Raw genomic sequence first — 45,271 nt, 5'->3', positions numbered from 1 at the left:
CAAGGAGTTTTTCGTTCTGTCTGCGCCAGAAGAGGTGCGAATTATAGAGAGATTCCAGAGGCCGTCAACCCCTTATCGCACCTTTTCCAGCAAGTTTGTTCTTCTTGCCTATAAGACGCGGGATTCGTCCAGCAATCATTGGGATTCGCACACTCAAAAGCACCGCCCCAATAACCGCATACAACGACCACTCCTTGAGATCAGCCCTGACAATCCAGAACATGTGCAACAACCCAAGCGCCAAAATCACGTAGATAAGCCGGTGAAGCTTTTTCCATCGCACGCCCAACCGTCGCTGGCTGTACCGATTCGATGTAACCGCCAGAGCGAGCAAACAAAGAAACGCCAGCGCACCCACAATAATGTAGGGCCGCTTCACCAGCTCCACACCCAATTGAGACCAATCAAGCCCCAGCACAAATACCGCATACGCACTCATGTGCATCAAGACATACGCAAAGCACCACAACCCCAACTGACGCCTGACCACGAGCCAACCAGGCCAGCCGGTCAGACGCTGCAGCGGAGTCATTGCTAACGTGATCAGTAACAGGATCAATGTGCCCAGGCCGAGCCTGTCGACCAATACTTTTCCGGGATCAGGCCCCAAAGCAAATATCCACGCTTGATACAACCACAGGACCGGAGCAACGCACGCTGCCAGAAAGACGCCCAGGCGCCAGAATGGGTAACGCATCAATAGTCCTTCCTTAAATCCATGCCTGTATATAAGGAGGCAACCTCCTCCCCATAGCCGTTGAACATTTCGGTTTGCCTTACGTTCGGACTGAACAGCCCACTCGGCAACCTGCGCTCTCGTGCCTGAGTCCAGCGGGGATGATCCACAGTGGGATTGACGTTGGCATAAAAGCCGTATTCGTTTGCGGCAATGCTTTGCCAGGTCGTTTTTGGCTGCTCACTGACCAGACTGATGCGCACGATGGACTTCACGCTTTTGAATCCATACTTCCAGGGCACGATCAGACGCAACGGGGCCCCATTCTGATTGGGCAGCTCACGCCCATACATGCCGACCGCGAGAATCGCCAGAGGATTCATCGCTTCGTCCAGCCGGAGCCCTTCGACATAAGGCCAGTCGATAAGGGCGAAACCCGAGCGCTGCCCTGGCATGCTTTTAGGGTCCTGCAACGTCTCAAATCGAATGTACTTGGCCTTGGATGTCGGCTCGACCTGCTTGAGCAGTTCGGAAATAGGAAAGCCGATCCACGGAATCACCATCGACCAGGCCTCGACGCAGCGCAGGCGGTAAATCCGCTCTTCCAGTTGATAAGGCTTCATGAAGTCTTCAAGCGCGTATCGGCCAGGCTTACCCACCTCCCCGTCGATCACAACACTCCACGGTTCGGTTTTCAGCGAACCCGCGTTTTGCGCTGGATCCCCTTTGTCGGTGCCGAACTCATAGAAGTTGTTGTAATGGGTCGCGTCTTTAAAAGGCGTGATCGCCTCGCCTTTGACGTTGACCGCCTGCCACTTTGTGCCGGGCAGTTTTTCGGCAAACCAGGCCGGAGCTTTACCGGCCTCGACATCAGGATACAGAGAAGGGTCGGCCGCACTGGCCCAACGCGGAATTGCACTGGCAGCCAAACTCGCCAGAGAACCGCCCAACAGGGCGCGACGGGAGAGATAAAAGGATTCGGGGGTGACGTCCGACTCTTTGCAATCGGACGTTGAGGGGATTTTGATTAGCATGATGACTCCACGGCCCAAGGGAACTGATGCACCAATAGACTGTGGAGTATGGGGGAAATTACATCACTCGGCTGATTTGCGGCGACGCAGCCGTAACAAATATTGAATCGGGCCGGACGCAGCGTAAGCGAGGAAAATCAGCAACAGGATGCGCGGCGGATCGCTGAACACTACGGCGAATACCAACACGACCGCCAAGATCGCCACAAAAGGCACGCGCCCCTTCAGGTCCAGCTCCTTGAAGCTGTTGTACTTGATGTTACTGACCATCAACATGCCAGCAGCCGCGACCAGCAACGCCACGAGGAACGACAGCTTTGAACCCTGGATGCCGTAATCGCTGAATGCCCAGACGGTACCTGCCACAACCCCCGCCGCAGCAGGGCTCGCCAGGCCAATGAAGTAGCGCTTGTCTGCCTTGCCGACCATGGTGTTGAAACGCGCAAGACGCAACGCTGCGCCAGCCACATATATGAAGGCCACCATCCAGCCGACCTTGCCCATGTCACCAAGCGCCCAGCCGAAGGCCAGTAATGCCGGCGCCACACCAAAGGCGACCATGTCGGACAAGGAGTCGTATTCAGCACCAAACGCGCTCTGAGTGTTAGTCATGCGCGCAACACGACCATCTAGACCGTCCAGAACCATAGCAACGAAGATCGCGATCGCGGCGAATGCGAAATACTTGCTTGCACCAGCGGTATCACCCGCGCTCAATGCACTTTGCGCGCTCATGGAGCTGATGATGGAATAGAAACCCGCGAACAGGTTGGCAGTGGTGAACAGATTAGGCAGCAGATAGATGCCTCGGTGCCGGACCTTGCGCCCTTCAGCGTCATGCCCTTCTTCAATATGTTCATCGATCGGTAGCAGGCTTTCGGCGTCAGAGGCCTTGTTTGGCTCTTCAGGACGTTCGCTCATGGACTTTTACCTTGCAACGGTGTGAGAAATTTCGACAGGTGTCTGCAGCGAGGGTTCGTCTGCAAACGATGCAGCTTTATACCAGACCTTACCCCATAACGAAAAAACGCGGCCATTTGGCCGCGTTTTTCAAAGCGCAGAACGGCGTCGCAGGGACTTAGTTCTTGGCTTTGTCGACGATCTTGTTGGCACCGATCCAAGGCATCATGGAGCGCAGTTGCTCGCCGATGATTTCGATACCGTGAGCGGCGTTGTTACGACGCTTGGCGGTCATCGAAGGGTAGCCGGTAGCGCCTTCACTGATGAACATCTTCGCGTACTCGCCGTCCTGAATGCGCTTCAGAGCGTTGCGCATGGCTTGACGGGATTCAGCGTTGATGACTTCAGGACCGGTCACGTACTCGCCGTATTCGGCGTTGTTGGAGATCGAGTAGTTCATGTTGGCGATACCGCCTTCGTACATGAGGTCGACGATCAGCTTCAGTTCGTGCAGGCACTCGAAGTAAGCCATTTCTGGAGCGTAGCCAGCTTCAACCAGAGTTTCGAAGCCTGCTTTGACCAGTTCAACAGTACCGCCACACAGAACGGCTTGCTCGCCGAACAGGTCGGTTTCAGTTTCGTCTTTGAAAGTGGTTTCGATGATACCGGTACGACCGCCGCCAACGCCGGAAGCGTACGACAGTGCAACGTTTTTGGCGTTGCCGGTAGCATCTTGATAAACAGCGATCAGGTCAGGGATACCGCCGCCTTTGACGAACTCGGTACGCACGGTGTGACCTGGCGCTTTAGGCGCGATCATGATCACGTCCAGGTCAGCGCGAGGCACGACCTGATTGTAGTGAATCGCGAAACCGTGGGAGAAGGCCAGAGTTGCGCCCTTCTTGATGTTCGGTTCGATTTCGTTTTTGTACAGCTGAGACTGAAACTCGTCCGGAGTCAGGATCATAACCAGGTCAGCAGCAGCAACAGCGGTAGCAACGTCAGTCACTTTCAGGCCGTGAGCTTCAGCCTTGGCGACAGTGGCCGAACCTTTACGCAGACCAACAGTGACATCTACGCCGGAGTCTTTCAGGTTGCACGCTTGAGCGTGGCCTTGGGAACCGTAGCCGATGATGGCAACTTTTTTGCCCTGGATGATCGAAAGGTCGCAGTCTTTGTCGTAATAAACTTTCATGAAATTCCCCTGTTATCACGGCCGTCAGGCCATTTTGCTAAATGAGATTAGATGCTCAGCACTTTGTCGCCACGGGCTATGCCCGTCACGCCGCTGCGTACTGTTTCCAGGATAGCGGCAGTGCCGATGGCCTGAATGAAGCTGTCCAGCTTGTCGCTCGTACCGGTCAGCTGCACGGTATAAACGCTCGCTGAGACGTCAACGATTTGCCCACGGAAGATATCCGTGGTGCGCTTGATCTCGGCGCGCTGGGCGCCGGTAGCCTTGACCTTGATCAGCATCAGTTCGCGCTCGATGTGAGCGCTTTCCGACAGATCGACCAATTTGACCACTTCGACCAGCTTGTTGAGGTTTTTGGTGATCTGCTCGATCACTTCATCGTGACCAACAGTGGTCAACGTCAGACGCGACAGTGTCGGGTCTTCCGTTGGCGCCACAGTCAGGCTTTCGATGTTGTAGTTACGCTGCGAAAACAGGCCCACGACGCGAGACAATGCACCCGGTTCGTTTTCCAGCAAAAGCGAAATGATATGCCGCATGATTAAGTCCGCTCCGTCTTGCTCAGCCACATATCGCGCATGGAGCCGTCTTTGATCTGCATCGGGTAAACGTGCTCGGTGACGTCGACTTGAATATCGATGAACACCAGACGATCAGTCATGGCGAACGCTTCTTCCATCTTCGGCTTCAGATCTTTCAGATCGGTGATCTTCATGCCGACATGACCGTAAGCCTCGACCAGCTTCACGAAGTCAGGCAGCGACTCCATATAAGAGTGCGAGTGACGGCCGCTGTAGCTCATGTCCTGCCATTGACGGACCATGCCGAGCACGCCGTTGTTGAGCAGGATGATTTTCACCGGCAGGCCGTACTGCAAGCAGGTGGACAACTCCTGGATGTTCATCTGGATGCTGCCTTCGCCGGTCACACAGGCAACGTGAGCTTCCGGGAAGCTGAGCTTGACGCCCATGGCTGCCGGAAAACCGAAGCCCATGGTGCCCAGACCACCGGAGTTGATCCAGCGATTAGGCTTGTTGAACCGGTAGTACTGGGCAGCAAACATCTGGTGCTGACCAACATCGGAGGTGACAAAAGCGTCGCCATTGGTCACTTCGCACAAGGTCTCGATGACCTTCTGCGGCTTGATCACGCTGCCGTCGCCCGGGTTGTACGGGAACAGATCGCGATCACCGCGCCATTCATCAATCTGCTTCCACCAGGACGCAACGGCTGTCTTGTCCGGCAGCTCGCCGATGTCCTTGAGCGTCGCGACCATTTCAGTCAGTACGCTTTCAACCGGACCCACGATAGGCACATCGGCCTTGATGGTTTTGGAGATGGACGCCGGGTCGATATCGATGTGAATGATTTTCGCATTCGGGCAGAACTTGGCCGCGCCATTGATGACTCGGTCATCGAAACGTGCGCCAACCGCCAGGATCACATCGGCGTGGTGCATCGCCAGGTTGGCGGTGTAGCTGCCATGCATACCCAACATGCCGACGAATTGGCGATCCATGCCCGGATAGCAACCAAGGCCCATCAATGTATTGGTGACCGGCGAGTTCAGGGTTTGAGCCAGCTCTGTCAAAGGAGCCGAGCCATTGCCCATGATCACGCCGCCACCGGCATAGATGATCGGACGCTTGGCAGCCAGCAGCATTTCCACGGCCTTGCGGATCTGACCCGAGTGGCCACGAACCGCCGGGCTGTAGGAGCGCAGTTTGGCTTTCTTCGGGAAGACGTACTCGAACTTCTCGGCCGGGTTAGTCATGTCCTTCGGAATATCGACAACCACCGGACCAGGACGGCCTGATTGCGCCAGATAGAAGGCTTTCTTCAGGACTTCAGGAATCTCCGATGGGTGCTTGATCATGAAGCTGTGCTTCACGATAGGCCGCGAGATACCGATCATGTCGGTTTCCTGGAACGCATCGGTGCCGACCAGCGTGCTGGCTACCTGCCCCGACAGAACCACCATGGGAATGGAGTCCATGTACGCCGTGGCGATACCGGTGATTGCGTTGGTAGCGCCAGGACCGGAAGTCACCAGCACGACGCCAGCCTTGCCTGTAGCGCGAGCGTAGCCGTCAGCCATGTGCGTGGCTGCCTGTTCATGACGAACAAGAATATGGTTAACGGCAGGCTCTTTGAACAGGGCGTCGTAAATGTGCAGGAGGGCGCCGCCAGGGTACCCATAAATGTTCTTAACGCCTTCGTCACGCAAAAAGCGGACGACCATTTCAGCGCCGGATAAGAGCTCCACGTTGTTCACCTCTAAAACGCCAGAATACCGTCCACACACGAGGACGGGTCTTAATAGGTTTTACTGCCAAGCAGAGCATGAGCGACGGTGGTCGCCGACTACGTCAGCACTGACTGAGCAAGTATTGGGATGACCCCTGAGTGTTTCGGGGCTTTCCCACCCAGCGCGAGGTAACGCGTTGCGGGTGTTACAGGTCGGCGCGGGTGTGCGCCTCATGATCTACCGAGATGGCCTGCTTCTGGCAGTCCTTCCACAGCGAACTTTGGATTGTTGTGATTCGACTGCTCCAAGTCAAGTCATCCGTGAGCTTTCTTCCAGCAAAGGCGACTAAAACGCACTGAATAAGGTCGGCGCTGCGGGCTTATGGTAATTTGCAGCACGCACCTGACCTGAAGGAAGCAGCATGCACCGCACGATCGCCGCAGCCCTCGCAACGCTGGCTTTGAGCGCGGCCAGCCAGGCGGCATCTATCTATAAATGGGTAGACGCCCAAGGCGTGACGCACTTTGACGCTCAGCCGCCGGCGGGCCAGCAAACTCAGCAAATCGATATCAAGGCCCCCCCTGCGGCCTCATCCTATGGCAGCAGTTCGCAGCCGAAGAACAATGGTCAGAGTGAGCAGCGCGCTATCGATGCAGACGTCAAAAAGAAAATTGCCCAGGAAGAGGCTCAGCGCAGTGAGGATTGCAAGATATTGCGCACTAACCTCTCTCAGCTCCAGAACAACCCCCGAGTGCGCGAGCAGGTCGAGGGTGGGCTCAAGCGTTTAAACGAAGATGAACGCAAGGCGCGCGCGGCTGAAACGGAAACAGCGATCAAAGACAACTGCACCGACCCGCTGTAAGTCTTTAGCGAGTGGCGGAGATCAGTTGATCGAACTGGGCAAGTAATTGCTGCAGAGGCCGGGTTTCACGCTGGCGGGTGGCGTAAACCATTTCCGCCATTTCGAGGATGCCCGAGGCGTTTGGCAACGGCAGGTCGTTTTCCAGGATGAGCTTCATGCGTGGCAGGAATATCCACTGCAGCCATTGCTCGAACTCCAGCGAGTCGACGCAGAAAGGCTCACCGCTAGACAGTGCCTCATCGCTGGGCGGCGTGTCACTCCACCAGCCCAGTGCCCGCAACTCGCGTTCAATCAGCAGCAACTGTTCTGCCACCTCAGGAAAGCGCCTGTCCATCAAGCGCCCACCTTGGCTTTCTGACGAGCTTGTGCCGCGCCCGCTGCATTGCCCTGCTTCTCGCGGGCCTGAGCGATGATGTCCCACAGACTGGCCTGGAGACTCGGACGACCATTCGCATAGGTCAGACCACGCTGTGCCAGTTGTTCCGCCTGAGCTGGATCACCCTGGGCCAGCCGCACCTGAGCCAGACGATAAATGACCTGAGGCTCTCGAGGAGCAACGCGCTGCGCACGCTCCAGGCTTGAAGACGCGCCATTCAGGTCGCCACCATTCTGTTGCTGCTGGGCGGTAGTCAACAGCGCCAGTACCGGCCCGTCGAGTTGCTCGTCAGCCGATAGCCCACCCGAGGAAGGGATGCCGGTCGGTGCCTGGGTTGCAGGCATTTCGTAGGTATTATTAGTTACCGGCGCGCTGGCCGGTGACGTTTCAATCGGCGTGTTGACACTGAACGGCACCTGCGCGGCCGGAGCTGCATAGGCGCCCGGGGCGTTCGAGCCTGCGGCGCCCGGCACCATCACTACAACGCCGGAGTCCTGAGGCATCGACTGAGTCTGGGCCGGGGGCTGAGCGACAGTCGGGCGCGTCGCACCGTTACGGGCAACCCTCTCGCTATTGGAAACCCTGGAACCGGAGTCCACGACGGGAATCGAGCCGCGTTCGACACTGGCGCAGCCATTGAGCAACGTCAGAGCTGCTAAAGCCGGTAGTAACCACTTGTTCAATTCACACCTCTCAGTTCAACCAACCCTTGACCCAATCCATCACTTCCTGGGCCGGAGCCGCAGCAGGCCCACCACAAGAAGCACCGGGTGCAGGTTCACTGCCGCGAATATACGGCATCTGTACTGCATTCGGGCAGGTCGGGTCGGTACCTTGCCCAGTGGCGGCATTGACCCATACCTGCACGACGTTATCCGGAAGCGCCATATCCAAGGGGAGCGGATCGGCCTTTTTCATAAAGCTGGTCCAGACCTGCAAAGCACCCGTGGCGCCAGTAAACGGCGTCTTGCCGTTATCGTCTCGCCCCAACCACACAACCGCCAGCAGATCCTGACTAAAACCTGCAAACCAACTGTCGCGAGAATCGTTGGTGGTGCCTGACTTGCCCGCCAGGTTCAGCGAACTCGGCAGTACGTTGTACACCGACCGGCCTGTCCCCTCGCGCATCACCCGCTGCATTGCATTCTGCAGCAGGTAGATTGAGCCCGGATCGAAGCGCTGCTGGATCTGGAAAGGATAGCGCTTGAGCGGCTCGCCTTCAGCAGTCAATACGCTGCGAATCCCGCGCATCGGCGTATTGAAGCCGCCGTTGGCGATGGTCTGAAACATGGTCGCAACCTGCATCGGGCTCAGCGCCCCCGCTCCCAACAACATCGATGGATATGCAGGCCAGTCCATCTGTACGCCAAGCTTGCCGATGGTTTTGAATACATTCGGCACGCCGAGTTCCAGACCAATCTTGGCACTCGACAAGTTGTAGGAGTGCGCCAGCCCTTGATACAGGAAGATATTGCCGTGAGCCTTGTGATCGAAGTTCTGCGGCTTCCATATCTGGCCATCGGCACCTTTGACCTGGAACGGCTCATCGGCCACCCAACTGGTCAGGGTGTACTTGCTCGGCTGCTCAAGGGCGGTGAGATAAATAGACGGTTTGACCAGCGAGCCGATTGGCCGTACAGCATCAATCGCCCGATTGAAGCCGGCGTAGCCAGCTTTGCGGCTGCCAATCAAAGCCTGTACTTCACCGGTCTCAGGGTTAGTCACGACCATCGCCGCTTCAACGTCGTCAACGCCTTTACGCCCCGAGAGCCGCTTGAACGTCTCGCTCATGGCGGCTTCGGACTTCATCTGCAGGATCGGATCGAAGCTGGTGAAGATACGCAGACCTTCTTCAGTCAAGTCTTCGTCACGGTAGTCTTCTCGCAGCTGACGTTTGACCAGATCAAGAAAACCAGGGAACGAGCTGTCCGCCAGACTGCCGGTTTTGGTAACACCTAATGGCATCTGTTTGGCAGCCGCGACCACTTCCGCCGTGGCTACGCCCTGCTGTTCGAGTAGATCGAGCACCAGATTACGGCGTTCCAGTGCACGCTCCGGGTTGCGACGCGGGTTGTAATAGGAAGGGCCTTTGACCAATCCAACCAGCAGCGCCACCTGATGCAGCTTCAACTCAGACAGTGGCTGGCTGAAAAAATACTGGCTGGCGAGACCGAAACCGTGCACCGCCCGCTGACCGTCCTGGCCGACAAACACCTCGTTGAGGTAGGCCTCAAGAATCTCCTGCTTGCTGTAATGCACTTCGAGCAAGACCGCCATCATGGCTTCGGTCAGTTTGCGGGTCAGGCTACGCTCGTTGGTCAGGTAGAAGTTTTTCACCAACTGCTGGGTCAGGGTGCTGCCGCCCTGACGCATCTGACCGGCGGAGGCGTTGACCCAGAAGGCCCGGGCAATCGACTTGGGTGACACACCAAAGTGATGATAGAAATCACGGTCTTCGACGGTAACCAGCGTATCCAGCAAGTAAGGCGGGGCCTGATCAAGCTTGATCAGAATCCGGTCTTCGAGGTTTTTCGGATAAAGCCCGCCGATCATCAGCGGCTCGAGCCGGGCTACTGCCAGTTTGGCGCCATTACCCGAGGCCAGGTCGGCCACATAGTCGCCGGAGAAACGCACGCGGATCTGCTGTGCAGGGTCGGCGCCTTCGTAAAACTGAAAACCACGAGTGTTAAGGTCAACCGTATTGCCACTGACCGCTGCTGCACCCGGGCCATTGGCAACGGCTTCGCGGCGGTAGCCCAGAGCATCAAGCTCAATCAGGAAGTCGTCCTTGCTCAGCTTTTGCCCAACGAAAAGCTCAAGCGGGCGCGCATACACCTTGGCGGGAATGGTCCAGCGCTTGCCGGAAAACTTTTCCTGAACGATGGCATCCAGGTAAATGGCGAAGCCGGCCAGGATGACAACGCCGACGATGCTGAGCTTCAATGCCCAGCCCATCCAGGTACGAAGTCTGCTGGGGGCAGGTTTTTTTGCTTTGCGGGGAGTACGAGTTCGAGTCATGGCGGCGGATTATACGCACTTTAGAGGCGATCGACAGACGCCTATGCCAGTGGTTTGCAGCCTCGCGTTGAGCGGCCATAATGGCCGCCTGAAAGCATTCACCGAATCATCACTTTTGAAGGATCGTCCGTGAGCCAGTCACTGATTGCAGCCCTGCAGAACCCAGCCCTCTTCCCCCATGCAGTCGAGGACTTCCAAGTCATCGAAACGCACATTTCGTGGGTCCTGCTCACTGGTCCTTTTGTTTACAAAATCAAGAAACCGATGAATTTCGGCTTTCTCGACTTTACGACCCTGGCAGCGCGCGAACACTTTTGTAATGAAGAGCTGCGCCTGAACCAGCGTCTTACCGAAGACTTGTATCTGGAAGTGCTGCCTATCACTGGCAGCGCTGAAAACCCGCAGCTGGGCGGCGACGGTGAAGTCATCGAGTATGCCCTGAAAATGCGTCAGTTCCCGCAAACCGGCTTGCTCAGCACGTTGCAGGCAAACGGTGAGCTGACACCTGCGCACATCGACCAGATCGCCAGGCAGATTGGCGAGTTTCACATCAACGCTCCAAAGGTTACCGAAGAAACCGAGCTGGGTTCGCCAGATAGCGTCATGGCGCCGGTGCTGCAGAACTTTGAACAAATTCGCCCGATGATCAGCGAAAAGGCTGACCTGCTCCAGCTTGACGCCCTTCAAGCCTGGGCGGAGTCCAGCTTTGAACGCCTCAAACCGTTGCTGGCACAGCGCAAAGCCGATGGCTTCATTCGTGAATGCCATGGCGACATCCATCTGGGCAACATCACACTGATCGACGACAAGGTCGTGATCTTCGATTGCATCGAATTCAACGAGCCGTTCCGCAAAACCGACGTTTATGCCGACATCGCGTTCCTGGCCATGGACCTGGAAGACCGTGGCCTCAAGTCCCTTTCGCGTCGCTTGATAAGCAACTACCTTGAGCTGACCGGCGACTATAAAGGGCTGGAGCTGCTGAATTTCTACAAAGCCTATCGTGCTCTGGTGCGCGCCAAGGTCGCACTGTTCGGCCTTTCCCCAGATGCCGATCTGGTGCAGCGCGGTGCGATTTTGCGTCAGTACCGCAACTACGCGAATCTGGCTGAGAGCTATAGCGCAATTCCATCGCGCTTCCTGGTTATTACTCATGGCGTATCCGCAGTCGGCAAAAGCCAGGTGGCCATGCGTCTGGTGGAGGCGCTAGGAGCTGTGCGTCTGCGCTCTGACGTCGAACGCAAACGCCTGTTTGCCGCAAAAAACCAGGACACCGGCCTCTATGACGCCGATGCCAGTGTGGCCACTTACCAGCATCTGCACGAACTGGCTGCCACGGTGTTGCGCGCCGGGTTCCCGGTAATCATCGACGCAACCTATCTCAAGCACGCACAACGCGCCGCAGCGGCCGGCGTCGCGGAAGCGACCGGCGTGCCGTTCCTGATTCTGGATTGCGACGCCCCACAGGCGGTGATTGAGGGCTGGCTGGCACATCGTCAGGCGCAGGGCGGTGATCCGTCCGATGCCACCATGGAGGTTATCGCGGCGCAACAAGCCAATCGCGAGCCGCTGACTGCTGAAGAAACCCTGCAGAGCAAGCGTGTCGAGACCAACAAAAGCAGCGATCTGGACAGCCTGGTGGAAAACCTGCGGCAGCGTTTGCCAGGGCTCTGAAACAATGTTTGAGCCGTCTGGCAGTTAGCGCTTCACGGCTCAAAAATAGTGGCGATATAATGGCGTCATAATTCTAACGGAACGGATGAAGTGAGGCGTTATGAGTCAGCCCAAAGTACTTGATTCACCCCTGTATACGATGCTGCGCAACGACGATGTTGAAGGGTTTAACCAAGAGAAACCCAAGTCTGGCACCGTCGATTTCGTGGGTGGTGATTTCCGCGGTCTGGACTTGCGCAACCTTGATACGACCGGTATCGATTTTACCGATGCGTATTTCCGTTCCGCCGACCTGCGAGGTCTGGATCTGCGCAATACGCCTCTGGAAGGCGCAAGCATTGCTCACGCTCAAATTTCCGGGGCGTTCTTCCCCCGTGAACTCGCCGCTGATGAAATCCTGATGTCGGTTAATTTCGGTACTCGGCTACGTTACCGCACCCGCTAGATCCGTCCCAAGGCCCGCATGCGCAACGCATGTCGGGCTGACGGTTCAGCGCTGCTGTTCATACATACTTCGCAGCACCTGACGCGATCCTCCCCTCCCAACATTGGATCCGAATTTCCGACCACATGCAGTGCGCTGCGTGTCGGCAACGCTAAACTCACAGCAAACTTGCCGGTTTTACCCGCAGTAGAAAGTCAGAGCTCAGCATCGCACGGAGGCATGATGAACGATGATCTGCAACACTTGAAAAACGTCGGCAAGACGTCAGCACAGTGGTTACACGCCGTAGGTATTCACAGCACGTCGGATTTACGAAGGATGGGGGCTGTTGATGCTTATGAGGCCGTACGAAAGCGAGGTTTTCGTGCAACCAAGGTGTTGTTGTATGCGATTGAGGCTGCCTTGATGGATATCCACTGGAATGATTTGCCCACCGATCGCAAGGATGCTTTGAACAGGCAATTACAGCGCATTGCCGTTCGGCGCAAGCGCCTGGCAGGGCCGTAAATAATACAGATGGAGAACAGGGCAAAAATAAGTCATTGACATGCAAATGAGAATCGCTATGATTATCACAACTGGTCGCGAGACTGGCCGATAACTGAAAGACCTTGGTTCGGACTTTCAGATTATCTCCTCATCAGGCTAATCACGGTTTTTGACCCGGCTTTTTGCCGGGTCTTTTTTTGCCTGAAATTCCTTATGCAACCCTCTCAAGTCCCATACGGTCCCGGCGCCAGAACGCCCAACCTGGAAAGAATATCGTCCAGCAAGCTAGAGCCGGTCAGTCGGACACGCTGCGCGTTGACCCATTGCGGACCGAAACGCGACTGAGCCATATCGAGAAACACTTCGGCTTCATCGAAGGTGCGGATCCCGCCGCAGAACTTGAGCCCCACTTGCCCGCCTACATCAGCGATGGTTTCCAGCATGATCCGCGCAGCCTGGGGTGTTGCAGTGCCAACCAGCTTGCCGGTACTGGTCTTGATAAAGTCGGCCCCCGACGTGATCGCGTCCCGGCATGCATTGCGGATAATCTGCGGATCCCGCAAGTCTCCCGTTTCCAGCGTAACGGTCAGCGACACCCGCCTCCCACAGGCTGCACGGCATGCGGCAATCATGTCCAAACCCGTCCGGCGATCCCCCGACAGCAATGTGCGGAATGGGTACACCATTTCGACTTCATCTGCTCCCGCCATCACTGCCGCGCGCGCTTCAGACGCCGCGTTGTCGACATTTGGCGAACCATAAGGAAAGTTGACGACGGCTACGACTCTGATGTCCGGCGTCTGCTGCCGATCCAGCGTAGTGCGCGCCAGTAAAGTGAAGCGGGGATAAACGCAGACGGCGGCGACGCCTCCTACCGGCGTCAGTGCACGCTGACATATGCCAACAATTCGCTCCTCCGTGTCATCCGTATTAAGCGCCATCAGGTCAAGGAGGCCGATCGCCTCCTGGGCTCGCTGCTCTTTATCGCTGTCTACTGCGCTGCTCATTTCAGCCTCGAAAACTTCAAAAAACGAAGAACGAGACAATATAGGAGCGGGAGCCGAGAAATCGGCCCGAGGGGAAAAAGCGAGCGGGACTACAGAACAAACGGAAATTTCTGAAAGAAAACGAGCATCTGTAAGAGCTGCCGCAGGCTGCGGATCGAAAGGGCACCCAACTTTTTCGCAGCCATCGGCAGCTACAAAGCCTGGGTGCACCCTAAGAAATACAGGGCCTTTAGGAGCAATTTGATTTGTGGGAGCGAGCTTGCTCGCGAAGAGGTCGGAATACCCAAGCATCAATCTAAACCTGGATACCGCCTTCGCGAGCAAGGTGGAGCGCCACTCCGGTCGCTCCCACTAGTCCACCGTTTACTATGCGACAGCGCGATGTCTGGACGACGAAGCACAGTTGCTACAGAAAACTTTTACTTACCCATCTGAGCGCAGTAATCCTGCTCCGGCAGCGCGGCCGTGTACCAGACGTAATCGGCGCTGCCTGGCTCGACCTGTGTACCCACTTGAGCCAGGAGCAAAACCACCGGGCTTTCGTCAACGCCCAGCTCCGCCAGATGCAATGGGACGCCTACATCCTTGCGCACATGGTAGGAACCTGCGAACAACAACGCTGGGAGGGGCGCTGCAACCAGGCTCCGGGCCATGCGTCGATCACGTTGCTGCTGAACAGTCAGCATGGCGGGCAACTGATCTTCCGGTAGCACTCCACAATGGGAAGCGCGTATCTGGTCGAGTAATCGCTCCCGCACGCTTGGGGTGCTGGACGGCCCGGGCCTGACGTCCGGAGAGTCGTTATAGATTGCCTGCACCTCCGCGGTGTTCAGATTGGCAGCGAGCAAGGGATAGGGTTGAACTACCGCATATCGGATGATCGGTCCGTACAGTGCCCAGTCCCAGCCTTTCTGCCAGCCAAGCGCCGAAGGCAAATCCGGGGGAAAGGTTGAGCTGGCAATGATATCGGCCCGAACCGCATCGATGGCCGCTTGTTGATCTGGCTTGATCATCTCCAGCAGCAGGCTACCCTGGGGTCTGCGATCTGCAAGCACCTGCAGGATCCACAGTTGTAATGCATGGTGGTCAGGATTGTCGTGTTGCTCTCCGACTAAGACCCGCGATGCTCTCGCAAGTCGCTCCGCCAACTGCTGCGGGGTCAGCTCCTGTCCACTCTTGGTGTCATGAATCATGCCTAAATCCACGTGTTCACGCCCATTTGGGCTCTGCCAGGCGGGTATAGTCGGCAACGAAGGTGGCGCTTGGCAAGCATTGAGCGTCAACATCGCCAGTATCAGAAATGGCTGACAGGCACGCCTGACTTTATGCATGATTTTTGGCTATTTTCATCGAAGATAATTCCATAAATGAGCCGAAGGCTGCGAACTGGTCTGTCTGACACAACGCTTACTCTGCGCCGCGGTGCTCGTGAGTTTCAGAAAACGCATTCCACCTCAGAATTCAGGAGTTCTATTGAGACTGCTCTGTACCCGCGAATCACTGCCAGAAGCACAAAGTCGCGGCTTTAACGTCGACGGATTGGGGCTGCTGGCGGTACGCCGCAATGGCCAGGTGTTCGTCTATCGCAACCGCTGCCCACACCGAGGTGTGCCATTGGAGTGGCAGCCGGACCGGTTTCTCGATAACAGCGCGAGCCTGATTCAGTGCGCCACCCACGGCGCGTTATTCCTGATCGAGAGCGGCGAATGCATCACCGGCCCCTGCGAAGGCCAGTCGTTAATCAGCATTGCCTGTCGTGAAGATCAGGACGGAATATGGATTTCGACCGCCGAGGCGGATTGACCCGGCGCCATCGCCCAATGCACCTGCAAGGGCCGATCAATGAATATTTCCTCAGGCGTCAATTGCACCCCATAGGCCAGCACCTCGACACCGGCCGCAACCGCTTCGCGCAAGGCCTCGGCATAACCTGGATCAATCTCCTGAGCCGGCCTGACGGCTTCAACTCCCGTGAGATTGACGCAATAGAGCAGAACAGCCCGCACGCCCTCCCGCGCCAGATTGGCCAGTTCCCGCAGATGGCGAGCTCCACGCTGGGTGACAGCGTCCGGAAAAGCCGCTACGGGTGATCCATCAAATCCCAGCGTGACACTCTTGACCTCGACATAGGCCGGGCCTGCGGGGAAATCAAGACGGAAATCCACCCGGCTTTTTTCCTGGCCGTAAGCCACTTCTCGTTTGAGCCCCGTGAAGCCGTTCAGTTCGCTGATCACTCCGGCACGCAATGCCTCTTCGACGAGATGATTGGCGCGGCCGGTGTTGATACAGGCGAAACGGCCCTGAGGTGTCTCGCTGATTTCCCAAGTACCCGGCAATTTACGCTTAGGGTCATTGGAGCGGCTGAACCAGATGCGCCCACCGGGCATCATGCAGTTGAACATCGAGCCGGTATTGGGACAGTGAATAGTCAGGAATTCGCCGCTGTCGGTTTGAATATCCGCCAGGAAACGCTTGTAGCGGACCAACAGCAACCCTTGTTCAAGCTCTGGAGAAAACCTCATCAGCCTCTCCAGCTCCGCAAGCCGTGAGCAATGCGTTGCACAGCCTCCTCCAGGCGGGGCAGGCTCTGGGTATAGGCGAACCGCACATGATGCCCTGCCTTGAACCGGCCAAAATCCAGCCCCGGCGTAATCGCGACATATTCTGTTTCGAGGAAGTGGCGGCAAAACCCAAAGGCATCGCCGCCGAAGGCGCTGATGTCCGCGTAAAGATAGAAAGCCCCTTCAGGCTCGACGGCAATACCAAAGCCCAGCTCGCGCAAGGCAGGCAATAGAAAGTCACGACGTCGGCCAAACTCGGCACGACGCTGTTCGAGAATTTCCAGTGTGCGGGGCTCGAAGCACGCCAGCGCAGCGTATTGGGCCATGCTCGGTGCACTAATGTAGAGGTTCTGCGCCAGTTTTTCCAGGTCCGCCACCGCGTCTTGCGGAGCGACCAGCCAGCCGAGACGCCAGCCAGTCATGCCGAAATATTTGGAAAAACTATTGAGAACGAACGCGTCGTCATCGACTTCCAGAACGCTGGCTGCGTCAGTCCCGTAAGTCAGACCGTGGTAAATCTCATCCACCACCAGATGACCATTGCGCGCTTTGAGAGACGCGGACAGCGCCGCCAACTCATCACGGCTCAACAGCGTGCCGGTGGGATTGGCAGGCGATGCGACCAGAGCGCCAACGCTATCCTGATCCCAATGTTGCGCCACCAGATCCGGCGTCAGTTGGTAACGCTCTTGTGGCCCCACCGGGACCAATTGCGCCGCGCCTTCGACCAGGCGCAAAAAATGCCGGTTACAGGGGTAACCAGGGTCGGCAAGCAGCCAATGCTTGCCCGGGTCCACCAACAAACTGCTCGCCAAGAGCAAGGCACCGGAACCACCAGGCGTGACCAGAATGCGTTCGGGATCGACATTGACTCCGTAGCGCTGGTCATAGAAACCGGCGATAGCTTCACGCAACTCAGGCAACCCACGTGCGGCTGTATACCGGGTCTTGCCTGCTGAAAGGGCGGCCTGCCCCGCCGCGACGATGGGCTCAGCCGTAGTGAAATCGGGCTCGCCGATTTCCAGGTGAATCACATCATGCCCCGCCGCTTGCAGCTCATTGGCCCGCGCCAACAGCGCCATGACATGGAAAGGTTCGATGGCGCGACTGCGTGCACTGTAGGGCTGGGCCATTAGCCTTCCTTAAAAAAATCTGGATACCGCGCACGATTCTACCCAAGCGCCCCCGCAGCGGTAATGTTAATGACGCAAACAGCTCGCAGAATGACCGCCGACTCCGGGTGGCAGCGTCTATGCCAGAGCGTTCATTCAAATGAGTGTAACGAGCTGACGTCAGGACAAGCATTTCCCAGCCTGGGGTTTCACGGCAACCCTCGTAATGCGGGGCCAGCGATGACACCCTCGACAACCGGGAGTAGCGCGCTCCGATTTGATCTGGTAAGTTCGCCCGCTTGCAGCCGCAGGGCCGGCAGGTGTCGGTGATGGATTATTTCCTGCGCAATGGATTAAAGAGTGAGAGGCGGTCCATTCATGCCCACCCAAGAAAAGCAGCAGAACAACCAGCTGGCCGGTGACTTCAAGCCTTACGAAATCAGTAAGGGTGAGGAGTACATGAGCGATGCCATGCGCGCTCACTTCACGAAAATCCTCAACAGTTGGAAGTTGCAGTTGATGCAAGAGGTCGATCGAACCATGCATCACATGAAAGACGAAGCCGCCAACTTCCCGGACCCGGCCGACCGTGCCAGTCAGGAAGAGGAATTCAGCCTCGAACTTCGTGCCCGTGATCGCGAACGCAAGTTGATCAAGAAGATCGACAAAACGTTGCAACTGATCGAAGACGAAGAATATGGCTGGTGCGAATCCTGCGGTGTAGAGATCGGCATCCGCCGTCTTGAAGCCCGCCCAACCGCCGATCTTTGCATTGATTGCAAAACCCTGGCGGAAATCAAGGAAAAGCAGGTCGGCAAGTAACTCGACCCGCAACCTTGCACACAAAGGACGCTTCGGCGTCCTTTGTTGTTTTTGGGGTCTAGCGTTTAACGCATTCATGTCGGACCGGCTTTAGCCGGTCCCACGGGTTCGCGCCAGTCCAGATTTCACACTGCACCTGTGGGAGCGAATTCATTCGCGAAGGCGATGCCAGGGCCAATGAAGATGCATCGAGTGTACTGGCCTCTTCGCGAAGGAATTCGCTCCCACAGGGTTTGCGCATTTTCCAGTAACATCCGGCCCATGAAATCCCCTTCTTATATCGGGCGCTTTGCGCCGACGCCCAGCGGTTATCTGCACTTCGGCTCGCTGGTCGCAGCGCTGGCTTCGTATCTGGACGCTCGCTCAGTGGGTGGGCAATGGCTGATGCGCATGGAAGACCTCGATCCGCCTCGGGAAGTCGCCGGCGCACAGGCCGCCATTCTCAATACTCTGGAGCGTTATGGCTTTGAGTGGGACGGCCAGTTGGTCACCCAAAGCCAGCGGCACGACGCCTACCAGGAAATCATCAACCGCTGGTTCAGCCATGGCCTGGCGTATGCCTGCACCTGTTCGCGCAAACAACTGGAGCCGTTTCAAGGCGTCTATCCCGGTCTGTGCCGCAACGCTGGGCACTCGCCGGACAACGCGGCAATCCGCATCCGCGTACCTGAGTTGCAATACCGCTTTGAAGATCGGGTACAGGGCGTATTCCAACAGCATCTGGGGCAGGAAGTCGGTGATTTTGTAATCCGCCGCCGTGACGGTTTTTTTGCCTATCAACTGGCCGTGGTCATCGATGACGCCATGCAAGGTGTTACCGATATCGTGCGCGGTGCCGACTTGCTCGACTCCACCCCTCGTCAGCTGTATCTCCAGGAATTACTTGGCGCACGCCAACCTCGTTACCTGCATATCCCGCTCATCACCCAGCCCGACGGCAACAAGCTAGGCAAGTCTTACCGCTCGCCACCATTGGAAGCCGACCAGGCAACACCGCTTCTGTTGCGTGCCTTGCGGGCGCTGGGTCAGGCGCCAGAATCTGCCCTCGCGTATGGCACCCCCGAGGAAGTCTTGAAATGGGCAATCGGGAGCTGGAACGTTTCCGCAATTCCTTGTGTTCGGAACCTTGAAGAGGCTCGTATAGACTGAGCTAGAGCGGTTGGCTGCAACCGATACGAACGTCCGGAGAAACGACGCTTGCAGGTTGCTCGCCATCCGTTACCATGCCGCTCCACATCTGCCGCAACGCGAATGAATCGTGAAGGAGGCCAAATGTATATTTACCGCTTGGTCCTGTTGCTGGTAGTAGGCATTTATCTGTTTTCCCCGGCCATCATGGATTGGTGGATCGACGCAACCGGCGCCTGGTATCGGCCTTATCTGCTGTGGTTGATCCTGATCGTGGTGACTTTCATCCTTCAGAGCCAACGAGATGCCGATGAGCTTTAGCCTGACCCAGATGATTCTGGTCAGCGCCGCGTATCTGTTGGTGCTGTTTGGTGTGGCCTGGATCAGCGAGCGCGGCGTAATACCGCGCTGGATCATTCGTCACCCGCTGACTTACACCCTGTCGCTGGGCGTTTACGCCAGCGCCTGGGCGTTCTATGGCACGGTCGGCCTGGCCTATCAGTACGGCTATGGGTTCCTGTCCAGTTACCTCGGGGTTTCCGGCGCGTTTCTGCTGGCCCCGGTGCTGCTTTATCCGATCCTGAGAATCACCCGAACCTACCAGCTGTCATCGTTGGCGGATCTGTTTGCCTTTCGCTTTCGCAGCACTTGGGCCGGGGCGCTGACCACGATATTCATGCTGATCGGCGTTCTCCCGCTGCTCGCTCTGCAAATTCAGGCCGTGGCAGATTCCATCGGGATTCTGACCCGCGAACCGGTGCAAGCGCGGGTGGCTATCGCGTTCTGCGCCTTGATCACCTTGTTCACGATTTTCTTCGGTTCGCGGCATATCGCAACCCGCGAGAAACACGAAGGGCTGGTATTCGCCATCGCCTTTGAGTCGGTCATCAAGCTGGTGTCTATCGGTGGCATTGGCCTGTATGCGTTGTACGGAGTGTTCGACGGTCCGCAACAACTCGAACAGTGGCTGCTGCAAAACCAGACCGCCCTGGCCGCCCTGCACACTCCACTGCAAGAAGGGCCATGGCGCACCTTGCTGCTGGTGTTCTTCGCGTCAGCCATCGTCATGCCGCACATGTATCACATGACCTTCACCGAAAACCTCAACCCCCGGGGGCTGGTTAGCGCAAGTTGGGGTTTGCCGCTGTTTCTGCTCCTGATGAGCCTGGCGGTGCCGTTGATTCTGTGGGCCGGGCTGAAACTCGGCGCAACCACCAGCCCTGAATATTTCACCCTGGGCATCGGCATCGCAGTGAACAGCAAAGCCTTGGCATTGCTGGCCTACGTCGGCGGGCTGTCAGCGGCAAGCGGTTTGATAATCGTCACCACCCTGGCGTTGTCCGGCATGGCGCTCAATCATCTGGTATTGCCGCTCTATCAGCCTCCCGCTGAAGGCAATATCTATCGCTGGCTGAAATGGACCCGTCGCGGCCTGATCGTGGCGATCATCATGGCCGGCTACGGCTTCTATTTATTGCTCGGCGCTCAGCAGGATCTAGCCAATCTAGGCATTGTGGCGTTTGTGGCCACGCTGCAATTCCTGCCGGGGGTACTTTCGGTACTGTATTGGCCTGCCGCCAATCGTCGGGGGTTCATTGCCGGGTTGCTGGCAGGGATCACCGTCTGGATCGTCAGCATGTTGCTGCCGCTGATTGGCGACTTCCAGGGTTTCTATATTCCGCTGCTGAACATGATCTACGTGCTGGACGACACCAGCTGGCACATGGCGGCCATCGCCTCGCTGGCCGTGAACGTGCTGATCTTCACGCTGATTTCTCTGTTCAGTAATCCTAGCCCGGAAGAGGCCAGCGCCGCCGAAGCCTGTGCCGTGGATAACGTGCGCCGCCCGCAACGTCGAGAACTGCACGCCGCCTCCCCTCAGGAATTCGCCACGCAACTGGCTAAACCGCTGGGTGCCAAGGCGGCGCAGAAGGAAGTGGAACAGGCTCTGCGCGATCTCTATCTGCCATTCGACGAACGTCGGCCTTACGCATTGCGCCGGCTGCGGGACAGAATCGAAGCCAACCTGTCGGGCTTGATGGGCCCCAGCGTGGCGCAGGACATGGTGGAAACCTTCCTTCCCTACAAATCCGGCGGCGAAAATTACGTCACTGAAGATATTCACTTCATCGAAAGCCGCCTCGAAGACTATCACTCGCGCCTTACCGGCCTTGCTGCAGAACTCGATGCCTTGCGCCGTTATCACCGGCAAACCTTGCAAGAGCTGCCAATGGGCGTGTGCTCGCTGGCCAAGGATCAGGAAATCCTGATGTGGAACAAGGCCATGGAAGAACTCACCGGCATCGGCGCGCAACGGGTAGTGGGTTCGCGCCTTGAGACCATCGGCGAGCCGTGGCGCGAGCTGCTCAGCGGCTTCATCAACCTGCCCGATGAGCACTTGCACAAACAGCGCCTGGCGCTGGACGGGCAGACTCGCTGGCTGAATCTGCACAAGGCGGCAATCGACGAACCCCTTGCCCCGGGCAACAGTGGGCTGGTGCTGCTGGTAGAAGATTTGACTGACACTCAGATGCTCGAAGATAAACTGGTGCACTCCGAACGTCTGGCCAGTATCGGCCGACTGGCGGCGGGCGTGGCCCACGAGATCGGCAACCCGATCACCGGCATCGCCTGTCTGGCGCAGAATCTGCGTGAAGAGCGCGAAGACGATGGCGAACTGACTGAAATCAGCAGCCAGATCCTTGAGCAAACCAAGCGGGTCTCGCGCATCGTGCAGTCGCTGATGAGCTTCGCCCACGCCGGCAGCCACCAGCATAACGACGAAGCTGTGTGCCTTGCGGAGGTCGCGCAGGATGCCATTGGTCTGCTCGCACTTAATCGTCGCAACTACGAAGTGCAGTTCTACAACCTGTGCAACCCCGAGCACTGGGCCGATGGTGATCCACAGCGGCTTGCTCAGGTGTTGATCAATCTGCTTTCCAACGCCCGTGACGCATCGCCTGCAGGCGGCGCCGTCCGGGTCAAGAGCGAAGCTTCCGAACACACTGTCGACCTGATCGTCGAAGACGAAGGCACTGGTATTCCCAAAGCAATCATGGACCGATTGTTCGAACCGTTTTTCACCACAAAGGATCCGGGTGAAGGCACCGGACTAGGCCTCGCGCTGGTCTATTCCATCGTTGAAGAGCATTATGGACAGATCACCATCGACAGCCCGGCAGACACCGAGCACCAACGCGGCACCCGTATCCGGGTGACCTTACCGCGTCATGTCGAAGCGACGTCCGCCGTGAACTGAGCCCGTCGAGAGAATTGAATCAATGCCGCATATTCTGATCGTCGAAGACGAAACCATCATCCGCTCCGCCCTGCGTCGCCTGCTGGAACGAAATCAGTACCAGGTCAGCGAAGCCGGTTCGGTGCAGGAAGCCCAGGAACGTTTCAGCATCCCGTCGTTTGATCTGATCGTCAGCGATTTGCGCTTGCCCGGAGCACCCGGCACTGAGCTGATAAAGCTCGGCGAGGGTAAACCGGTGCTGATCATGACCAGCTACGCGAGCCTGCGCTCCGCCGTCGACTCCATGAAAATGGGCGCGGTGGATTACATCGCCAAACCGTTCGACCACGATGAAATGCTCCAGGCCGTCGCACGTATCTTGCGTGACCGGCAGACAGTGCAGAGCATCCAGGCCGACCGCACGGCGAACGCGGCCAAAGCCGGGACGTCTGACAAATCCCCGGTCGACAACAGCAATGGCGAGATCGGCATCATTGGCTCCTGTGGCCCGATGCAGGATCTGTACAGCAAGATCCGCAAGGTCGCGCCTACCGACTCCAACGTTCTGATCCAGGGCGAATCGGGTACCGGTAAAGAATTGGTGGCCCGGGCGCTGCACAATCTGTCGCGACGTGCCAAGGCACCGATGATTTCCGTGAACTGTGCGGCAATCCCGGAAACCTTGATCGAGTCCGAACTATTCGGCCACGAAAAAGGCGCCTTTACCGGTGCCAGCGCCGGTCGCGCAGGCCTTGTCGAAGCAGCCGATGGCGGCACACTGTTTCTCGATGAAATCGGCGAACTGCCCCTTGAAGCCCAGGCACGTTTGCTCCGAGTGTTGCAGGAAGGCGAAATTCGACGGGTAGGCTCGGTGCAATCGCAAAAGGTCGATGTGCGCCTGATCGCAGCCACCCACCGGGACCTGAAAAGCCTGGCCAAGGTTGGTCAGTTCCGTGAAGACCTTTATTACCGCCTGCACGTCATCGCGCTCAAGCTTCCGGCACTGCGCGAGCGCGGCAACGACGTCCTGGACATCGCCCGCTCGTTTCTGGCTCGGCAGAGCCTCAAGGCTGGCCGTAACGATCTCAAATTTGCCCCGGACGCCGAGCAAGCCATTCGCCAATACACCTGGCCTGGCAACGTTCGCGAACTGGAGAACGCTGTAGAGCGCGCAGTGATTCTCTGCGAAAGCCCGGAAATTTCCGCTGAGCTGCTGGGTATCGACATCGAGCTGAACGATCTGGACGATGAGGACTTCATCGGTCTGGCCCCGCAGCAAGGGTCTGCCAGCTCGACCAGTCACGAGCCGACGGAGGATCTGTCTCTTGAAGACTACTTCCAGCACTTCGTCCTTGAGCATCAGGACCACATGACCGAAACCGAGCTGGCACGCAAACTCGGTGTGAGCCGCAAGTGTCTGTGGGAGCGTCGCCAGCGGTTGGGCATCCCTCGTCGCAAAGGCGTCGCCAGCGAGACGTAACAACTATCGCGGGAGGCTCTGGCTCAAGCGTTCCCAGACATCCGCGAAACTGTTACCTCGACCAGTACACGTAACAAAAGCCGGGGTTTACGGTAACGTATCCCCGGCTTTTTTTTGCCATCAATACGCCAGTCAAGCGCTGAAGCCCCCGGTTTCTGGGGCTTTTGAAAAGTTGGCACAGGTCCTGCTATATCCTTAGTACAAGAACAACAAAAACCAGTACTAAAACACCCGATAATAAGAACAATACGAATCGACTCACGCATAACAAGAACAACACGGCGGAGGCGCAGCTAACTGATTCTTTTGGAGAGGAGTTGTATTTGGGGCATGCCCCACGACCAGGCTGAGAATAATAAAAACTACCCTTAGGTAGCGCCTGAACTGGTTGGATCGAATGATCATTGCAACGCAGCGACCAAAGCAATCCGTTTGCTCTTGACTCCCGATTGGGAGGTTCCACAGACGAAGTCTCGTGGATGGGCACTCAACAAAAACAAAAAGTCCACAGACACAATAAAAATAAGAGCAACGACTTTGGGGGAGCTTCGGCTCCCCCAGTAGCTTCTGAAGGTTTTTTCCCCGGTACACCCAACCCCCCAGATTTGAAATGCGATTCCTGTAGGAGCGAGCTTGCTCGCGATGGCGGTATGCCTGGGCAATAAATTATCGTCTGATCTCAAGCTATCGCGAGCAAGCTCGCTCCTACAGAGGCTCACCAAACTCTGCTGGGTTTAACACCATCGCGCAGCTTCCTACACCATCCCTCGACTAAATGCTAGAATCCCCGCCCATCATGCGGTCATTCTTCGTTTTTGGCCGAATATTCCTTCAAACAGTGCATCCCATGCTGAAGAAGCTGTTCCAGTCATTCCGTACCCCACTGCGCAAGCCGCAGCAACATATCCGCAGCACGCCTGAAGTGCTCAACAGCAGCCAGCACTCGCTGCAACGCAGCCAGTTCAGCCGTTATGCGGTGAACATCGTCGAGCGCCTGCAAAATGCCGGCTATCAGGCCTATCTGGTCGGCGGCTGTGTCCGCGACCTGATGCTCAACATCGAGCCCAAGGATTTCGACGTCGCCACCAGCGCCACGCCGGAGCAGGTTCGTAACGAATTCCGCAACGCGCGGATCATCGGCCGTCGCTTCAAGCTGGTTCACATCCACTTCGGTCGTGAAATCATCGAAGTCGCCACCTTCCGCGCCAATCATCCAGTGGATGATGAAGACGAAGACAGCAATCAGTCTTCGCGTAACGAAAGCGGTCGGATCCTGCGCGACAACGTCTACGGCACCCTTGAAGATGACGCCCAGCGTCGTGACTTCACGATCAACGCCCTCTATTACGATCCGGTGAGCGAACGCATTCTCGATTACGCCAACGGTGTACACGATATTCGCAATCGCCTGATCCGTCTGATCGGTGATCCTGAGCAGCGTTACAAAGAAGACCCGGTGCGCATGCTGCGGGCCGTGCGTTTCGCCGCCAAGCTGGACTTCGGCATCGAGAGGCACAGCGCCACGCCGATTCGCCCGCTGGCACCGATGCTGCGGGATATTCCGTCAGCACGCCTGTTCGAAGAAGTGCTCAAGCTGTTCCTCTCTGGTTATGCGGCGCCGACCTTCGAGATGCTTGTCGATCTGGAGTTGTTCGATCCACTGTTCCCCGCGAGCTCCAAGGCGCTTGAATACAACCCGACTTACACCCATACGCTGATCAGCGAAGCGCTGACCAACACAGACCTGCGCATCAAGCAGAACAAGCCGGTCACGCCTGCCTTCCTGTTCGCTGCCCTGCTCTGGCCTGCGTTACCGGCCAAAGCCCTGCGCCTGCAGGAACGTGGCATGCCGCCGATTGCTGCCATGCAGGAAGCCGCCCACGAGCTGATCGTCGAGCAGTGCCAGCGCATCGCCATCCCGAAACGTTTCACCATGCCGATCCGCGAGATCTGGGACATGCAGGAACGTCTGCCGCGCCGCTCCGGCAAGCGCGCAGATATGCTGTTGGACAACCCACGCTTCAGAGCTGGATATGACTTCCTGCTGCTACGCGAAAGCGCTGGCGAAGAAACCGATGGCCTGGGCGAATGGTGGACTGATTACCAGGATGCCAATGACAGCGAACGTCGTGGCATGATCACCGATCTGGGCAGCAAGCCTGACGGCGCACCGCGCAAACGACGCCGCAGCAGCGGTACCAAGCGTAAACGTGCGGGTGGCGAAGCGCCTGCTGCCTCTGGCGAATGAAGCCAGTGGAACGCATCTATATAGGCATGGGCAGCAATCTGGCTGACCCGGCCGAGCAGTTGCGCAATGCCATTCGTGGCTTGGCGCAGTTGCCGCAGACTCAATGGGTCGGCGTTTCTTCCTTCTATATCAGCGATTCACTGTTGCCGGGTCAGCCGCGTTACACCAACGCTGTCGCCGCCGTCGACACCGCCCTGCTACCCCTGCAAATGCTGGATGCGTTGCAAGCCCTTGAGCTGGACCAGGGCCGGGAACGCCACGAACGCTGGGGCCCTCGCACACTCGATCTGGACATCCTGGTGTTTGGCGATCGCTTGATTGATGAACCTCGTCTCAAGGTGCCGCATTACCACATGCAGGCCCGGGCATTCGTGCTGTATCCGCTGGCCGAACTCGCCCCCGAACTGCACCTCGCTGACGGCCGCTCCCTGACCGAAATGCTGGCTCAATGCCCTTTCGAGGGTCTCGAACGTCAGGGCCCCGCTGCCTGACCTGGCACGGCCCCCTGTAACCGCAACGGCATGGGGGTAACACGCGCAATTGACTTCATGCCCCCTCCTCACGAAGATAGGCGTCCCGCCAGCCGTTAGCTGGCAAATGGGCGCCGGGCAGGCTGTTTTGAAACACCGCAAACGACGGTGTACCTGCTTCTCCAGGATGAAACTCACGCGTTGCTCGCCGTAGTGTTCACAGCGCCTGACAGAGGACTTTTCCATGCCAGATATCACCGTAACCTCGTTGCAGGCTCTCAAGCAGAATGGTGAAAAAATCGCCATGCTGACCTGCTACGACGCAACTTTTGCTCATGCTGCCAGCCAGGCTGGCGTCGAAGTGCTGCTGGTTGGCGACTCGCTAGGCATGGTCCTGCAAGGTCACGACAGCACATTGCCCGTGACCACTGCCGAAATGGCCTATCACGTGGCATGCGTCAAACGTGGCAATCAGGGTGCGCTGATCATGGCCGACCTGCCGTTCATGGCCTACGCCACGCTCGAGCAGACCTTCGCCAACAGCGCAGCCTTGATGCAGGCCGGTGCACACATGCTCAAAATCGAAGGCGCAGCGTGGCTCGCTGATTCCGTGCGCTTGCTGGCCGAGCGCGGCATCCCGGTGTGCGCGCACATGGGCCTCACGCCGCAAGCTGTGAACGTGCTGGGCGGTTACAAGGTTCAGGGTCGTCTGGAAACCCAGGCTCGGCAAATGCGCGCCGACGCCATCAGCCTTGAACAGGCCGGTGCGGCAATGATTTTGCTGGAATGCGTGCCTAGCGAGCTGGCTGAAGAAATCAGCCACGCGGTGAAGATCCCGGTTATCGGCATCGGCGCAGGCAGCTCCACTGACGGTCAGGTGCTGGTCCTCCACGACATGCTCGGCCTGGCGATCACCGGCCGGGTGCCCAAGTTCGTGAAGAACTTCATGGTCGGCCAACCCGATATTCAATCCGCCCTGCAAGCCTACGTTGCAGCGGTAAAAGACGTCAGCTTCCCGGCCCCCGAACACGGATTCTCGGCATGAACACAGTAAAAACCGTGCGCGAGCTTCGCGCAGCAGTCGCACGTGCCCGCAGTGAAGGCAAACGCATCGGCCTGGTTCCGACCATGGGCAATCTGCACAGCGGCCACGCCGCACTCGTTACCAAGGCCGCACAACGGGCCGATTTCGTGGTGGCGACGATCTTCGTCAATCCGATGCAGTTCGGCCCTAACGAGGATCTTGCGACCTACCCGCGCACGTTGGCCGCCGATCAGGAACGTCTCCTCGAAGCCGGCTGCCACCTGTTGTTCACGCCAAACGTCGAAGAGATGTATCCCCACGGCATGGCCGACCAGACCACGGTCAGTGTCCCGGTGATTTCCGAAGGGCTGTGCGGCGCCAGTCGTCCCGGCCACTTCGATGGCGTGTCGACGGTGGTCAGCAAGCTGTTCAACATGGTCCAGCCCGACCTGGCCGTATTCGGCGAAAAAGACTTCCAGCAGTTGGCTGTCATCCGCGCCTTGGTTCGCGACCTGAACATGCCCATCCAGATCATTGGCGAGCCTACGGTCCGCACCGAAGACGGTCTGGCACTGTCGTCACGCAACGGTTATCTCAGCGCCGAACAACGGGCGATTGCTCCCGAGTTGTATCGGGTCATTCAAAATATCGGGCGCGCGATAGACAGCGGCGACAAAAACTTCAGCCAGTTGCTGGAAGCGGGCAAGGCCGAGCTGCAAGCCCTTGGCCTGCGGCCGGATTATCTGGAAGTGCGCGAAGCCACCAGCCTGCGCCCCGCGAACGCGCAGGACGACGATCTGGTAATTCTCGCCGCAGTCTTCCTCGGCAAGACCCGCCTGATCGACAACCTGCATTTGAATCGCGATCATCATTAAAACGACAGGAAAAACACGGAACCTGTGGGACCGGATTTATCCGGGAAGAGGCCGGGACATGCACAACATATCTGGCGCCTGAAATGCCGCCTTCCCGGATAAATCCGGTCCCACGGGGCAATGTGTTGTCGCGAGATGGATCGATTGATGAATATTTGTAGGAGCTGCCGAAGGCTGCTAAGACAACATTTCAGACATACCTGTTTCGCAGCCTTCGGCCGCTCCTACGGCCAGCTTCTACAATGAGCAGGTTGGAACTAAAGCCGACCCCGCAATGCCCTATCGATACCGATTACGTTTAAAGCCCGGACAGCAGTGTGTGAAATAGTACCGAGCCCAGGTAAAGCCAGGCGCAGACACAGCCGCACATTATGTTTAGTCTTGGTGTCACGAAAGTCTGCATATCCTCGCTTTTAGTGTTCAAGCCAGTTCCAAGTACAAGGAAACCCGCAGCGATGGCGTACTACCGCACCCCTTCAGATGCAACAGCCCTGCCCGCATGGCAGGCACTGAACCAACACCGCGAAGCCATGCAGAATTTCAGCATGCGTGAAGCCTTCAATGCTGACCCGCAGCGTTTCAGCCAATTCACGTTGAGCAGCTGTGGACTGTTTCTCGATTATTCGAAGAACCTGATCAGCACCGAGACCCGCGACCTGCTGGTCAAGCTGGCCAATGAAGTCGGCCTTAAAGAAGCTATCAAGGCGCAGTACGACGGCGAGCTGGTCAACTCCTCTGAGGGTCGTCCCGCCCTGCACACGGCCTTGCGCCGTCCGGTGGGCGACAAGCTGCTGGTCAATGGCGTCAATGTGATGCCTGAAGTCCACAAGGTGCTGAACCAGATTACCGATCTGGTGGGCCGCATTCATGACGGCCTGTGGCGCGGCTACACCGAGAAGCCGATTACCGACGTGGTCAATATCGGCATCGGTGGCTCTTTCCTGGGGCCTGAGCTGGTGTCCGAAGCGCTATTGTCCTACGCGCAAAAAGGCGTGCGTTGCCACTATCTGGCGAACATCGACGGCAGCGAGTTTCATGAGCTGACTATGAAGCTACGCGCCGAGACCACGCTGTTCATCGTCTCGTCGAAGACCTTTACCACCCTGGAAACCCTCAAGAACGCGACAGCAGCGCGTGCCTGGTATCTGGCACAAGGCGGTTCCGAGGCTGAGCTGTATCGTCACTTCATTGCAGTGTCGAGCAACAATGCCGCTGCAGTGGCGTTCGGCATCCGTGAAGAGAACATCTTCCCTATGTGGGACTGGGTCGGCGGTCGTTACTCGCTGTGGTCGGCTATCGGCCTGCCCATCGCACTGGCCATCGGCATGTCCAACTTCAAGGAACTGCTGTCCGGCGCGTATTCGATGGATCAACATTTCCTGACCGCTCCGTTCGAACAGAACATGCCAGTACTGCTGGGCTTGCTGGGCGTGTGGTATGGCAATTTCTGGGGTGCGCAAAGTCACGCGATCCTGCCTTACGACCACTATCTGCGAAACATCACCAAGCATTTGCAGCAACTGGACATGGAATCCAACGGCAAAAGCGTTCGCCAGGACGGTTCCCCGGTGACCACTGACACCGGTCCGGTCATCTGGGGCGGCGTCGGTGCCAACGGCCAGCACGCCTATCACCAGCTGCTGCATCAAGGCACGCAGTTCATCCCGGCTGACTTCATCGTGCCAATTGTCAGCTTCAACCCGGTCTCCGACCACCATCAGTGGCTGTACGCCAACTGTTTGTCGCAGAGCCAGGCATTGATGAGCGGCAAAACCCGCGCCGAAGCCGAAGCCGAACTGCGCGACAAGGGGTTGTCCGAGGAAGAGGTGCAGAAACTTGCGCCGCATAAGGTCATCCCTGGCAACCGCCCAAGCAACACCTTGGTGGTCGAGCGCATCAGCCCACGTCGCCTTGGCGCACTGGTGGCGATGTACGAGCACAAGGTTTTCGTGCAGAGCGTGATCTGGGGCATCAACGCTTTCGATCAGTGGGGCGTGGAGCTGGGCAAGGAAATGGGTAAAGCCGTTTACCAGCGCCTGACCGGCGGCACCGATGAGCCAGCAGATGATGCATCCACCCAAGGCCTGATCAACTACTTCCGCGGCCGTCACCGCGGCTGATCGAGCCACGCAACACCCCCTGTGGGAGCGGTGCTTGGTCTGGGCCGCACTCGGACGATAAGGTTGAACGCGATCTAAAGTGAATTGCGTCCAGCCTTATCGTCCGAGTGCGACCCAGACCAAGCACCGCTCCCACAGGAGTCCTCATCTCCCCAATTGAACCCACCCTCCCCCACAAGCTCCTATTCTTTAAGGTCTCCAACAAGAATAAGGAACGATCATGTTCGACATCAGCAAATACCCAAAAGCCGAGGCGGTGCGCCAGGCCGCGCATCTCAGTGACGCCGACTATCAACGCATGTACAAGCAATCGGTCGAAAGCCCGGAACAGTTCTGGGCTGAGCAGGCCGATTCGTTTCTCGACTGGTCCGCACCGTGGAGCTCCGTTACACAAGCCGACATGAAGACCGGCGACGCGCAATGGTTCAAAGACGGCCAACTGAATGTCAGTTACAACTGCATTGATCGCCATCTCAAAGATCGCGGCGAGCAGATTGCGATTATCTGGGAGGGTGACAATCCTTCCGAATCAGCTGAAATCACCTACAAAAAACTCCATCACAACGTCGCCCGACTGGCCAATGTGCTCAAGTGCCGCGGCGTGAAGAAAGGTGATCGGGTGTGCATCTACATGCCGATGATCCCCGAAGCCGCTTACGCCATGCTCGCCTGTGCGCGGATTGGTGCTGTGCATTCGGTGGTGTTCGGCGGGTTTTCGCCGGAAGCCCTGCGCGACAGAATTCTCGATGCTGATTGCAGAACCGTGATCACGGCCGATGAAGGCGTTCGCGGCGGCAAATATGTGCCCTTGAAGAAGAACGTCGACAAGGCACTGCAAAGCTGTCCGGAGGTCAGCACGGTGATCGTCGTGCAGCGCACTGAGGGCGACATTGAGTGGGTCACCGGCCGGGACATCTGGTATCACGAAAGCCTGCACGCGGCCAGCAACGACTGCCCACCCGAGCCGATGGACGCTGAAGATCCGCTGTTCATCCTCTACACCTCGGGCAGTACCGGCAAACCCAAAGGCGTTCTGCACACCACGGGGGGCTATTTGCTCCAGGCCGCCATGACCTTCAAGTACGTTTTCGATTATCACGACCACGAGATTTTCTGGTGCACAGCCGATGTCGGGTGGGTAACGGGCCATAGCTACATCGTGTATGGCCCGCTCGCCAACGGCGCAACGACCCTGATGTTCGAGGGCGTACCCAACTATCCGGATGCATCACGCTTCTGGCAGGTCATCGACAAGCATCAGGTCAATATTTTCTACACCGCGCCCACCGCGTTGCGCGCCCTGATGCGTGAAGGACCTAAACCATTACAGACCACATCGCGGGAAAGCTTGCGATTACTCGGCAGCGTCGGTGAGCCGATTAACCCCGAAGCGTGGGAGTGGTATTTCCATCAGGTAGGAAAAGAGCGCTGCCCGATTATTGACACCTGGTGGCAGACCGAGACCGGCGGAATCATGATGACTCCTCTAATCAGCACCTACCCGATCAAACCGGGCTGTGCGACGCAGCCCATGTTCGGCGTGCAGCCAGCTTTGCTGGATGAAAAGGGTAAGGAGATTCAAGGTCCCGGCAGTGGTTTGCTGGTCATCAAGGCCAGTTGGCCGGGGCAGATTCGTAGCGTGTACGGTGACAAGCAACGCATGGTCGATACCTATTTCAAACCCTGTCCCGGCTATTACTTCACCGGTGATGGTGCGCGACGTGACGCTGAAGGGGCCTACTGGATCACCGGGCGTATTGACGACGTGATCAATGTGTCTGGCCACCGTATCGGAACGGCCGAAGTGGAAAGCGCTCTGGTGCTGCACGACAGCATCGCCGAAGCGGCGGTGGTGGGTTACCCACACGATATCAAAGGCATGGCGATCTACGCTTTCGTCACGCCCATGGGGGGTGTCGAGCCCGACGACGAGCTGAAAAAACTATTACTGGCCCATGTCAGCTCGGAAATCGGCAGCTTTGCCAAACCGGAGCTGATTCAATGGGCGCCAGCGCTGCCTAAAACACGCTCAGGGAAGATCATGCGGCGTATTTTGCGCAAGATTGCCTGCAATGAGCTCGATAGCCTGGGCGACACCTCAACCCTGGCGGATCCCAGCGTTGTTGAAGGCCTGATCGACAAACGCTTGAATCGTTGAGCGAAGCGGGGCATGGTTCGGTCGCCCTTTGTTGGAGCGAGCGGGCGGCGATCCGACTTGCCCGCGAACCCTACACCTCGTTGATGCAGGTACACCGCGTCATCGTTCTTCGCGGGCAAGTCGGATCGCCGCCCGCTCGCTCCAACAGCCGTCCCCGCCAGCTGTGCAGTACCTGGAAGAGCCCACATGGAATTCATCCGCAGTCGTATCGAAACCCAGGTCATGAGCCTGACCGGCCTGTCGCTCGGCCAACTCGATCTGGAAAATCCCAAGGGCGATCCTGGTCTGTTCGGGCCGGATGCCATCTGCTGGCAGGTGCATGGCGACTTTCCCAGCATGCTCATCGGTGGCATCAGCGCGTTAATGCTCCAGGCCTTGCATCCATTGGCACTGGCCGGAGTCTGGGATCATTCCAACTTTCGTCAGGACATGCTCGGTCGTTTGCGGCGCACCGGCCAGTTCATTTCCGGCACCACCTTCGGCTCCACCAAAGACGCCAACTGGCTGATCGACAAGGTTCGTACCATTCACCTTCAGGTAACCGGTACGGCGGTGGATGGCCGACCTTATGCAGCAAGCGATCCAGATCTGCTGACCTGGGTGCACGTAGCAGAGGTCAGCAACTTCCTGGCAGCACATTTGCGCTACCTGAACCCGGCACTTTCCCGCACAGATCAGGACAAGTACTACGAGGAGACGGCACTAATTGCCGAGCGACTGGGTGCGCGCAACGTGCCCCGCTCGTGCGCGGAAATCGCGGCGTATCTTGAAAATATCCGGCCGCAATTACTCTGCGATCAACGCAGCCGGGAAGTATTGCGAATTCTGCTGGACGCCCCCGCCCCCAGCTTATTGGCCAAACCCATGGGGGCGTTGATGATGCAGGCGGGCATCGATTTGTTACCGCTGTGGGCCTGCGAGATGCTCGCGCTGCAGCAAACACCTATGCACCGCAAAATGATCCGGGCAGGCGTCAAACGTACTGCACCGGTGCTGCGCTGGGCAGTTCGCGACTCCTCGATTCATCGCGCCCGGCGCAGAATGGAGCTTTAGTGACAGCCCAGTTGGCAAACCAGTACTGATCAGTTCTCGGTTGGAAGCCGGCCTTCTTTCTGTGCCAACATATGCTTTCTTCATCACAGCGCCAGATGACCAGTAATCATCGGACGTCAAATCCAATAATAGTGAGGATCCGCGCCATGCAAGACGTCGTTATCGTTGCCGCCACTCGTACCGCTGTCGGAAGTTTCCAGGGTTCACTGGCGAATGTATCCGCAGTCGATCTGGGGGCAGCGGTTATCCGCCAGTTGCTGGAGCAGACGGGGCTGGATGGTGCGCAGGTCGATGAAGTCATCATGGGCCAGGTGCTGACCGCCGGGGCCGGGCAAAATCCCGCTCGCCAGTCGGCAATCAAGGCTGGCCTGCCGTTCGCAGTCCCGGCCATGACCCTGAACAAAGTATGCGGCTCCGGCCTCAAGGCGCTGCACTTGGCCACTCAGGCAATCCGCTGCGGCGATGCCGAGATCATCATCGCTGGTGGTCAGGAAAACATGAGCCTGTCCAATTACGTCATGCCCGGTGCCCGCACTGGTCTGCGTATGGGCCACAGCACACTCGTGGACACGATGATCAGCGATGGCCTGTGGGATGCATTCAATGACTATCACATGGGCATCACCGCAGAAAACCTCGCCGACAAATATGAAATCAGCCGCGAAGCGCAGGACGCATTCGCAGCAGCCTCCCAGCAGAAAGCCGTGGCAGCCATCGAAAGCGGACGGTTCGTTAATGAGATCACGCCGATTCTGATCCCCCAGCGCAAAGGCGACCCGATTGCCTTCGCCGTCGATGAGCAACCTCGCGCCGGCACCACTGCCGAAACCCTGGGCAAACTCAAACCGGCCTTCAAGAAGGATGGCTCGGTGACTGCGGGCAATGCATCGTCACTCAATGATGGCGCAGCTGCCGTGATCCTGATGAGCGCGGCGAAGGCCGAAGCGCTGGGTCTGCCAGTGCTGGCACGCATTGCAGCCTACGCCAATGCGGGGGTCGATCCGGCTATCATGGGCATCGGCCCGGTGAGCGCGACCCGTCGCTGCCTCGAAAAAGCGGGCTGGTCCATTGACCAACTGGACCTGATCGAAGCCAACGAAGCGTTCGCCGCGCAGTCGCTTTCGGTCGGCAAGGATCTGGGCTGGGACATGGCCAAGGTCAACGTCAACGGCGGCGCCATCGCCTTGGGCCACCCTATCGGCGCTTCAGGTTGCCGCGTGCTGGTGACCTTGCTGCATGAAATGATCAAACGCGATGCCAAAAAAGGTCTGGCGACCTTGTGCATTGGTGGTGGTCAGGGTGTGGCGCTGGCGTTGGCGCGATAGCGCGTTAGCAACGGATCGGATGATGTCTATTGTGTGAGCAAGCTTGCTTGCGAAGAGGGCGGTACATTCTTCAATGTTTGCGGGGCAGACATAAAGCCTTCGCGAGCAAGGTGGAGCGCTACCCCGGTCGCTCCCACAGGTCTGTAACTTATCCGTAGGAGCGCGCTTGCCCGCGATGGCGTCAGGTCAGGCAACAGATATTTCGCTGACACACCGCATCGCGGGCAAGCGCGCTCCTACAGCTCCCAGCATGACATCACGATAGCTCGGCCCTTACCTGATAAACTGCCGCGCCCACTCCAGCCCAAGGCGCTTTGCATGTCAACCTTGATTCAGGCGCTCAGCGTCGCCCTCGATAACCGCCAATCCCTGCTCGCTGAGCTGCATCGGCAAGGCACTGACTGTTATCGGCTGTTCCATGGCAGCCAGGAAGGCGCCAGCGGGCTGACGATCGACCGCTATGGTCCGCAATTACTGGTGCAGAGCTTCCACACACACCTGGAGCCTGATGCCCTGCTTGAATTGCACGCAGCGGTGAACGCGCGTCTGGGCCTGGACTTGCTGCTGGTTTACAACGACCGCTCCCAGGGCAATTCGCGTATCGATCGCGACGACACCGTCTATAAAGCTGAACCTGCAGCCCTGGAAGACCTGATCGGCCACGAATGGGGACTCAACTATCGGGTTCGCGGCCGGCATGCCGGGCAGGATCCCTTGCTGTTTCTCGACCTGCGCAATACACGAGGATGGGTCAAACAGCACAGCCAAGGCAAAAGCGTACTTAATCTGTTCGCCTATACCTGCGGCGTCGGCCTCAGTGCGGCAGCGGGCGGCGCCAGTGAAGTCTGCAATCTGGACTTTGCCGAAGGCAATCTGGCAGTGGGCCGTGAAAACGGCGCGCTCAATCCACAACTGCCCGGCATGTCGTTCATTCAGTCCGATTACTTTCCGGCAATCCGGCAACTGGCTGGCCTGCCCATCGCTCAGCGTCGCGGCCATAAACTTCCAGACTACGTGAAGCTCGAGCAGCGCCAGTACGATCTGGTCTTGCTTGATCCGCCGGCGTGGGCCAAGAGTGCTTTCGGCACGGTAGACCTGCTGCGCGATTATCAAAGCCTGCTCAAACCGGCACTGTTGACCACCGCCGACAACGGTGTGCTGATCTGCTGCAACAACCTGGCGAAAGTGAGCATGGACGACTGGCGCGAACAGGTTCTGCGCTGCGCAACCAAAACCGGTCGACCGGTTCGCGACTGGCAGATCATGCCTCCGGCCGAGGACTTCCCGTCCATGGACAATCAGCCGCCTCTCAAAACACTGATCCTCCAGCTCTAGGACTTACAGCACGCGTCGATATTTCCTACGAAGCTAGAAGGCATCACCTCAGGAACCAGATGGCCGTGCCATACTCCAAGGAGCTCCGACAAAGCCCGACCCAGAAAAGAGACGATGCCCCACATGTCCAAAGGTTTGATACGCGCTGCTGTTACCTTGCTGATCGTCTTCGGACTCTATAGCGTACTGGGCTTCCTGATTCTGCCCGGCGTCGGGTTACGCATTGCCAACCAGCAACTGGCCAACTATGCGACGGTCCCGGCAAAGCTGGAGCGGATCGAATTCAATCCCTACAGCCTGGAACTGACGCTCTGGGGCCTGAACATCGGCACTCCGGGCAAAGAGCAGGTCGGCTTCGAGAAACTCTACGCCAACCTGCAGATCGACAGCCTCTGGACTCGTGCCCTGCACTTGCAGGCTGTCGAACTGATAAAGCCCAAGACCGAGCTGCTGTTCGGCAAAGACGGCACACTGAACCTGACGCAGCTTTTCAAGCTCCCGCCCAGCGAGCCCGCTGCCAAGGACGAGCCAGCCAGCAAACCCTTCCCGCTGCGTATCGGCGAAATCAGACTGGCTGACGGCAACGTCCACTTCCAGGACTTGCGCCCCAGTGAGCCAATTGAATTTCTGTACGACAAACTGAATTTCGAGCTGAAAAACCTCAGCACCCTGCCCGAAGACAATGCCGACATGACGTTGGTGGCCGCAGGTCCCAACGGCGGGAAAATCGACTGGGTCGGGCGCATCAGCCTGATTCCGATCACGTCGGAAGGCACGCTCAAGGTTACCGACAGCAACATGAAAGTCTGGTGGCCCTATGTGCGCGACGCTCTGCCCCTGGCTTTGCAAGACGGCGTCCTGAATTTCAGCACTGCCTACTCGCTCAATCTGTCCAAAGAAACCGAATTCAAACTGACCAACACGGCCCTGAGCATCGCCCCGTTTGCTATCAACGCCCCTGATGGTCGGCCACTCGCCCGGCTGCAACGCCTGGATGTGACAGAGACGTCTGTGGATCTGGCCAAGCAATTGATCACCATCGGCAAGGTTCGCAGCAACAAGCTGGAAACCTGGGCTGCACGGGAGGCTGACGGACAGTTGGACTGGCAGAAGCTGTTTGCCGGTCAGCCGACCAAGCCAGCAGCCCCCTCAAAGCCTGCTGTGGACGAAAAAGCCCCGCAGACGCCTGGCGATGTGCAAGCCGCCAACAAGCCGACACCTGCTTCCAAACCCTGGCAAGTGATCGTCAAGGACGTGCAGCTTCGGGATTACCAGATCCACCTGGCCGACCGCGCCCAGAAAGAGCCCGTCGAACTGGACGTGGGCCCGCTGAATCTGGATATGCAGAACTTCGACAGTCTCAATAAGTCGCCGTTTTCGCTGAAGCTGGATACCGGCTTCGGCAAGCAAGGCAAGCTCACCGCAGCTGGCGAGGTCAACCTCAGCCCGGTTAGTGCCAAATTGCAGGTCACCACCAAAGACATCGACCTGCGGGTGGCACAGGCCTATATCAGCCCGTTCATCCGCCTTGAACTACGCAGCGGCATGTTCGGCAGCGATCTTGCCGTGAACCTGAAAAATACCGAGCCTTTGGCCTTCAACGTCAACGGCAAAGCCCAGGTCGAGCAACTGCACACACTGGATACGCTGAAGCAGCGGGACTTCCTCAAGTGGCAGAAGCTGACCCTCGAAGGCCTGAATTATGAGCACGGCGACGCGCTGACCATCAACAAGGTCAACCTCGACCAGCCTTACGCGCGGTTCATGATCAATCCTGATCGCACCACCAACGTGGATGATTTGCTGATCCCGCAACCGGCCGACAAGAGCCCTGCGGTCAAAACCGAGCAGACAGCAAGCAACGCCAAACCGCTGGGCATTCGCGTCGGCGAGGTGAACATAAATGACGGATCGGCCAACTTCGCCGACTTCAGCCTGACGCCTAACTTCGCCACGGCTATCCAGCAACTCAATGGCCGCATCGGCACCTTGGATAATCGTCAGTCGAAACCCGCCACTGTGAATATCGACGGCAAGGTTGATCGCTACGCGCCGGTAACTATCAAGGGCAGCCTGAACCCCTTCGACCCAATGGCTGCGCTGGATATCGCCACCAGCTTCAAGCGAGTCGAACTGACTACCTTGACACCCTATTCCGGCAAGTTCGCCGGTTACCGGATCCGCAAAGGCCGCCTAAATCTGGATCTGCATTACCTGATTACCAAAGGCCAGCTCAAAGCGGAGAACAAAGTCGTGGTCGAGCAGCTTCAACTGGGTGAGAAGGTTGATAGCCCTGATGCTGTGGATCTACCGCTTAAACTGGCCATCGCGTTGCTCAAAGACAGCGACGGTAAAATCTCGATTGAGTTGCCGGTCTCCGGAGATTTGAACAATCCGCAGTTCAGCGTCATGCCCATCGTCTGGCAGACCCTGCGCAACCTCGTAGTCCGCGCTGCGACGGCGCCCTTCAAGTTCATTGGCGGGCTGGTAAGCGGTGGAGGCTCTGAGGACCTCAGCAGCGTGAAGTTTGCACCTGGTACAAGCACGTTGAGTGAAGAGACTCAGAAAGCTCTGGACACCCTCTCGGCTGCGCTTAAAGAACGCCCTGCTCTGCGCCTGGAGATTGAAGGCACCAGTGCGGCCAGCAGCGACGGTCCGCTGATCGCCCGGGAACGATTGGAACGTGAATATCAATACAACTACTACAAAATCCTCCAGCGTCGTGGGGACAAGGTTCCAGCCCGTGCGGCACTGGTTGAAGTGCCGGACAGTGAAAAAGGCCCCATGCTGGAAGGTATCTACCGCGCCCGTCTGAAGAAGCAGCCACCGGCACAATGGACGGATCTGGGCAAGGAAGAGCGCTCCAACAAAATGCGCGACGAGATCCTGCAATTCTGGAGCGGCAACGAAGTGTTGCTACGCGAGCTTGGACAGGATCGAGCCAGCAGCATCAAGGATTACCTGGTCGACAAGGGCAAGCTTGAGGATGAGCGGGTCTACTTTGTCGATGCTCAGTTGGGCCAAGCCGAGAAAGACGGCAGTGTGATCAGCCCCATGCACCTTGATAGCGAGTAATGCCATGCGCATGCGTTTGATGTTGTGCCTGACACTGGCAACAATCTGTGGCACCTCCCAGGCCGCGACCCTGCGCTGCGGTAGCCAGTTGATCAGTGATGGCGACCGGGCGTTCGAAGTGCAGCAGAAGTGTGGCGTGCCTATCAGTCAGGAAGTGATTGGCTCCAAAGAGACCTTCAGCAGCAACTACCGCAGGTCCGAACAAGTGCGGGTGGAAGAATGGATCTACGGGCCTGACAACGGCATGTACCAGTACCTGAGGTTCGAAGGTGGTCGGCTGGTAAGGATCGATAGTAAGCGGGGCCGGTGAATACACTCCCGAACTGAGTGTTAAACCGTGGGAGCGAGCTTGCTCGCGAAGGCGGCATTCCTGCCAGATGAGACATTGCGGCTGCAACGGCCTCCTCGCGAGCAAGCTCGCTCCCACAGTTCAACAAACGCGGCGGATCAGTCAGGCCGCTCGCTCCCCCTTCGTCGCTTCGAGTTAAATAGAAAAAGCCCCGACGTTTCCGCCGGGGCTTTTAATGGCCACATCCCTGTGGCCTTCGCATGAACCTTCCGAGAATCAACTGTTCTCCGTCCTGGAATACAGCTAATCCCTTTCTCGTTCAGCGTTGAGTATCAGTTACTCAGCTTTCAGGCCAGCTGCCGAAACGTCTTTAACACCTTTGATTTTCTTGGTGATAGCAACGGCAGTGTTCTTCTGAGCTTCGGTCACTTTGACCATGGAGGACAGGGAAACCACGCCTTTGTTGGTTTCAACCTTGATGTCCGAACCTGGGATGCCTTTCTCGGTCAGCAGATCAGCTTTAACCTTGGTGGTGATCCAGGTATCAGAAGTGTCTTCTTTCACTTCTTGGGTAGTGGTGTTGGCAGCCAGTACCATTGGAGCCTGAGCAGAGGTCTGAGCGAAGGCAGCGTTGGCCATGGTCAGAGTCAGGGCAGTGGCGGTGGCAGCAGCAATAGCGAACTTCTTCATACGAGTAACTCCTGTTTTTCTCAGAATCTGCGCCAGCAAGTGGCAGCAGGGTTACTGGTATATATCGCAATCGGTGTGCCAGTTTATGGCGAGGATTAATATGTATATAAATCAATGGGTTATGGAATTTACCTATTTCACTAATCGTGCAGATTGCCCGTTTACCCCTCAAGTCGCGTGCAAGATGCATGCTTGGCTTTAATATTGGTAAGGTTTCGTAAGCTATTAATTATGTTCATAAAAAAAGGACCCCGAAGGATCCTTTTTTCATCGTTCAACTGATCTCAGCGATCAGACGCCCGACGCTTTTGCAGCAGCTACGTCTTTGATCGACAGCTTGATACGGCCGCGGTTGTCCACGTCCAGTACCAGCACTTCGACTTCCTGACCTTCTTTCAAGATGTCGGTCACTTTCTCGACCCGAGCGTCGCTCAGCATCGAGATGTGAACCAAACCGTCTTTGCCCGGCAGGATGTTCACGAATGCGCCGAAATCGACGATGCGCTCAACCTTGCCGACGTAGATCTTGCCGATCTCGGCTTCGGCGGTAATACCTAGAACGCGCTGACGTGCAGCTTCAGCCGCTTCTTTGGTTTCGCCGAAGATCTTGATCGAGCCGTCGTCTTCGATGTCGATCGAAGCCTTGGTCTCTTCACAGATAGCACGGATAGTCGCGCCGCCTTTACCGATAACATCACGGATTTTGTCGGTATCGATCTTCATCGCGATCATGGTCGGAGCATTTTCCGACAGCTCGGTACGCGATTGACCAATGATCTGATTCATCTGACCGAGGATGTTCAGGCGCGCTTCCAGGGCTTGGCCCAGAGCAACTTCCATGATTTCTTCGGTGATGCCTTTGATCTTGATGTCCATCTGCAGCGCGGTAACACCTTTGGCGGTACCGGCTACCTTGAAGTCCATGTCGCCCAGATGATCTTCATCGCCCAGGATGTCGGTCAGGATGGCGAACTTCTCGCCTTCTTTAACCAGACCCATGGCGATACCGGCAACAGGTGCCTTCATCGGTACACCAGCGTCCATCAGAGCCAGGGAAGCACCGCAGACCGAAGCCATGGAGCTCGAGCCGTTGGACTCGGTGATTTCCGACACGATACGGATGGTGTACGGGAACACATCGGCAGCAGGCAGCATGGCCTGAACGGAGCGACGAGCCAGACGCCCGTGACCGATTTCACGACGACCAGCGCCACCCATGCGACCACACTCGCCTACCGAGAACGGAGGGAAGTTGTAGTGCAGCATGAACGGGTCTTTTTTCTCGCCTTCCAGGGTGTCCAGCAGCTGTGCGTCACGGGCAGTACCCAGAGTCGCTACTACCAGTGCCTGAGTTTCACCACGGGTGAACAGTGCCGAACCGTGAGTCTTCGGCAGAACACCTACTTCGATGTTCAACGGACGAACTGTGCGGGTGTCACGGCCATCGATACGCGGCTTGCCGTTAACGATGTTCTCGCGCACGGTGCGGTATTCGATTTCGCCGAACGCAGCTTTGACTTCGCTGGAAGTCGGCTGGCCTTCTTCACCGGACAGCTTGGCAACGATCTGGTCTTTCAGCTCACCCAGGCGAGCATAACGGTCGGCCTTGACGGTGATGGTGTAAGCCTGGGAGATCGCGTCGCCGAATTCGGAACGGATAGTCGCCAGCAGTGCAGTGGCTTCCGGCTTGGCTTCCCAAGCCCATGTAGGCTTGGCGGCTTCAGCGGCCAGTTCCTTGATGGCGTTGATCACAACCTGGAACTCGTCGTGAGCGAACAGCACGGCGCCCAGCATTTGGTCTTCGGTCAGCTCTTTGGCTTCCGACTCAACCATCAGCACAGCTTCCGAAGTACCGGCAACAACCATGTCCAGGCTCGAAGCCTTGAGTTGCTCGTAGTTCGGGTTCAGCAGGTAGCCGGTGCTTTCGTGGAACGCAACGCGTGCAGCGCCGATCGGACCATCAAAAGGAATGCCGGAGATTGCCAGCGCAGCCGAAGTACCGATCATCGCAGCGACGTCCGGATCGGTTTTCTTGCTGGTGGACAGAACGGTGCAGACAACCTGCACTTCGTTCATGAAGCCTTCTGGGAACAGTGGACGGATCGGACGGTCGATCAGACGCGAAGTCAGGGTTTCTTTTTCGGAAGGACGGCCTTCACGCTTGAAGAAGCCACCAGGGATTTTACCTGCAGCGTAGGTTTTTTCCTGGTAGTGAACGGAAAGTGGGAAGAAGCCTTTGCTTGGGTCTGCTGTCTTGGCGCCGACCACAGTCACGAGAACGGTGACGTCGTCGTCAACGGTGACCAATACAGCACCCGAAGCTTGACGGGCAATGCGGCCAGTCTCGAGGGTTACGGTCGATTGACCGAATTGAAATTTCTTGATTACCGGGTTCACGGTTTCCTACCTTCTTTGTGGCTCTTGGGGAACTGGTTTCTTGCGAATTCTTGGGCAGTGCGGGGAATCGGCCCCACGACAGTCCAGATACAACTAGAGGCTGGGAGCCTGCCAGAGTCGCCGAACAACAGGCGAATCAAAACAGACAACCAACCTCTATCCGAGTCGTTATTAGCGACGCAGACCCAGACGACCGATCAGGGCGCTGTAACGGCTAACGTCCTTACCTTTCAGGTAATCCAGCAGCTTGCGACGCTGGTTTACCATACGGATCAGACCACGACGGGAGTGGTGATCTTTACCGTTGGCCTTGAAGTGGCCTTGCAGTTTGTTGATGTTGGCGGTCAGCAGTGCAACTTGCACTTCTGGCGAACCAGTGTCACCAACAGCTTGCTGGTAGTCGGTTACGATCTGAGCTTTTTCTTCAACGCTGAGTGCCATGTGGGCAATCCTTTAATCAGGAAACCGCTCCGAAGAGACGATTTCAACAGGCCGAGAGCAAACTCTCGTATTAAAAGGGAGGAATGACCGTGCCTGTTAACAGCCATCCTCATACCTCCCAGCCAGGAAACCCTGACCGAGCGGGTCCGGTCATTCTGACCGAATCAAGCGACGTGGCGCGATCCGCCCGTCTTCGCTCACTTCACCAATACCGATGAAGCGACCATTGTGATCCTGCACCCGAACCATGCCGAACTGCGGCGCATCCGGTGCTCTTACGGGTTGACCATGCAACCAGTAAAACGAACTGTGTTCCGAAAACTGTAATACCGGCCAGTGCTGCAAGCCGCTATCAGAAGGCATCAGGAAACGATCGACTGCCTCATTACCGCCTTCAGCGTGTACCGCCTCCAACTCTTCCAGCGTGACCGTCTGTGCCAGACTGAAAGGACCTGCCTGAGTCCGGCGCAGCTGAGCGACGTAAGCACCGCAGCCCAGTTTCTCACCGATGTCCTCAACCAGGGTACGTATATATGTACCTTTGGTGCAATCGACCGAGAGGCGCGCGGTATCGGCGTCACAATCGAGCAATTCCAGGCGCGCAATAGTAACAGAACGAGGCTCGCGCTCCACTACTTCCCCGGCCCGAGCCAGCTTGTAGAGTGGCTGGCCATCACGCTTGAGCGCGGAGTACATCGGCGGTATCTGACTGATTTCACCGCGAAAATGCGGCAGCGCGGCCTCGATATCGGCACGACCAACGGTCACCGCCCGGGTTTGCAAAACCTCACCTTCGGCATCGCCGGTGGTGGTGGTCTTACCCAGTTGCGCAACAGTCTCGTAGGATTTGTCCGAATCGAGCAGGTATTGTGAGAACTTGGTCGCCTCGCCAAAACACAATGGCAGCACGCCACTGGCCAGTGGATCGAGGCTACCGGTGTGCCCCGCCTTTTCGGCGTTGAGCAACCAACGAACCTTCTGCAAGGCGGCGTTGGAAGTAAAGCCCAGCGGCTTGTCGAGCAGAATGATCCCGCTGACGTTGCGGCGTATACGCTTGACCTGAGCCACCCTTTACTCCTCGGTGCTATCTGGCTTGGCGCTTTGCGGCGCATCGCCTGAATGCTGACCGTCTTCGGCAACAGCACGCTCGATCAACGCCGACAGGTGCGCGCCACGCACGACGCTTTCGTCGTAGTGGAAGTGCAATTGCGGAACGCTGCGCAGCTTCATTTCACGAGCCAGCTGCATACGCAGGAAACCTGCGGCGGCGTTTAGCACCTTGATGGTCTGAGCGATTTCTTCAGCGCTGTCCTGACCCATCACGGTCATGAAAATCTTGGCGTGACCAACATCGCGGCTGACATCAACCGCTGTGATGGTGACCAGGCCGACGCGTGGATCTTTGATTTCGCGACGGATCAGTTGAGCCAGCTCGCGCTGCATCTGATCGCCAATGCGTTGGGTACGGCTATATTCTTTTGCCATGGTTTTGCTACCTGATACTGA

39 protein-coding genes are annotated in these 45,271 nt (G+C 57.5%); 21 read left to right on the top strand and 18 right to left on the bottom strand.

Going from position 1 to position 45,271, the window contains the following annotated elements; genetic code table 11:
* Positions 1–64: 64 nt before the first annotated feature.
* From msrQ to IV01_RS23750, 6 genes are all read right to left on the bottom strand, one after another.
* On the bottom strand, positions 65–697 hold the full coding sequence (msrQ, locus tag IV01_RS23725; protein ID WP_032625006.1) for a protein-methionine-sulfoxide reductase heme-binding subunit MsrQ: 633 nt from the start codon (positions 695–697) through the stop codon (positions 65–67).
* The gene (gene msrP, locus IV01_RS23730) at positions 697–1,710 is read right to left on the bottom strand and encodes a protein-methionine-sulfoxide reductase catalytic subunit MsrP (protein WP_032625005.1); all 1,014 of its coding nucleotides are present in this window, start codon (positions 1,708–1,710) and stop codon (positions 697–699) included. The genes msrQ and msrP overlap by 1 nt, the downstream gene beginning before the upstream one ends.
* 63 nt (positions 1,711–1,773) lie before the next feature.
* Positions 1,774–2,631, bottom strand: a complete 858-nt coding sequence (gene pssA, locus IV01_RS23735; protein WP_032625004.1) for a CDP-diacylglycerol--serine O-phosphatidyltransferase — start codon at positions 2,629–2,631, stop codon at positions 1,774–1,776.
* A gap of 157 nt (positions 2,632–2,788) precedes the next feature.
* Positions 2,789–3,805 carry a ketol-acid reductoisomerase gene (gene ilvC, locus IV01_RS23740; RefSeq protein WP_032625003.1) on the bottom strand — a complete coding sequence of 339 codons (1,017 nt, stop codon included), beginning with the start codon at positions 3,803–3,805 and terminating at the stop codon, positions 2,789–2,791.
* 47 nt (positions 3,806–3,852) lie between these two features.
* Positions 3,853–4,344: an acetolactate synthase small subunit gene (ilvN, locus tag IV01_RS23745; protein ID WP_032625001.1), complete on the bottom strand. Its 492-nt coding sequence runs from the start codon at positions 4,342–4,344 to the stop codon at positions 3,853–3,855.
* Positions 4,345–4,346: 2 nt separating this feature from the next.
* Positions 4,347–6,071, bottom strand: a complete 1,725-nt coding sequence (locus IV01_RS23750; protein WP_032625030.1) for an acetolactate synthase 3 large subunit — start codon at positions 6,069–6,071, stop codon at positions 4,347–4,349.
* 403 nt (positions 6,072–6,474) lie between these two features.
* On the opposite strand from IV01_RS23750, the gene IV01_RS23755 reads away from it, so the two are divergent.
* Positions 6,475–6,915 carry a DUF4124 domain-containing protein gene (locus IV01_RS23755; RefSeq protein ID WP_032625000.1) on the top strand — a complete coding sequence of 147 codons (441 nt, stop codon included), beginning with the start codon at positions 6,475–6,477 and terminating at the stop codon, positions 6,913–6,915.
* A 4-nt stretch (positions 6,916–6,919) separates the two neighbouring features.
* On the opposite strand, the gene IV01_RS23760 is transcribed toward IV01_RS23755, so the two are convergent.
* The 3 genes from IV01_RS23760 to mrcB are packed head-to-tail and all read right to left on the bottom strand — an operon-like array spanning position 6,920 to position 10,309.
* Positions 6,920–7,249, bottom strand: coding sequence for a YqcC family protein (locus tag IV01_RS23760; RefSeq protein WP_032624999.1), 330 nt, complete (start codon positions 7,247–7,249; stop codon positions 6,920–6,922).
* On the bottom strand, positions 7,249–7,974 hold the full coding sequence (locus IV01_RS23765; protein ID WP_050507247.1) for a tetratricopeptide repeat protein: 726 nt from the start codon (positions 7,972–7,974) through the stop codon (positions 7,249–7,251). The genes IV01_RS23760 and IV01_RS23765 overlap by 1 nt, the downstream gene beginning before the upstream one ends.
* Before the next feature lie 10 nt (positions 7,975–7,984).
* The gene (gene mrcB, locus IV01_RS23770; protein ID WP_032624997.1) at positions 7,985–10,309 is read right to left on the bottom strand and encodes a penicillin-binding protein 1B; all 2,325 of its coding nucleotides are present in this window, start codon (positions 10,307–10,309) and stop codon (positions 7,985–7,987) included.
* A gap of 129 nt (positions 10,310–10,438) precedes the next feature.
* Here mrcB and IV01_RS23775 point away from each other — a divergent pair, with 129 nt between their 5' ends.
* The 3 genes from IV01_RS23775 (at position 10,439) to IV01_RS23785 (ending at position 12,935) form a co-directional block, all read left to right on the top strand.
* Positions 10,439–11,983, top strand: coding sequence for a bifunctional aminoglycoside phosphotransferase/ATP-binding protein (locus IV01_RS23775; RefSeq protein ID WP_032624995.1), 1,545 nt, complete (start codon positions 10,439–10,441; stop codon positions 11,981–11,983).
* A gap of 100 nt (positions 11,984–12,083) precedes the next feature.
* Positions 12,084–12,428, top strand: coding sequence for a pentapeptide repeat-containing protein (locus IV01_RS23780; RefSeq protein ID WP_032624993.1), 345 nt, complete (start codon positions 12,084–12,086; stop codon positions 12,426–12,428).
* A gap of 222 nt (positions 12,429–12,650) precedes the next feature.
* Complete coding sequence (locus IV01_RS23785; RefSeq protein WP_032624992.1) at positions 12,651–12,935, top strand: TfoX/Sxy family protein; 285 nt, start codon at positions 12,651–12,653, stop codon at positions 12,933–12,935.
* 206 nt (positions 12,936–13,141) lie between these two features.
* On the opposite strand, the gene deoC is transcribed toward IV01_RS23785, so the two are convergent.
* Together deoC and IV01_RS23795 are read right to left on the bottom strand one after the other, a co-directional pair.
* Entirely contained in the window at positions 13,142–13,924 is a 783-nt protein-coding gene (deoC, locus tag IV01_RS23790) for a deoxyribose-phosphate aldolase (protein ID WP_032624991.1), read from the bottom strand.
* 419 nt (positions 13,925–14,343) lie between these two features.
* Positions 14,344–15,255, bottom strand: coding sequence for a ChaN family lipoprotein (locus IV01_RS23795; RefSeq protein ID WP_032624990.1), 912 nt, complete (start codon positions 15,253–15,255; stop codon positions 14,344–14,346).
* 142 nt (positions 15,256–15,397) lie between these two features.
* On the opposite strand from IV01_RS23795, the gene IV01_RS23800 reads away from it, so the two are divergent.
* Positions 15,398–15,727: a Rieske (2Fe-2S) protein gene (locus tag IV01_RS23800; RefSeq protein WP_032624989.1), complete on the top strand. Its 330-nt coding sequence runs from the start codon at positions 15,398–15,400 to the stop codon at positions 15,725–15,727.
* On the opposite strand, the gene sfsA is transcribed toward IV01_RS23800, so the two are convergent.
* Entirely contained in the window at positions 15,688–16,446 is a 759-nt protein-coding gene (gene sfsA, locus IV01_RS23805; RefSeq protein ID WP_032624988.1) for a DNA/RNA nuclease SfsA, read from the bottom strand. The two genes, IV01_RS23800 and sfsA, sit on opposite strands and share 40 nt — an antisense overlap.
* Complete coding sequence (locus tag IV01_RS23810; protein ID WP_032624987.1) at positions 16,446–17,618, bottom strand: pyridoxal phosphate-dependent aminotransferase; 1,173 nt, start codon at positions 17,616–17,618, stop codon at positions 16,446–16,448. Before IV01_RS23810 ends, sfsA begins: the two co-directional genes overlap by 1 nt.
* 357 nt (positions 17,619–17,975) lie before the next feature.
* Here IV01_RS23810 and dksA point away from each other — a divergent pair, with 357 nt between their 5' ends.
* From dksA to IV01_RS23890, 16 genes are all read left to right on the top strand, one after another.
* Complete coding sequence (dksA, locus tag IV01_RS23815) at positions 17,976–18,419, top strand: RNA polymerase-binding protein DksA (RefSeq protein WP_032624986.1); 444 nt, start codon at positions 17,976–17,978, stop codon at positions 18,417–18,419.
* Positions 18,420–18,680: 261 nt separating this feature from the next.
* Positions 18,681–19,568 (top strand): tRNA glutamyl-Q(34) synthetase GluQRS, encoded by an 888-nt coding sequence (gluQRS, locus tag IV01_RS23820; protein WP_032624985.1) that lies wholly within the window; start codon positions 18,681–18,683, stop codon positions 19,566–19,568.
* A 123-nt stretch (positions 19,569–19,691) separates the two neighbouring features.
* A complete protein-coding gene (locus IV01_RS23825) occupies positions 19,692–19,868 on the top strand; it encodes a hypothetical protein (protein WP_004879930.1) in 177 nt (58 codons plus the stop codon).
* A complete protein-coding gene (locus IV01_RS23830; protein ID WP_195758729.1) occupies positions 19,852–22,806 on the top strand; it encodes a sensor histidine kinase in 2,955 nt (984 codons plus the stop codon). The genes IV01_RS23825 and IV01_RS23830 overlap by 17 nt, the downstream gene beginning before the upstream one ends.
* Positions 22,807–22,828: 22 nt before the next feature.
* Entirely contained in the window at positions 22,829–24,265 is a 1,437-nt protein-coding gene (locus tag IV01_RS23835; protein ID WP_032624983.1) for a sigma-54-dependent transcriptional regulator, read from the top strand.
* 847 nt (positions 24,266–25,112) lie between these two features.
* Positions 25,113–26,513 carry a polynucleotide adenylyltransferase PcnB gene (locus IV01_RS23840; RefSeq protein WP_032624982.1) on the top strand — a complete coding sequence of 467 codons (1,401 nt, stop codon included), beginning with the start codon at positions 25,113–25,115 and terminating at the stop codon, positions 26,511–26,513.
* Between the two features lie 26 nt (positions 26,514–26,539).
* Positions 26,540–27,004: a 2-amino-4-hydroxy-6-hydroxymethyldihydropteridine diphosphokinase gene (gene folK / locus IV01_RS23845; RefSeq protein WP_418903502.1), complete on the top strand. Its 465-nt coding sequence runs from the start codon at positions 26,540–26,542 to the stop codon at positions 27,002–27,004.
* 223 nt (positions 27,005–27,227) lie between these two features.
* Positions 27,228–28,028, top strand: a complete 801-nt coding sequence (gene panB / locus IV01_RS23850) for a 3-methyl-2-oxobutanoate hydroxymethyltransferase (protein ID WP_032624979.1) — start codon at positions 27,228–27,230, stop codon at positions 28,026–28,028.
* Entirely contained in the window at positions 28,025–28,882 is an 858-nt protein-coding gene (gene panC / locus IV01_RS23855; protein ID WP_032624978.1) for a pantoate--beta-alanine ligase, read from the top strand. Before panB ends, panC begins: the two co-directional genes overlap by 4 nt.
* 455 nt (positions 28,883–29,337) lie before the next feature.
* Positions 29,338–31,002, top strand: a complete 1,665-nt coding sequence (pgi, locus tag IV01_RS23860; RefSeq protein WP_032624976.1) for a glucose-6-phosphate isomerase — start codon at positions 29,338–29,340, stop codon at positions 31,000–31,002.
* 220 nt (positions 31,003–31,222) lie between these two features.
* Positions 31,223–33,160: an acetate--CoA ligase gene (gene acs / locus IV01_RS23865; RefSeq protein WP_032624975.1), complete on the top strand. Its 1,938-nt coding sequence runs from the start codon at positions 31,223–31,225 to the stop codon at positions 33,158–33,160.
* A 186-nt stretch (positions 33,161–33,346) separates the two neighbouring features.
* Positions 33,347–34,213 (top strand): oxygenase MpaB family protein, encoded by an 867-nt coding sequence (locus IV01_RS23870; RefSeq protein ID WP_032624974.1) that lies wholly within the window; start codon positions 33,347–33,349, stop codon positions 34,211–34,213.
* Between the two features lie 146 nt (positions 34,214–34,359).
* Complete coding sequence (locus IV01_RS23875; protein WP_032624972.1) at positions 34,360–35,538, top strand: acetyl-CoA C-acetyltransferase; 1,179 nt, start codon at positions 34,360–34,362, stop codon at positions 35,536–35,538.
* 318 nt (positions 35,539–35,856) lie between these two features.
* Positions 35,857–36,873 (top strand): class I SAM-dependent rRNA methyltransferase, encoded by a 1,017-nt coding sequence (locus tag IV01_RS23880; protein ID WP_032624971.1) that lies wholly within the window; start codon positions 35,857–35,859, stop codon positions 36,871–36,873.
* A gap of 123 nt (positions 36,874–36,996) precedes the next feature.
* Positions 36,997–39,948, top strand: coding sequence for a DUF748 domain-containing protein (locus IV01_RS23885; RefSeq protein WP_032624969.1), 2,952 nt, complete (start codon positions 36,997–36,999; stop codon positions 39,946–39,948).
* 4 nt (positions 39,949–39,952) lie between these two features.
* The gene (locus IV01_RS23890; RefSeq protein ID WP_032624968.1) at positions 39,953–40,258 is read left to right on the top strand and encodes a DUF2845 domain-containing protein; all 306 of its coding nucleotides are present in this window, start codon (positions 39,953–39,955) and stop codon (positions 40,256–40,258) included.
* Positions 40,259–40,573: 315 nt separating this feature from the next.
* On the opposite strand, the gene IV01_RS23895 is transcribed toward IV01_RS23890, so the two are convergent.
* The 5 genes from IV01_RS23895 to rbfA form a co-directional block, all read right to left on the bottom strand.
* A complete protein-coding gene (locus IV01_RS23895) occupies positions 40,574–40,927 on the bottom strand; it encodes a BON domain-containing protein (RefSeq protein WP_002555119.1) in 354 nt (117 codons plus the stop codon).
* A 291-nt stretch (positions 40,928–41,218) separates the two neighbouring features.
* Positions 41,219–43,324, bottom strand: coding sequence for a polyribonucleotide nucleotidyltransferase (pnp, locus tag IV01_RS23900; RefSeq protein ID WP_032624967.1), 2,106 nt, complete (start codon positions 43,322–43,324; stop codon positions 41,219–41,221).
* A gap of 171 nt (positions 43,325–43,495) precedes the next feature.
* Entirely contained in the window at positions 43,496–43,765 is a 270-nt protein-coding gene (gene rpsO / locus IV01_RS23905) for a 30S ribosomal protein S15 (RefSeq protein WP_002555121.1), read from the bottom strand.
* A 150-nt stretch (positions 43,766–43,915) separates the two neighbouring features.
* Positions 43,916–44,833 carry a tRNA pseudouridine(55) synthase TruB gene (gene truB, locus IV01_RS23910; protein WP_032624965.1) on the bottom strand — a complete coding sequence of 306 codons (918 nt, stop codon included), beginning with the start codon at positions 44,831–44,833 and terminating at the stop codon, positions 43,916–43,918.
* A 3-nt stretch (positions 44,834–44,836) separates the two neighbouring features.
* On the bottom strand, positions 44,837–45,250 hold the full coding sequence (gene rbfA / locus IV01_RS23915; RefSeq protein ID WP_032624964.1) for a 30S ribosome-binding factor RbfA: 414 nt from the start codon (positions 45,248–45,250) through the stop codon (positions 44,837–44,839).
* Between the last annotated feature and the right edge of the window lie 21 nt (positions 45,251–45,271).

The sequence above is a fragment of the Pseudomonas syringae genome, assembly GCF_000737245.1.
In the GTDB taxonomy this organism is placed as follows: Bacteria; Pseudomonadota; Gammaproteobacteria; order Pseudomonadales; family Pseudomonadaceae; genus Aquipseudomonas; species Aquipseudomonas syringae_J.
Note: the sequence above shows the minus strand (reverse complement) of the source record. Positions and strands in the feature narration are given on the sequence as shown.

Coding starts and splice junctions, on each gene's coding strand:
- IV01_RS23880 (WP_032624971.1), top strand. CDS start 35,857: ATGTCAACCTTGATTCAGGCGCTCAGCGTCGCCCTCGATAACCGCCAA.
- ilvN (WP_032625001.1), bottom strand. CDS start 4,344: ATGCGGCATATCATTTCGCTTTTGCTGGAAAACGAACCGGGTGCATTG.
- panC (WP_032624978.1), top strand. CDS start 28,025: ATGAACACAGTAAAAACCGTGCGCGAGCTTCGCGCAGCAGTCGCACGT.
- dksA (WP_032624986.1), top strand. CDS start 17,976: ATGCCCACCCAAGAAAAGCAGCAGAACAACCAGCTGGCCGGTGACTTC.
- sfsA (WP_032624988.1), bottom strand. CDS start 16,446: ATGAGGTTTTCTCCAGAGCTTGAACAAGGGTTGCTGTTGGTCCGCTAC.
- pgi (WP_032624976.1), top strand. CDS start 29,338: ATGGCGTACTACCGCACCCCTTCAGATGCAACAGCCCTGCCCGCATGG.
- panB (WP_032624979.1), top strand. CDS start 27,228: ATGCCAGATATCACCGTAACCTCGTTGCAGGCTCTCAAGCAGAATGGT.
- IV01_RS23825 (WP_004879930.1), top strand. CDS start 19,692: ATGTATATTTACCGCTTGGTCCTGTTGCTGGTAGTAGGCATTTATCTG.
- msrP (WP_032625005.1), bottom strand. CDS start 1,710: ATGCTAATCAAAATCCCCTCAACGTCCGATTGCAAAGAGTCGGACGTC.
- IV01_RS23755 (WP_032625000.1), top strand. CDS start 6,475: ATGCACCGCACGATCGCCGCAGCCCTCGCAACGCTGGCTTTGAGCGCG.
- IV01_RS23840 (WP_032624982.1), top strand. CDS start 25,113: ATGCTGAAGAAGCTGTTCCAGTCATTCCGTACCCCACTGCGCAAGCCG.
- deoC (WP_032624991.1), bottom strand. CDS start 13,924: ATGAGCAGCGCAGTAGACAGCGATAAAGAGCAGCGAGCCCAGGAGGCG.
- acs (WP_032624975.1), top strand. CDS start 31,223: ATGTTCGACATCAGCAAATACCCAAAAGCCGAGGCGGTGCGCCAGGCC.
- rbfA (WP_032624964.1), bottom strand. CDS start 45,250: ATGGCAAAAGAATATAGCCGTACCCAACGCATTGGCGATCAGATGCAG.
- IV01_RS23785 (WP_032624992.1), top strand. CDS start 12,651: ATGAACGATGATCTGCAACACTTGAAAAACGTCGGCAAGACGTCAGCA.
- IV01_RS23830 (WP_195758729.1), top strand. CDS start 19,852: ATGCCGATGAGCTTTAGCCTGACCCAGATGATTCTGGTCAGCGCCGCG.
- IV01_RS23760 (WP_032624999.1), bottom strand. CDS start 7,249: ATGGACAGGCGCTTTCCTGAGGTGGCAGAACAGTTGCTGCTGATTGAA.
- folK (WP_418903502.1), top strand. CDS start 26,540: ATGGGCAGCAATCTGGCTGACCCGGCCGAGCAGTTGCGCAATGCCATT.
- IV01_RS23885 (WP_032624969.1), top strand. CDS start 36,997: ATGTCCAAAGGTTTGATACGCGCTGCTGTTACCTTGCTGATCGTCTTC.
- IV01_RS23810 (WP_032624987.1), bottom strand. CDS start 17,618: ATGGCCCAGCCCTACAGTGCACGCAGTCGCGCCATCGAACCTTTCCAT.
- IV01_RS23890 (WP_032624968.1), top strand. CDS start 39,953: ATGCGCATGCGTTTGATGTTGTGCCTGACACTGGCAACAATCTGTGGC.
- msrQ (WP_032625006.1), bottom strand. CDS start 697: ATGCGTTACCCATTCTGGCGCCTGGGCGTCTTTCTGGCAGCGTGCGTT.
- rpsO (WP_002555121.1), bottom strand. CDS start 43,765: ATGGCACTCAGCGTTGAAGAAAAAGCTCAGATCGTAACCGACTACCAG.
- pssA (WP_032625004.1), bottom strand. CDS start 2,631: ATGAGCGAACGTCCTGAAGAGCCAAACAAGGCCTCTGACGCCGAAAGC.
- IV01_RS23870 (WP_032624974.1), top strand. CDS start 33,347: ATGGAATTCATCCGCAGTCGTATCGAAACCCAGGTCATGAGCCTGACC.
- IV01_RS23895 (WP_002555119.1), bottom strand. CDS start 40,927: ATGAAGAAGTTCGCTATTGCTGCTGCCACCGCCACTGCCCTGACTCTG.
- IV01_RS23835 (WP_032624983.1), top strand. CDS start 22,829: ATGCCGCATATTCTGATCGTCGAAGACGAAACCATCATCCGCTCCGCC.
- ilvC (WP_032625003.1), bottom strand. CDS start 3,805: ATGAAAGTTTATTACGACAAAGACTGCGACCTTTCGATCATCCAGGGC.
- mrcB (WP_032624997.1), bottom strand. CDS start 10,309: ATGACTCGAACTCGTACTCCCCGCAAAGCAAAAAAACCTGCCCCCAGC.
- IV01_RS23795 (WP_032624990.1), bottom strand. CDS start 15,255: ATGCATAAAGTCAGGCGTGCCTGTCAGCCATTTCTGATACTGGCGATG.
- gluQRS (WP_032624985.1), top strand. CDS start 18,681: ATGAAATCCCCTTCTTATATCGGGCGCTTTGCGCCGACGCCCAGCGGT.
- IV01_RS23875 (WP_032624972.1), top strand. CDS start 34,360: ATGCAAGACGTCGTTATCGTTGCCGCCACTCGTACCGCTGTCGGAAGT.
- IV01_RS23780 (WP_032624993.1), top strand. CDS start 12,084: ATGAGTCAGCCCAAAGTACTTGATTCACCCCTGTATACGATGCTGCGC.